Raw genomic sequence first — 40,717 nt, forward strand, 5'->3', positions numbered from 1 at the left:
GCCGCTGCCGCCACGGCGATCCCGGCCCCCGCCAAGGGCCCCGCGCCCGTGGCGCCCGACCCACAGGCGGCGACGCGGCGCGAGGGCGACCGGCTGCGCTTCGTGGGGGCCGCGACCCGGCGGATCGCCCGGGGCATCGATCTGGACGAGATCGTGCTCGGGCTGTGCCGGGCCAGCGTCCCGACCTTCTCCGACGCCATACTCGTCTACCTCCGCGATCCGCTGCCCGTCGGCGACGAGCGGCCGGTCAACCCGTTCGTGCTGCGGCTGCGCCGCTCGGACCGGCTGCGGCTGACCGACGAGGAGACCGAGAGCCTGTCGGAGACGGAGCGTCTGCGGCTGCCCGCCCTCGACCCGCAGGCCGACCTGATGCCCGCCGCCGAGCTGTGCGAGGTGCGGCCCGGGAGCGCGCTCGCCGAGGTGCTGCGCGGGGTGCGCCCGGTCTTCGGCGACTCCGCGGCGGCCCGCGTCGCGCTCCCCGAACTGCTGGGCGCCGACCGCACGGTGCCGTTGGGCCACCGCGTGGTCCTGGCCCCGCTGCGCGGCCGGCGGCGGGTGATCGGGGCGGCAGTCTTCCTGCGCGGCGCCGAGCGCCCGGCCTTCGAGGCCAACGACCTCCTGGTCGCCGCCCAGCTGGCCACGCACACCGCCCTCGGCATCGACAAGGCCGTGCTCTACGGGCGCGAGGCGTACATCGCGGACGAGCTCCAGCGCACGATGCTGCCCGACTCGCTTCCGCAGCCGACCGGCGTGAAACTCGCCTCGCGCTACCTCCCCGCCGCCGAGACGGCCCGGGTCGGCGGCGACTGGTACGACGCGATCCCGCTGCCCGGCAGCCGGGTCGCCCTGGTCGTCGGGGACGTCATGGGCCACTCCATGACGTCCGCCGCGATCATGGGCCAGCTCCGGACCACCGCGCAGACCCTGGCCGGGCTCGACCTGCCCCCGCAGGAGGTCCTGCACCACCTGGACGAGCAGGCGCAGCGCCTCGGCAGCGACCGCATGGCCACCTGCCTCTACGCGGTGTACGACCCCGTCGCGCACCGCATCACGGTCGCCAACGCGGGCCACCCGCCGCCCGTCCTGCTCCACCTGGGCGGCCGCGCCGAGGTCCTGCGGGTGCCCCCGGGCGCCCCGATCGGCGTCGGCGGAGTGGACTTCGAGGCCGTCGAGCTGGACGCGCCCGCCGGTGCGACGCTGCTGCTGTACACCGACGGGCTGGTCGAGTCGCGGCTGCGGGACGTGTGGACGGGGATCGAGCTGCTGCGGGAACGGCTCGCCGCGACCGCCCGGCTGACCGGCCCGGACCACTCGCCGCCGCTGGAGGCCCTGTGCGACGACGTGCTGGACATGCTGGGTCCCGGTGACCGCGACGACGACATCGCGCTGCTCGCCGCCCGCTTCGACGGGATCGCGCCGAGCGACGTCGCCTACTGGTTCCTGGACCCGGACGAGTCCGCCCCCGGCCGGGCCCGGCGGCTGGCGCGCAGGGCGCTCGGCCGGTGGGGCCTGGACGACCTGTCGGACTCGGTGGAGCTCCTGATCAGCGAGGTGGTGACCAACGCCGTGCGGTACGCGGAGCGCCCGGTCACCCTGCGGCTGCTGCGCACCGAGACGCTGCGCTGCGAGGTCGGCGACGACTCCCCGCAGCTGCCCCGGCAGCGCCGCGCCAAGGACATGGACGAGAACGGGCGCGGCCTGTTCCTGGTCAACCGCCTGGCCCGCCGCTGGGGCGCCACGCGCCTGTCGACGGGCAAGGTGGTGTGGTTCGAGATGCCGGTGCGCGGGTAGCGCCCGGCCCCGGGAGACGCGAACGGGCGGTGTACGAGGAAGAGCCTCGTACACCGCCCGTTGCCGCGGTCGGGGGCGGCCGGTCAGCCGGTCACCTGTCGTCGGTGTTGTCCGGCCGCTTGTCCCCCGAGAGGTCCGGGAGCTCCACGGAGGACGAGGGGTCCGGGCCCGGCCGGTTCGAGGGGCTGGGCGGCGGTTCGGTCGTCGCGCCGCCCGAGGGCGAGGCGGGCGGGGAGCTCTCGGGGGACTCACTGGCCGGCGGCGGCTCGGAGGACGGCGACGTGGACGGCGAGTGGGAGGGCTTGGGGTCGTCGGAGGGCGAGGTGCTGGGGCTCGGCGAGTGGGACGCGGGAGGCGGGCTGACCGCGGCGCCCATGTCCGTATCGAGGTCGAACTTGCGGGCCTTGCCGACGGAGTGCCCCATGTAGTCGGCCCAGATCTCGGCCGGGAAGCCACCACCGTTGACGCGTCCGCCGCCGCCGGCGCCCTGGAGGGTCACCTGCGCGGTCTTCTTGATCTTCTTGCCGTCGTCGTCGGTGCGGTCGAAGGCGGCCTCGCCGAACAGGCCGACCGAGGTGACGAGGTCGGGGGTGTAGCCGGTGAACCAGGCCGACTTGTTGTCGTCGGAGGTACCGGTCTTGCCGGCGATCTCCCGCTTGCCGAGCCCTTCGGCGTTGCGCACCCCGCGGGCCGTCCCGTCGTCCACCACGCCCGTGAGCACCGAGGTCACGGAGTCCGCCGCCTTGCGCGAGATCACCTGGTCGCCGATCGCGTCGGGCATCTTGAGCGGCTCGTCGCCCTGGTGCACCGCCGACTTCACGAGCTGCGGGGTGACCTCCTTGCCGTGGTTGTCGAAGGTGGCGTAGACGCCGGCCATCGCCATCGGGCTGGCGCCCATGGAGCCGAGAGTCTGGGCCGGTACGGCCCGGAGCCCCTCCACGTTCATGCCGAGCTTGCCGGCGGTCTTCATCACCTCGTCCATACCCACGTCCACGCCCATCTGCGCGAAGACGGAGTTGACGGACTTGTTCATCGCGTCCTGGACGGTGATCTGCCCGTAGTTCTGGTCGTCCTCGTTCTCCGGGTTGAAGGGGATGTCGCTGCCGACGACCGGGCGCTTGCTGGTGCCGTCGTAGCGGGTGTTCGCCGTGATCCGCTCGCCGTCCTGCGTCTTCGACTCCTCGTCGAGGGCGGCGGCGAGGATGACCGGCTTGAAGGTGGACGCGGGCTGGAAGTCGGGGCGGGTGGCGTTCGACGTCCAGTGCTCGTTCTGGCCGCGCCCGCCGTACAGCGCGACCACCGCGCCGGTCTTCGGGTCGACCGAGACCGCGCCCGCCTGGACGTCCCTGTCCAGCTTGCGCTTCTTGGTGTCCAGCTTGTCGAGCAGCTTGGTCTCGACCGACTTCTCCAGCTGCGCCTGCTTCTTCTTGTCGATGTTGACGGTGATCGTCCAGCCGCCGAGGTCGAACTGGTCCGCGGTGAGGCCCGACTGCTTGAGCACCGCGTTGCGGGCCGCCTCGACGATGTAGCCCTTCTGGCCGGCCGTCCCGTTGAGCGGCTTGGGGTCGTGCGGCTTCGGGAACGTGAGCCCCTTGCGCTTGCCGGCGTCGAGCCAGCCCTCCTCGACCATGTTGTCCAGCGTGTACGCCCAGCGCGCCTGGACGAGCCGCTTGCCGTTCGGACCGGCGATGGCCCAGTCGTACTGGCTCGGTGCCTGGAGCAGCGCGGCGAGGTAGGCGCCCTGCGAGACGTTCAGGTCCTTGGCGTCCACGCCGTAGTACGCCTGCGCGGCGGCCTGGATACCGAAGGCGCCGCGGCCGTAGTAGCTGGTGTTGATGTACCCGGCGAGGATTTCCTTCTTGGTCTTCTTCTGGTCCAGCTTCAGCGAGATGACCAGCTCTTTCAGCTTCCGGGTGACCGTCTGGTCCTGGTCCAGGTAGTAGTTCTTGACGTACTGCTGCGTGATGGTCGAGCCACCCTGCTTGCCCTTGCCGGACAGGGTGTTGAGCAGGCCGCGCGCAGTGCCCTTGAAGTCGACGCCGTGGTCGTCGTAGAAGGACTTGTTCTCGGCGGCGACGAAGGTGTCCTGGACCTCCTTGGGCACCTCCGCGAGGCTCACGATCTCGCGGTTGACCTCGCCGGTCCTGGCCAGCAGGCTCCCGTCGGCGTACTTGTAGACGTTCGCCTGCATCTGCGCCTTGGGATTGCCCTCGGGCACGTCCACGACCATGTAGAGCACGGCGAAGGCGCCCATGCCCAGCAGGATCACCCCGAGGGCAGTGCCCAGTAGTTTGCGCCAGGTGAAGAGCCTGCGTATGCCGCCGCTCTTCGCAGCCCGCCGCTGGGCTCGTCGCGCTTCCGCTCGACCCATCGCTTGGTCGCTCCCGTTTCTCTGCTCTGCTCTGCCGAATCAGCCCGGACCTGCCAGCTAACACCGTGGGCGAGGCCGAAAAGCCGACGATCCCAGGTTTTGCCGACGTGAGAATCAGCACCCGCCTCCGATGGAACCGACTCCTGAGGGGTGCGCAAGGTTGCGAGAACCGTTAATGTGTAATCACATTGCTAGCGACCGGCTAGCTGACCACCACGGGGGCCACCATGACCGACCCGCACCAGCCCGACACCACCGCCCAGCCGCCCGCCGGGCTTGCCCCGGACGCGCCCGAGATGCCGGAACCGCAGGTCCGAGAGGCGAAGGCGCACAGCATCGCCGGCGGCCTCGGGCTGCTGCTGACCGTGCTCGGCGTGATCGCCGGCATCGCCCTCGCCATCGTCGGGGGCGTCATCGGCTCGAACGGGAACAACGCCGTCGGCATCCCGCTCGTCGTCCTGGGCGTCCTGCTCGCCATCGCCTCGTTCTTCTGCATGGGCGGTGTGAAGATGGTCGCACCGGGCGAGGCGCGGGTGATCCAGCTGTTCGGCCGGTACGTGGGCACCATCCGCACCGACGGTCTGCGCTGGGTGAACCCGCTGACCTCCAGCCGCAAGATCTCCACCCGGGTCCGCAACCACGAGACCGCCGTCCTCAAGGTCAACGACGCCTACGGCAACCCGATCGAGCTCGCCGCGATCGTCGTGTGGAAGGTCGAGGACACCGCCCAGGCGTTGTTCGAGGTGGACGACTTCCTGGAGTTCGTGGCCACCCAGACCGAGTCCGCCGTCCGTCACATCGCTCTCGAGTACCCGTACGACGCCCATGAGGAGGGCGGCCTCTCGCTGCGGGGCAACGCCGAGGAGATCACCGAGAAGCTGGCCGTCGAGCTGACCGCCCGGGTGCAGGCGGCGGGCGTGCGGATCATCGAGTCGCGCTTCAGCCACCTCGCGTACGCCCCCGAGATCGCCTCCGCGATGCTCCAGCGCCAGCAGGCCGGCGCGGTCGTCGCGGCCCGGCAGCAGATCGTCGAGGGTGCGGTCGGCATGGTCGAGATGGCGCTGACCCGGATCGCCGAGCAGGACATCGTGGAGCTCGACTCGGAGCGGAAGGCGTCCATGGTGAGCAATCTGATGGTGGTCCTGTGCGGTGACCGCGCGGCCCAGCCGGTCCTCAACACGGGCACGCTCTACCAGTGACCGAGGAGAGCCCGGGGGAAGCGCCCCGCGCCCGGCCGCGGCAGCGCAAGCAGATGCTGCTGCGGCTGGACCCCGCCGTGCACGACGCGCTGGCCCGCTGGGCGTCGGACGAACTGCGCAGCGCGAACGCGCAGATCGAGTTCCTGCTGCGACGGGCGCTCGCGGACGCGGGCCGGCTGCCGGGCGGGGCCTCCCCCATCCCCCGCCGGGGGCGCCCGCCGAAAACCGCGCCGGAGCCGCCGGGCGAGGAGTGAGACGGATACGGTCCGTCCCCTCGGGGGCGGGCCGTTGACGTGCGCCGTTCGGCTGCACCCCCCGTGTATACACAGTAGGTATACACACCATGTAGAGTGCTCCGCATGTCAATCGGCCACACCTTGCTCGGGCTCCTGGAGTCCGGCCCACGCCACGGTTACGACCTCAAGCGGACGTTCGACGAGAAGTTCGGGCACGACCGCCCCCTGCACTACGGGCAGGTCTACTCGACCATGTCCCGGCTCCTGAAGAACGGCCTCGTCGAGGTCGACGGCGTGGAGAGCGGGGGCGGCCCCGAGCGCAAGCGGTACGCGATCACGGACGCCGGCATCACCGACGTCGCCACCTGGCTCGCGCAGCCCGAGAAGCCGGAGCCGTACCTCCAGTCGACCCTGTACACCAAGGTCGTCCTGGCCATGCTCACCGGCCGCAACGCGGGCGACGTGCTGGACGCCCAGCGCTCCGAGCACCTGCGCCTGATGCGCATCCTCACCGACCGCAAGCGCCGCGGCGACCTCGCCGACCAGCTGATCTGCGACCACGCCCTGTTCCACCTCGAAGCCGACCTGCGCTGGCTGGAACTGACCGCCGCCCGCCTCGGCCAGCTCCAGAAAGTGGTGGCCCCGTGACCCCCGCCGGCTCCCTCCTCTCCGCGCACGACCTGCGCAAGACCTACGGATCGACCCCCGCGCTCGACGGCGCCTCGTTCTCCGTCCACCCCGGCGAGGTCGTCGCGGTGATGGGCCCGTCCGGCTCCGGCAAGTCCACGCTGCTGCACTGCCTCGCCGGGATCATCACCCCGGACTCCGGCACCATCACCTACGACGGCCGCGAGCTGTCCGCGATGTCCGACGCGGAGCGCAGCGCCCTGCGCCGCAGCGACTTCGGGTTCGTCTTCCAGTTCGGCCAGCTCGTGCCCGAGCTCACCTGCGTCGAGAACGTCGCCCTGCCGCTCCGCCTCAACGGCACCCGCCGCAAGGACGCCGAGCGCACCGCCCTCTCCTGGATGGAGCGCCTGGAGGTCGAGGACATCGGGGGCAAGCGCCCCGGCGAGGTCTCCGGCGGCCAGGGCCAGCGCGTCGCCGTGGCCCGCGCGCTCGCCGCGTCCCCGAAGGTGATCTTCGCCGACGAGCCGACCGGCGCCCTGGACTCCCTCAACGGCGAGCGGGTCATGCAGCTGCTCACCGACGCCGCCCGCTCCGCCAACGTCGCGGTGGTCCTGGTGACCCACGAGGCCCGCGTCGCCGCCTACTCCGACCGCGACGTCACCGTGCGCGACGGCCGGGCCCGCGACCTGGAGCACGCCGTATGACGCTGCTGGACGAGAAGCGGACCCCGGCCCCCGCACCCGCGCCGCCGGCCCGCCCCTCCCGCACCGCGCCCTGGCTGCGCGACCTCGCCCTCGGCGTCCGGTTCGCCGCCGCCGGCGGGCGCGAGGGCTGGATCCGCACGCTGCTCACCGCGGTCGGCGTCGGCCTCGGCGTCACGCTGCTCTTCCTCGCCGCCTCGGTGCCGCACGCGCTCGACGTGCGCAACGACCGCGACACGGCCCGCAGCGAGACGAAGATCTCCGAGAACCCGGACGCGCAGGGCAGGAAGTCCGACACCTCGGTCCTGCGGATCGGGTCGGACAGCGAGTACCACGACCGCAGCATCAGCGGCTACCTGATGCGCGCCGAGGGCAGCCACCCGGTGCTCCCGCCGGGCATCGACGCCCTCCCCGCCGCCGGCGAGATGGTCGTCTCCCCCGCCCTGAAGGACCTGCTGGACGACCCGGACAACGCCCTGCTCAAGGAGCGTTACCCGTACAGGATCACCGGCACCATCGCGGACGACGGCCTGCGGTCGCCCAACGAACTGTGGTTCTACGCCGGCAGCGACACCCTGACCACGGCCGCGGGCGGCCACCGCGTCACCGGATACGGCGACCCCGAGCCGACCCCGCCGCTCGCCCCGCTGCTCGTCGTGCTGGTGATCATGGGCTGCGTGGTGCTGCTCGCACCGGTCGCCATCTTCATCGCCACCGCCGTGCGCTTCGGCGGCGACCGCCGCGACCGCCGGCTCGCCGCGCTGCGCCTGGTCGGTACGGACATCAGGTCGACCCGGCGGATCGCGGCGGGCGAGGCCCTGTTCGGCTCCGTGCTCGGTGTGCTCATCGGCCTCGTGCTCTTCCTGGTGGGGCGGCAGTTCGTGGGCCACATCGAGGTCTGGGACGTCAGCGCCTTCCCCGCGGACCTCGCCCCCGACCCGCGGCTGTGCCTGCTGATCGCGGTCGCCGTCCCGCTGACCGCCGTGCTGGTCACGCTGTCCGCGATGCGCTCCGTGGTCATCGAGCCGCTCGGGGTCGTACGCAACGGCCGGGCCCGCAAGCGCCGACTGTGGTGGCGGCTGCTGCTCCCCCTCGCGGGGCTCGGCGTGCTCGCGCTCAACGGCCAGTCGGGCGAGTACGAGGTCGTCAACCCCTACCCCATCACCATCGGCGCGATCCTGGTCCTCCTCGGGCTCGCCCTGCTGCTGCCGTGGCTGGTCGAGGCGTGCGTGAACCGGCTGCGCGGGGGCCCGGTGCCCTGGCAGCTCGCCACCCGCAGGCTCCAGCTGAACAGCGGGACCGCCTCCCGTGCGGTCAGCGGGGTCACCGTGGCGGTGGCCGGCGCGGTCGCCGTGCAGATGCTGTTCGCCTCGATGAACGCCGACTTCAACAAGGCGACCGGTCAGGACCCCACCCGCGCCCAGTTCTACGCCGTGTCGCAGAAGGTCGGCGGCAACGCCGCCGTGGACACCATCAAGGAGTTCCGCGCCACCAAGGGCGTCACCCAGGTCATCGGCATGATCGAGGCGTACGTCACCAAGCCGGGGAAGTACGCCGACGGAGAGATGCAGCCCACCACCTCGCTGAACGTCGGTGACTGCGCCACCCTGCGCGAGGTCGCCCGCATCGACTCCTGCGAGGACGGCGACTCCTTCGTCGTGCACCCCAGGAACGACAAGGACATGGCCGGCTGGATGGACAAGACCGCCCGCAAGGGCAAGGAGGTCGAGTTCGAGTCGGGGAGCGGCCGGAAGCTGCGCTGGACGCTGCCCGCCGACGCGAAGACCGTCCTCAGCCGCAAGGACCCGCTCGGCGAGGACCGCTGGGGGATCATGGTCACCCCGGGGGCGATCGACGCGACCACTCTGCCGGGCGCGATCACCGCCTCTCAGATCCGCATCGACGAGAGCGTCCCGGACGCCGCCGAGTACGTACGCAACACGGCGGCCCGCATCGACCCCGGCATGCGCCTGGTCACCCTGACGTCCGTCGCACGCGACCGCCAGTACGCCAGCGTCCAGACCGGCCTCCAGGTCGGCGCCACGGTCACGCTGCTGCTGATCGCGGCCTCCATGCTGGTCTCCCAGCTGGAACAGCTGCGCGAACGCAAGCGGCTGCTGTCGGTGCTGGTCGCCTTCGGCACCCGGCGGACCACCCTCGCCTGGTCGGTGCTCTGGCAGACCGCGCTCCCGGTGGTCATCGGACTCGCGGTGGCGGTGGCCGGCGGCCTCTCGCTGGGCGCGGCGCTCTGCTGGATGGTCGGCAAGGAGGTCGACGACTGGCTGGTGTTCCTGCCCCTCGCGGGAGCGGGCGGGGCGCTCATCCTGCTGGTCACGCTGCTGTCCCTGCCGCCGCTGTGGCGCATGATGCGCCCGGACGGGCTGCGCAGCGAGTGACACCGCGGAGGGCGGCCGGACGTCAGGTCCGGCCGCCCTCCGTCACGCGTACCGGCAACGCCCCCATGGCCTCGCGCAGCGCCGCCGCCAGTTCCTCGAACTCCTCGTGCCGGGCCGCCCCGGTCCGCATCGCCAGCGCCACCCGCCGGGTGGGGGCCGGGTCCGCGAAGTACCCCGTGGTCAGCGCCTCGTTGCGGGCGGTCTCGACGGTGACCGCGGTGCGCGGCAGCAGCGTCACTCCGAGGCCCCCGGCCACCAGCTGGACCAGGGTGGAGAGCCCGGCCGCGGTCGTGGTGACCGGCGCGCCTTCCGCCCGGCCGGCCTCGCGGCAGATGTCGAGCGCCTGGTCCCGCAGGCAGTGCCCCTCGTCCAGCAGCAGCAGCGGCAGCTCCCGCAGCGCGTCGCGGGGGATGTCGGCGTGCCCGCCGAGCGGGTGGCCGCGGTCCATGACGAGCACGAAGTCCTCGTCGAAGAGCGGGAGCTCGCTGACCCCGGGGACACCGAGGGGCACGGCGAGCAGCAGCAGGTCGAGCCGTCCGGCGCCCAGCCCCTCGATCAGGGAGGAGGTCTGCTCCTCGTGCACCTGGAGGTCGAGGGCCGGGTAGCGCTCATGGACCAGCCGCAGCACCGCCGGCAGCAGATACGGGGCGACGGTCGGGATCACGCCGAGCCTGAGCACTCCGGTGAAGGGGGCGCGGACCGCCTCGGCCTCCTCCATCAGCTCGCCGACGGCGTCGAGCACGACGCGCGCCCGCACCGCGAGCCGTTCCCCGGCGGGCGAGAGCAGCACCTTGCGCGTCGTACGCTCGATGAGCTGGACACCCAGTGCCTCCTCCAGCGCGGAGACGGCCCCGGAGAGCGCCGGCTGACTCATCCCGATTGCGGCCGCCGCGTCCCGGAAGTGCAGATACTCGGCGACGGCGGCGAAGGCGCGCAGCTGCGAGAGGCTGGGCTGTTTGAGCCGGTTGCCCGGATTGCTCTGCACCACTGATAGGTACCTCCGATCATCACGACCGAGTGTAGCTATTTCCGCGATCAATGCACTCTGTGCCATGGTGGAGATCGTCCAACCCCCAGGAACTCCCTCAAAAGGGGAGAACCTACGCTGCAAGGAGAGCGCGTGCTCACTGTCGGTGACAAGTTCCCCGAGTTCGACCTGACCGCCTGCGTGTCGCTGGAGAGCGGCAAGGAGTTCGAGCAGATCAACCACAAGACCTACGAGGGTCAGTGGAAGATCGTCTTCGCGTGGCCGAAGGACTTCACCTTCGTGTGCCCCACTGAGATCGCCGCCTTCGGGAAGCTGAACGACGAGTTCGCCGACCGCGACGCCCAGATCCTCGGCTTCTCCGGCGACTCCGAGTTCGTGCACCACGCCTGGCGCAAGGACCACCCGGACCTGACCGACCTGCCCTTCCCGATGATGGCCGACTCGAAGCACGAGCTCATGCGCGACCTCGGCATCGAGGGCGAGGACGGCTTCGCGCAGCGCGCCGTCTTCATCGTGGACCAGAACAACGAGATCCAGTTCACCATGGTGACCGCCGGTTCCGTGGGCCGTAACCCCAAGGAGGTCCTGCGGGTCCTCGACGCCCTGCAGACCGACGAGCTGTGCCCCTGCAACTGGACCAAGGGCGAGAACACCCTGGACCCGGTCGCGCTCCTCTCGGGCGAGTGAGCTGATACCGACATGGCTCTCGACGAACTGAAGTCCGCCATACCGGACTTCGCCAAGGACCTGAAGCTGAACCTCGGTTCGGTCATCGGCAACAGCGAGCTCCCGCAGCAGCAGCTCTGGGGCACCGTCCTGGCCTGCGCGATCGCCTCGCGCTCGCCGAAGGTGCTGCGCGAGCTGGAGCCCGAGGCGAAGGCCAACCTCTCCGCGGAGGCGTACACCGCCGCGAAGTCGGCCGCCGCCATCATGGCGATGAACAACGTCTTCTACCGCACCCGCCACCTGCTCTCGGACCCCGAGTACGGGAACCTGCGCGCGGGCCTGCGGATGAACGTCATCGGCAAGCCGGGCGTGGAGAAGGTCGACTTCGAGCTGTGGTCGCTCGCCGTGTCCGCGATCAACGGCTGCGGCCAGTGCCTCGACTCGCACGAGCAGGTGCTCCGCAAGGCCGGCGTGGACCGCGAGACCATCCAGGAAGCCGTCAAGATCGCCTCGGTGATCCAGGCGGTGGGTGTGACCCTCGAAGCCGAGGCCGTACTCGCCGAGTAGGCGCCGTACCCTGGATACGAGAAGGGCCCCGAGGACGACCGACCGTCCGAGGGGCCCTTCTTCCCGTGCGTACGCGTTACGAGGCGTCCGGCGACGGTTCGTCCCCGTCCTTCTCGGGAGCCGGGGCGGCCGTCGGCGCCGCGTCGAGCGCGGTCGCCCCGTGCGGGGGCGGCGAGTGGCGCCGCGAATTCTCCTGCCCGTACGACCGCAGATAGCCGACCACCGTATTGGTCACCGCGACCAGCGGCACCGCCACCACCGCGCCGCCGATCCCGGCGACCATGCCGCCCGCCGCCACCGAGAGCACCACGGCCAGCGGGTGCACCCGCACCGCCCGGCCCAGGATGAACGGCTGGAGGACGTGGCCCTCGATCTGCTGCACGGCGAGGACCACGGCCAGCACCATCAGCGCGGTGAACACGCCCTCCGTGACCAGGGCGACGACCACCGCCAGCGCTCCGGAGACCACCGCCCCGACGAGCGGGATGAAGGCGAACAAGAAGATGAAGACGGCCAGCGGCACCGCCATCGGCACGTTGAGGAAGTAGATCCCGAGCCCGATGAAGATCGCGTCGATCAGGGCCACGATGACCGTGCCGCGCACATAGGCGGTCAGCGTCCGCCAGGCGCGCGGACCGGCCCCGGCGACCCCGGGCCTCGCCTGCGCGGGCACCAGCTTGAGCACCCACTGCCAGATGCGCGCGCCGTCGTAGAGCAGGAAGAGCGTCGAGAACATCGCGAGCAGCGCGCCGGTCATGAACTCCACGACCACGGTGACGCCCTGCAGGCCGGCGGAGGTGATGGCCTCGGTGTTGGTGCCGACGGTGTCGCTGAGGTTCTTGGCGATGTCGTTGATCTGTTTGTCGGTCACATGGAACGGACTGGCCAGGAGCCAGTTCTTGAGGTCGTCGATCCCCTTCGTCACCTTGTCGGACAAGGTGTCGATGTTGTCCATGACCTGCCACACCACGAACCAGCCGACCAGTCCCATGATGACGAAGCCGGAGATCGCGGTGACGGCTGTCGCCAGGCCCCTCGGCAGCCCGTGGCGCCGCAGCCGGGCGACGGTCGGCTGGAGCAGCGCGGTGACGAGCAGCGCGGCGACGAAGGCCAGCACGACCAGCTGCACGGCGCTGATGACCCGCATCAGCACCCAGAGGGTCCCCGCCAGCACCAGCAGCCGCCAGCCCGCCTCGGCCGCGACCCGCATCCCCCACGGGATCGCCGCGACCGGATCGGGGCGCGCGGCCACGGTGGGCGCGTAGGTGGGCGGGGCCGGCACCTGGTCGGCGTGCGCCGCCTCGTCCTTCCCGGCCCTCGCCGGGTCCGTGTGCGTGAGCAGGGGGTCGTCGGCTTCCGACTCGGCCCGCCGCTCATCAAGACGCTCGCTCAGCCTGCTCAGCTCAGCACCCAGTTGTCCGAGCCACCCCGGCAGTTTCGACATAGCTGTTCCTCTACCCCCGTCCGCTCTCCCCACCGCTCCCCCGGCAGCGTTCGGCACGACCGTACACGCGTGAAGCCCCCCACCGAGGGACGGCGGGGGGCTTCACGGGGGTTGAGCTTGTGAACCCTGGTTCTAGTACCAGTGGTTGGCCTGCCAGAAGGCCCAGGCGCCGCAGGGGCTCTTGTAGCGCGGGCTGCTCATGTAGCTCAGGCCCCACTTGATCTGGGTGGCCGGGTTGGTCATCCAGTCGGCACCGGCCGAGGCCATCTTCGAGCCGGGCAGCGCCTGGACGAGACCGTACGCACCGGAAGACGGGTTGCTCGCGCGGTAGTTCCAGCTCGACTCGTGGTTCACGATGTTGCTGAAGCACTGGAACTGGTCCGCCGGCACGATCTGGCGCGCGATGGCCTGCACCTCGGCCACGGTGTACGAGCTCTGCTGGGCGAACGACGCGGTGGAGCGGATCTCGGAGCGGCTTGCGCGCTCCTGACGGTCCTTCTTCTCCTGGCGCTCGCGCTCCAGCCTGTCCTCGGCGGCCTGCTTCTTGGACTTCGCGTCCTTGGCGGCCTGGACGCGGGCGGTCTCCTCCGCGGACTTCTTCGCGGCGGCGTCGGCGGCGGACGCCTGGGCGTCGGCCTGCTGCGTCAGCGAAGCGGTCTGCACCTGGGCCTGCTGGCCCGCGGGAATGTCTGCGAGCAGCGTGGTGTCGGCTGCGGTCGCCTCGAAGTTGTTGTCGTCGGCAGCAGGGGTGCTGCCCGATGCAACGCCTACGACGGCGCCTACGGTGGTGACCGCGGTGGCGGATGCCACGGCGAACCCCCGGACCGAAATCCGGCTCACACGGTGTCCTTCCAGCATCGCCCGCTTAGGTGACCTCGCGGGCGCAATCGTGCCCCTGGCACTGGCCTCCCTACTGCTTGGGTCACGGGAAGGCACGGGCCCGGTGGGCGGCTCCTCGGGAGGAGCGCCGCGTGGTGCTCGCGGGCGGCATACGGACGGCGGTTGTTGAGTTGTGTGGTGCGTGGCGCCTCTGGAGGTGCCGGTGTGCCGTATGCGGGGCCTGACGGAAGCAAGACTCTGCCGGAACCGGACCGCGGGAAGCAATTCTCCGTTGCGTGGGAAAGGTCACACCCCGTTTGGCGGACCTGATTGACGGAAAAGGCGCCGCAACACGCCGCCGCCCGGCTAGGCTGCTTGGCCCGCCGGGCGGCGTCAACGTCCCAACCCGTATCAGATCTGACCTTCCTCCAGCATTTCGGTCACCAGCGCGGCGATGCGGGAACGCTCCGAGCGCGTGAGCGTGACATGGGCGAAGAGCGGATGCCCCTTCAGCTTCTCGACCACGGCGACCACACCGTCGTAACGGCCGACCCTGAGGTTGTCCCGCTGGGCCACGTCATGGGTGAGAACGACCCGGGAATTCGTGCCGATCCTGGACAACACGGTCAGCAGGACGTTCCGTTCGAGCGACTGGGCCTCGTCGACGATCACGAAGGCGTCGTGCAGCGAACGGCCCCGGATGTGGGTGAGCGGCAGGATCTCCAGCATGCCGCGCCCCAGCACCTCCTCGATCACCTCGCGCCCGGAGACGGCCGAGAGGGTGTCGAAGACCGCCTGCGCCCAGGGGCTCATCTTCTCGGCCTCGCTGCCGGGGAGATAGCCGAGCTCCTGCCCGCCCACCGCGTACAGCGGGCGGAAGACCATCACCTTCTTGTGCTGCCCGCGCTCCAGCACCGCTTCGAGCCCCGCGCAGAGCGCCAGCGCCGACTTGCCGGTGCCGGCCCGGCCGCCCAGCGAGACGATGCCCACCTCCTGGTCGAGCAGCAGGTCCAGGGCGATGCGCTGCTCGGCGCTGCGGCCGTGGATGCCGAACGCCTCCCGGTCGCCGCGGACGAGCCGCACGTTGCCCTCGGGGGTGACCCGGCCGAGCGCCTTGCCGCGTTCGGACTGGAGGACCAGGCCGGTGTGCACGGGCAGTTCGGCGGCCTCGGGGACGTACAGCGTCTCCTCGGCGAAGAGCAGGTCCACCTGGTCGGCGGCGAGGGACAGTTCGGACATGCCCGTCCAGCCGGAGTCGGTGATCGCCAGCTCCGCGCGGTACTCCTCGGCGAGGAGTCCTACCGATGACGCCTTGATGCGCAGCGGGAGGTCCTTGGAGACGACCGTGACGTCGTACCCCTCGGCCTGGAGGTTGCGCGCGACCGCGAGGATCCGCGAGTCGTTGTCCCCCAACCGGTAGCCGGCGGGCAGGACGCCGGGATCGGAGTGGTTGAGCTCGACGCGGAGCGTCCCGCCGAGGTCCCCGAGGGGGATCGGCGCGTCCAGCCGTCCGTAGCGGACCCGGAAGTCGTCCAGCAGGCGCAGGGCCTGGCGGGCGAAGTAGCCGAGCTCCGGATGGTGCCGTTTGGCCTCCAGTTCCGTGACCACGACGACCGGGAGCACGACCTCGTGCTCGTCGAAGCGGGCCATGGCGTTCGGATCGGCCAGCAGGACGCTGGTGTCGAGAACGTAGGTGCGCCTGTCGGGCAGGCGGCGCTTTGTGCTGGTCACCACGGAAGGACGTACCCCCTCGGAAGAGGTCGGGGTGCGACGGCGGGCGTCGCGTGGCATCCCACTTGTCATCGGCGCCCACCCGGCTGGTGACCGGGCGCCGGCCTGTCAGGGATATGCCCTCTTACCCGGCCGGCCATGCCGACCGGATCTCTTCCGGGGGACCGCGGGGCGGACCCCGCCCGACTCAGCCTCCGTAGCGGCGGTGGCGGGCGGCGTAGTCGCGCAGCGCCCGCAGGAAGTCGACCCGGCGGAAGGCCGGCCAGAAGACCTCGCAGAAGTAGTACTCGGAGTGCGCGCTCTGCCAGAGCATGAACCCGGAGAGACGCTGCTCGCCGCTGGTGCGGATGACGAGGTCGGGGTCGGGCTGGCCGCGGGTGTAGAGGTGCTCGGAGATGAGGTCGGTGGAGACGATCTCGGCCAGGTCCTCGAAGGAGGTGCCCTTGGCGGAGTGTTCCAGGAGCAGGGAGCGGACGGCGTCGGCGATCTCCTGCCGGCCTCCGTAGCCCACGGCGACGTTGACGAGTATCCCGTCTACTCCGACCGTGGCCTGCTCGGCCTCCTTGAGGACGGTCTGGGTGTGGGCGGGCAGCAGGTCGAGCGTGCCGACGTGGTGGACCCGCCAGCGGCCGTCCGCGGCCAGGCCGCGCACCGTGTTCTCGATGATGCCGAGGAGGGGTGTCAGCTCGGCCTCGGGCCGGTCGAAGTTGTCGGTGGACAGCATCCAGAGCGTGACGACCTCGACGTCGGTCTCGCTGCACCAGCCCAGGAGTTCCTTGATCTTCTCGGCCCCGGCCTGGTGGCCCTCGGCCGCCGTGCCGCCGGACGCCTTGGCCCAGCGGCGGTTGCCGTCGAGGATGACGCCGATGTGCTTGGGCACCTGGGAGTGGTCGAGGCGGGCCTCCACCCGGCGCGCGTAGAGCCCGTACACCAGGTCGCGCAAGTTCACTGAGTCCACCTCTCGGTTCCGTGCGGGCCCGCCGGCCCCGCGTCAGGGGTCCGGGGTCGTCCCCTGGGGATCGGATCGCCGCACTGGAAGGGGGCGGATCGCCCCGCCGTGTCATGGCAGTCCCGTCAGGCCACATTACTGCGCTGGCCCCGCACCCACCCAACCCGGCCTGTCACAAGTCCGTGATAAGGAGGGAAACGTGACTGATTCCTCCTCCCCCTACCAGGCCGCCCCGACCCGCTACGACTCCATGGAGTACCGGCGCAGCGGACGCAGCGGTCTGAAGCTGCCGGCCGTCTCGCTCGGCCTCTGGCACAACTTCGGCGACGACCGGGCGCTCGGCTCCCAGCGGGCCATCCTGCGCCGCGCCTTCGACCTGGGTGTGACCCATTTCGACCTGGCCAACAACTACGGCCCGCCGGCCGGCTCGGCCGAGCTGAACTTCGGCAAGCTCTTCCGCCAGGACTTCGCCCCGTACCGGGACGAACTGCTGGTCTCGACCAAGGCGGGGTACGAGATGCACCCCGGGCCGTACGGGGAGTGGGGCTCGCGCAAGTACCTGCTGTCGTCGCTGGACGCCTCGCTGAAGCGGATGGGCCTGGACTACGTCGACATCTTCTACTCACACCGCTTCGACCCGGAGACTCCGCTGGAGGAGACGATGGGGGCGCTGGCCTCCGCCGTGCAGCAGGGCAAGGCGCTGTACGTGGGGGTGTCCTCGTACAACTCGGCGCAGACCGCCGAGGCGGCGCGGCTGCTGCGCGAGATGGGCGTGCCGGCCCTGATCCACCAGCCGTCCTACTCGATGATCAACCGCTGGACCGAGGAGGACGGGCTCCTCGACACGCTGGAGGCGGCCGGGATGGGCTGCATCTCCTTCGTACCGCTGGCCCAGGGGCTGCTGACCGGCAAGTACCTGAACGGCATCCCGGAGGGTTCCCGCGCCACGCAGGGCAAGTCGCTCGACCCGGACCTGCTGTCGCAGGAGGTGGTGCGCCGGCTGAACGGGCTGAACGACATCGCGCGCCGTCGGGGCCAGTCGCTCGCCCAGCTGGCCCTGACGTGGGTGCTGCGCGACAGCCGGATGACGTCCGCCCTGATCGGCGCGTCGAGCGTGGGGCAGCTGGAGGAGAACGTCGCGGCGCTGGCGGGCCCGGAGCTGTCGGCCGAGGAGCTGAAGGAGATCGACGCCTTCGCCGTCGACACCGAGGGCACCAACATCTGGGCCGCGCGGGGCTGAGCGGGCGCCCGGCCCCGTTGCCGGGCAGAAAAAAACGGGCCGGTCCGTGGGGGGGGTTACGGACCGGCCCGAGGGGGGGTTTCCACCATAACCCTTCGTAAGTGATGCTGGGTGCCGCGACGCGAAATAATTACTCTCCGAGAGTGAGAGGCTTCGCTCCGGTCATCGACCGGACCCCTGGCACAAGCCCCTGACCTGCGGGAACACCACCCAACCCGGGACGGGCACCGGGGACACGCTCGAGACGTCCACAGGATGTCCACATTCCGCTCGTCAGGGGCCGCCCCGGGGCTTCACACAGCCCGTTCCCTCCATGTAGCGACCGTGCGCCTCCGCGTTGACGAGTACGTTGACCATGCCGTCCAGCGAGCCGTCCACGCGGAGGGTCCCGAGGGACACGGCGGACGAGTGGAAGGCGTAGTGCGGGTTGGCGTCACCGCGCTGCGCGGCGCCCCGCGCGCGTGCGGCGGGGAGAGTTGCCCCCCCCGGCACCATGACGTCGCGTCACGTCGTGGATGCCGCGCCCCGGTGGCCCCGGGTGAAGCGGACACCCACGGTGTCCCCGCCGACGACCACGAAGCGGCCGCCCTCGCAGCGGATCACGGCCTCGTGGACCTCGCCCCGCTCGTCCCGGCGTTCCTCCGTACTCAGCACCGTCCAGCCGCCCTCCGGAGCCTCCGGCAGGCCGGCCAGCCCGGCGAACTCCCACTGGGCGGCGGGCACACACCAGTCGGGCAGCTGCGGCCAGGTGCCGGCGCCCACGTGCAGGGTGCCGTCGGAGGCGCAGGTCAGGCGGACCGACTGGCCGTCGTCCAGCACGAACGAGACGGCCTCGGGCTCGCCCATCCGGCCCTCGGGGCGGTAGAAGATCCCGAGCACGCGGACGATCCTGGCCCCCTTGAGCCACTCGGCGCCGCCCCGGCGCGGGCCGTGCGCGGCGTTTCCGTCGGTGCCGAGGTCCATGGCCTGCTCCTTCCGCGAGCGCTCGCGACCAGAGTGCCATCCTTCGGGCCGTACGGGGGCGCCGGTCTCACGCGGGCTTGCGGGCCTCGATCAGGAAGCGGGTGGTGTGGGCGACGAACGGGCCCCCGGTCTCCAGCCGGTGGTGCAGCGCGGCGAGTGGGGCCCGGTACCGCTCGACGGTGAAGCCGGGCACCATCCAGATCACCTTGCGCAGGAAGTAGACGACGGCCCCGATGTCGTGGAACTCGGTGCGCAGCCGCTCCGACCGGAGGTCCACGACGTCGAGCCCGGCCGCCTCGGCGTCGGCCCGCGCCCGTTCCGGGTCGCGCGCGCCGCGCACCTCCGGGGGCTGCGGCCCGAGGAAGTACTCGACCAGTTCGAAGACGCTCGCCGGGCCCACCTGTTGCGAGAAGTACGTGCCACCGGGCGCCAGCACCCGGGCGATCTCCTCCCACCACGTGGTCACCGGATGCCGGCTGACCACCAGGTCGAAGGCCCCGTCCCCGAACGGCAGCGGCGGCTCGTCCTCGTCCGCGACGACGGCCACCCCGCGCGGGTGCAGCAGCGCGGTCGCCCGCGCGATGTTCGGCGGCCAGGACTCGGTGGCGACGGCGAGCGGCGGCAGCTCCGGCACGGAGGCCAGCACCTCGCCCCCGCCCGTCTGGATGTCGAGCGCGGCCCGCGCCCGCCCCATCCGCTCCCCCATGGCCCGCGCGTACCCCCAGGAGGGCCGCTGCTCGGTGGCCCGCCCGTCGAGCCAGGAGAAGTCCCATCCGTCGACGGAGACGCTGTCCGCCTCCGCGACCAGGGCGTCGAACCGGTCGGCTTCGCCGGGGGTGGGCGGGGTGGCGTCGGGCGCTGCGGTCATGGAGCCATCGTCCCAGCCGCCCCCGGCCGGCCGCGACCGCATTACGGGTGGGCCGGGGCACCGGCGGTGGCGGCTGGCCACCTGGCTGCGGGCGGGACTCCTGGCTCCGCTTCGCTCAGGCCGCCAGCCCCCCGAACAGCAGCCCCAGGAACGCTCCCGCGATCATGAACGGGCCGAACGGAATGCCCGTCTTGCGGCCCGCGCGACGCAGCGCGACGAGCGCCGCCCCGTACACCGCGCCCAGCAGGAAACCCGCGAAGCCGCCCGCGAAGACCACGGTCCAGCCGTACCAGCCGAGGACCGTGCCCACGGAGAGGGCCAGTTTGACGTCGCCGAAGCCCATGCCGACCGGGTTGATGAGGAAGAGCAGGAGGTAGAACGCGCCCAGGGCGAGTCCGCCGAGGAGGGCGGAGAGCCAGGAGCCCGCGTGTTCCGGCAGCAGTGCGGCCAGGCCCAGGAGTACGGCGGCGGCTCCGGCGGCCGGCAGGGTCAGCCCGTCGGGCAGCCGGTGCACGCGGTGGTCGATGCTCGCGAGGAGCACGGCGACCGGGGCGAGCAGCAGCCAGGCCGCCAGCTCGGGCCGCGTCCCGGTGGCCCAGGAGAGGGCGGCACAGGCGAGCGCGGTGACGAGGGGGGCGAAACGGTGGGGGGCGTAGCGGGGGGCGGGTGCGGTGGGTGCCTCCTCGTCCGGTACCGCGCCGGCGGCTCCCGTACGCACCTCCGCGACCGCCCCCTCCGCGCACCCGCCGCAGCGTGTCGCGCCCAGCCAGGCGCGGGCGGGGCCGGTGAGGGGGTGGCCCGCCGGGCAGGCGTCCCGCCACGGTTCGCCGGGCGGAACGGCGAACCGGTAGGCGGCGCGCGGGACCAGGAGCCCGGTCGCGGCGCCCCAGAGTGCGGCGGCCCCTGTCAGCATGGCGTACACCCCAGCGATCCTAATCGGCGCGCCCCGGACGGGGGTTGTGGCTGTGGATTCGGGCCCGGCGGCGGACCGGCGCCGCTAACGTCGGGCCATGGCTGGATGGCGCGATGGCACGGGGACGCTGACGATCACGGACCGGGACGGGGTGACCGAGACCCGGGTGCCGCTGCGGATCGCGGCGTCCTACCGGCACCGGGCGCGCGGGCTGCTCGGGCGGGACGGGGTCGACGGGGCGCTGATGATCACGCCGTGCGGGAGCGTGCACTCCTTCCGGATGCGGTTCACCATCGATGTGGCCTACCTGGACCGGAAGTTCAACGTGCTGGCGGTCCACACCATGAAGCCGGGCCGGCTCGGGCTGCCCCGGCCGCGCGGCCGGCATGTGATCGAGGCGGAGGCGGGCGCGATGGCGGCGTGGGGGCTGCGACCGGGTGTGCAGGTCCGGGTCGAGCAGTCCCCGTGAGGGGTCACCTGCGGGGGACGTCGCTGCCGTAGACGACCCACGGTGACTGCTGGAAGGAGTTCACGCCGGACAGCTGCGGCTGGGCGGCGGCCACTTCGGGCAGCACCGCGAGCGTGTCCGGCCAGCAGTCGAAGTACACCGACCCCTTGACGATGAAGCCCGCCCAGTCGGTGGCCGCCGACGCGCCCTCGCGGTCGAGCACGAAGCCGACGCAGAGCAGTGAGGCCCGCCCGATCGCCTCGCGCACCGCGCGGACCACCCGTTCCCGGGCGTCGCGGTCCAGCGTGCCGAGGCCGAAGCGCAGCTCCACCGTGCCGTCGTCGCCCCGGCCGGCCGTGGCCCGTATCTCCTCGCCGCCGGGCAGCCAGAGCAGGAAGTCGACCCGGTCCAGGCGTTGCAGCCCGGTCAGCAGCACGAGTTGGTCCCGGCTCACCCAGGACTGCGTACCGGACGGGTCGGTGCCGGGGCTGACCAGGGTGATGCGCCGGGTGACCGGGTGGTCCGCCCGCACCCCCGCCGCCTCCAGGTCGCCGAGCAGCGATTCGGCGTCGGGGCGGCTCCAGCACAGGTGGTACGAGCAGAAGAAACCGTCACTCATCGGCGCGTCACCTCGGTACTCGTGGTGGCTGCCCGCCCCGCCCGGGACACCGCACAGGGCGGCGCCGTGGGGCCGGCGGGTGGTCGGTATCCGAGCGTACGGGCAACCCGTGGTCCGGGGCTCGGATCCAGGGGGCCCGTGCGGGGGCGCCCCCGGTCGCGCGGCCGGCTCGTAGACTCGCCGGACGGGCCGGTCGGTCCGCGGGGCGGGGGCGGGCGGGGAGTCGCGACATGGGCATGTGGGTGCAACCGAGCGGCGGTGACGCGCTGTTGGCGCGGCAGGACGGGATACGGCAGACCTACGCGGAGGCGTTCGCGGGCCCGCCGTGGCACGAGGACCCGGATCAGGCCGAGGGCTATGTCCTGCGCCTGGCGGAGGACGCCGCCCGTCCCGGATTCAGGGCCGCACTCGCGCTGAGCGGCTCCCCGGACGCCCCGGACGCCGGCTCGGTGGTGGGGTTCGCGACGGCCTGGACCACCGGCTCCCCCTTCCCCTCCACCCGGGCCTACGCGGCCGTCGCCTCGCTCCTGGGCCCCGAGCGGACGGCGGCCTGGCTCGTCGGCGCGCTGGAGGTGGACGAACTCGCGCTCAGCCCGCGCGCCCGGGGGACCGGCCTGGCGGCCGCGCTCCTGGAGTCCGTCACCGCGTCCGCGCCCGGGGGCCGCTGCTGGCTGCTGACCTCTGCGGACGCCGAGCCCGCGGTGCGCCTCTACCGGAGGCTCGGCTGGCGCCGGGTGCCCGGCCCGGCGGAAGGCCCGGACATCGCCGTGTTCCTCGGCCCCGGGCATCCGGCGCTGCGGGATCCGGCCCCGCGCGCCGAGGCATAAGCGGTGGACAACCCCGCCCCGCCCCGGGAGGCTGTGCGGCGATGACACGCACCGACACGCCTCCCGCATGGGACGAGCGCACCCAGCTGACCACGTTCCTCGACTACACCCGCGCCACCGCGGTGGCCAAGTGCGAAGGGCTTTCGCAGGAGGACGCCGTGCGGGCGCCCCTGCCCGGCTCGCCGCTGATGACGCTCGCGGGGGTGGTCAACCATCTGCGCTGGGTCGAGTACTACTGGTTCGAGGTCGTCTTCCTCGGCGGCGAGGACGAGGGTCCGTGGACGGACGAGGACCCGGACCGCGAGATGCGGATCGCCGTCGACCTGCCGCTCGCCGATGTGCTGCGGGAGTACGAGGAGCAGTGCGCCCGCTACCGGGAACTGGTCGCGGCCCACGACCTGGACACGCGTGCCGAGCGGAAGCGCTCGAACGGCTCGGCGCCCGATCTGCGCTGGATCCTGCTGCACCTCGTCGAGGAGACGGCCCGTCACAACGGCCACATCGACATCATCCGCGAGATCGTGGACGGGACGACGGGAGACTGAGGGCCGGCCCGCCGTTCCCGGTGCCGTAGCGGACGCCGCGCGCCGGCCGGGAACGCGGGACAGCCCTCAGCCGCGCCGGGCCCGGTCCAGCTCGACGTTGAACTGGGCCCCGGACAGCAGCGCCAGGTTGGTGAACCACACCCAGATCAGGAACACCACGAGCCCCGCGAGGGAGCCGTACAGCCGGCTGTAGGAGCCGATGTACGTGGCGTAGAGCGCGAACCCCGCCGACGCGGCCAGCCACAGCAGCGCGGCGAGTACCCCGCCGGGCAGCGCCTGACGGGCCCGGCGGGCCGGCTCCGGGCCGGTGCGGAAGAGGACCGTGATCAGCCCGGCGACCAGGCACAGCAGCAGCGGCCACTTCAGCACCGCCCACACCGCGTCCCCCACGTGGGTCACGCCCAGCCGGTGCCCCGCCCAGCGCGCCAGCGGTCCGGTGAGCACGAGGGCGAACGCGCTGGCCATCATCAGCAGGAGCAGCCCGACCGCCCACGCCACGATGATGTGCGCCTGGCGCAGCGCCGGCCGGGTGTCCTGTACCCCGTGCATGGCGTGCAGCGCCCGCCGGAACACCGCGAGGTAGCTGCACGCGGACCACAGCGCGCTGACGGACCCGGTCGCGACGAGCAGCCAGACGGCGGTGCGCTGCTGGGTGGCGGCCTCCAGCGGCTCGCGCAGCGCGGTGGCGGCCTCGGCGGGCGCGAAGGCGGTGATGTCGGCGATCAGCGCGCCGGTGGCGCCGGGGCTGGCGAGTCCGATGACGGACACGGTCACCAGGAGCGCGGGCAACAGGGCGAGGATCGCGTAGTACGTGAGGGCCGCGGCCCAGTCCGATATGTCGTCGTTCCACAGCGAGACGGGCGTGCGGCGCAGCGCGAGCGGCCAGCGCCGGACCCTTCCGGGGCCGGTCTGCGCGGATCTGTGCGGGTGGGGCGGGGCCCCGGCGGCGGTGCCGCTGGACTGGCTGGACACGATTGCGGCTCCGGGGAGTGAGCGGTGCGGGAGGGGACGGCGCCGGGGTACGGGCCGGGCCCGCCCCCCGCCTCTCCTCTTCTGCTCGGGTTCCCCTGCGGTACACCCGTTTCCGCACCGGGAGGAACCTTCGGCCCCTCGTTGTCGTACCCCGCCCGTACGCTCCCCCCTATGAGCGTCTCCCTCTACTACACCGCGCGCCGTGCCACCCCGCTGAGCGGGTCCGAGTCGGCCACCGTCACCCGTGTCGTCGCCGAGCGCCGGGCGTCGTTCCCGTACGAGGACGAGGAGAGCCTGTACCTGTACGACCCCGGCGCGGCGGAGCCGGGGACCGTCCTCGACGGCTCCACCAAGATGCCGTTCGACCCCGGCCGGCTGCTGCCGGTGGTCGCCCATGTGCTGGACTCGGTCACGGAGTTGCGCCGGGCGCTGCCGGACGCCGACTGGCATGTGCACATGGACGACCTGGACGTCGAGTGGGACGAGGCCAAGGGGTACGAGCTGCCGGGGATGCGCGACGCGGACCTCCAGGCGGAGCTCTCGGCGGAAAGCGAGCGCTGAGCGACCGAAAAGCGCTTGCCGCTGCCCCGGCCCCCGCCTACCTTGGTGCGCATGGGTTCTCTGTGATACTCCCCCTGCGCCTGCGTTGAGCTCGGCTCCGCAGTAGCGCATTCTCCCGCGCGTCCGCACTTCCACGCCCTTGCGGCTCCGTGACGCCTGCCTGCCGTTCCGGCACGCGGCCCGGTGTGCCGTCGGCGTGCGCGGACGCGCCCCGACCACCGCGGCGTCGATCGGCACGGGCCGAGAATCAGGGGCTTCTCTTGCACACCGGACAACTCACACTTCAGAACGTCACCCGCCGCTACGACGACCGCGTCGTGCTGGACGACGTCACCTTCACCGTCAGGCCCGGCGAGCGGGCCGGCGTCATCGGCGACAACGGGGCCGGCAAGTCCACGCTGCTCCGGCTCGTCGCCGGCCTCGACCGGCCCGACAACGGTGCGCTGACCGTCGTCGCGCCCGGCGGCACGGGCTACCTCGCCCAGTCGCTCGCCCTGCCCGCCGGGGCCACCGTCCAGGACGCGGTGGACGCGGCGCTCGCCGGGCTGCGGGAGCTGGAGGCCCGGATGCGCCGGGCCGAGGCCGGGCTCGCGGGCCTGGCCGGGGCGGAGCTGACCGCCGCGCTGGAGGCGTACGCACGGCTCGTCGCGCGGTACGAGGCGCGGGCCGGTTACGAGGCCGACGCGCGGGTGGACATCGCCCTGCACGGGCTCGGGCTGCCCGGCCTGGACCGGGACCGGCCGCTGTCCACCCTGTCGGGCGGCGAGCGGTCGCGGCTTGCGCTGGCGGGGACGCTGGCCTCCCGGCCGGAGCTGCTGCTGCTCGACGAGCCGACCAACGACCTGGACGACCGGGCGGTGGCCTGGCTGGAGAACCACCTGCGGGCGCACCGGGGCACCGTGCTCGCGGTGACGCACGACCGGGTGTTCCTGGAACGGGTCACCACGACGATCCTGGAGGTCGGCGAGGGCCGGGTGACCCGGTACGGGGACGGCTACGAGGGTTACCTCGCCGCGAAGGCCGCCGATCGCCGGCGCCGGCTGCGGGAGTACGAGGACTGGCGCGACGAGTTGTCCCGCAACCGGGAGCTGGCCGCCTGCAACGTGGCCCGGCTGGACGCGATCCCGCGCAAGGTGCCGCTCAGCGTGTTCGGGCACGGCGGGTTCCGGGCGCGGGGGCGGGGGCACGGGGCGATGGTCCGCATCCGCAACGCGAAGGAGCGCGTCGAACGGCTCACGGAACGGCCGGTCGCGCCGCCGCCGGATCCGCTGGTGTTCGCCGCCCGGGTGGCCACGGCCGAGGCGTCCGCACCCCGGGTCGCGGCGGAGCTGGCCGGGGTCCGCGTCGGCCACCGCCTCTCCGTGCCCGCACTGCGGATCGGCGGCACCGAACGGCTGCTGGTCACGGGGGCGAACGGGGCCGGCAAGTCGACGCTGATGCGGGTGCTCGCGGGTGAGCTGCGCCCGGACGCGGGGAGCGTGCGGACGCGGGGCCGGGTCGGGCACCTGCGCCAGGAGGAGACGCCGTGGCCGGCCGGTCTGACGCTCCCGGAGGCGTACGCCCACGGGCGCGGCGGCGACCTCGACGCACACACGGAACACCTGCTGTCGCTGGGCCTGTTCGGCCCGGCGGACCTGCGCCTGAGGGTGGGCGAGCTGTCCTACGGGCAGCGGCGCCGGATCGAACTGGCCCGCCTGGTCGGCGAACCCGTCGACCTGCTGCTGCTGGACGAGCCGACGAACCACCTCTCCCCGGCACTGGTGGAGGAGCTGGAGGGTGCGCTGGCCGGGTTCGGCGGTGCGGTGGTCGTCGTCACGCACGACCGGCGGCTGCGGGACCGTTTCCCCGGCAGGCGGCTGGAACTGGACGGCGGACGGGTGGTGGAACGTACCGAAGCGGCATGACTGGCCTGTAAGTCACGGATTCGATGGCTGAAACCAGACCCCTCCAAAGAGGTCCAGCACCAGTCATATGAACGCCAGCTGATGTACGACGGAACCACTTCTGTCCCGCTGGTCACCTACTCATGGACTACCCCTGGGGGGGCTTTGCACCTGTCTTCACTCACATCCGGCCGCACCGGCGCCGCGCGCTCGAAGCGCGCGCGGCGCATCGCGGCCTGCACCGCTCTCGTCGTCTCCGCCGGCATGCTGCTGGCGGCCCCGGCCTCGGCCGACGACGCGAAGGGCGCCGACGCTCCGAAGGCCGTCGGCTCGACGCCGCGCATGGACATCACCGGCGACGGCAAGAGCGACATCCTCTACCAGACCCGCGACGGGCACCTGTTCCAGTCGGTGGGCGGGGTGGTGGCGGACTACCCCGTCGGGTTCGCGGAGCCCCGGGACGAAGCGACCCAGTTCAAGGACATCATCGCCCCGGGTGACCTGCAGGGTGACGGCATGCCCGAGCTCCTCACCCTGACGGCGTCCGGCACGCTCACGCTGCACCCGATCGTCGGCATGGACCCGACAGGAGGCACTCCCACCTGGTCCGGGACGGGCTGGCAGAAGTACAACAAGATCGTCGCGCCGGGCGACCTGACCGGCGACGGCCACAACGACCTGCTCGCACGCACGCCCGCCGGTGACGTCTACCTCTACGTCTCCACCGGACGCATCGAGGGCCAGCCCTTCGAACCCGCCGTCAAGGTGGCCTCCGGCTGGAACGCGTACGACCAGATCGTCGGCCTGAACGACTCCACCGGCGACGGGATCGGCGACGTCGTCACCCGGACTCCTTCCGGTGACCTGTACTTCCACATGGGCACCGGCAACGCGTCGAAGCCCTTCAAGGACGCGTCCAAGATCGGCTACGGGTTCGACACGTACAACCAGCTCGTGGGTGTCGACGACATCAACGGGGACGGCTACGGCGACCTCATGGGCCGCACGCCGAACGGCGACACGTACCTCTACCGCTTCTCCGGCTACGGCCACTACCGGGCACGGATCCACGGCACGTTCGGGTGGCAGAAGGCGGCCATGTTCGTCGGGGCGGGCGGCAACCCGGACACCGGCAAGCGCGGCCTCATGGGGGTCACACCCGAGGGCGCCGGGTACGAGTACGACTCCAGGAACACCGGCGAGTTCTTCCCCCGCGCCAGGCGTTTCGAATTCTCCGACGAGGAGTGGGTGCGGGTCGCCTCCTCCCTCGGTGACGACGGGCGTCCCGACAACCTCGAGGTGCGCGACGGTTCGCTGTACAGGGAGTACAAGCGGATCAGCGACGGCTGGGGCGCCTACAACGACCTCATCGGCCCCGGCGACCTGAGCGGGGACGGCGCGGGTGACGTCCTCGCACGCGACACCAAGGGCGACCTGTTCCTGTACCAGGGGAAGGACGAGGGCACCGCGCTCGCGGCGAAGGTCAAGGTGGGTTACGGCTACGGCTCGTACCGCCACATCGTCGGCGCCGGAGACCTCACGGGTGACGGCCGGGCGGACGTGGTGGCGATCGCCAAGGACGGCACGCTGTACCTGTACGAGGGCACCGGGAAGGCGTCCGCGCCCCTGAAGGCGCGCGTCAAGATCGGCTCCGGCTTCGACATCTACAACAAGTTCGCCGCCGTCGGCGACCTCAACGGTGACGGCAAGGCCGACCTGGTCGGGGTCAACGGCTACGGCGACCTGTACCGGTACACGTCCACCGGGACGGGCACGCTGAAGAAGCGGGTACGGATCGGCTACGGCTTCAACATCTACAAGGCCCTGTACTGATGCCCTGCGCGGCGGCGGCCCCGGCGGGGGCCGCCGCCGCGCGGTGCGGGTCAGCTCTGCGAGCCGGTCTCGGTCTCGCCGCGCTGGAAGGAGACCTCCACACGGCGGTTCTTCCGGCGGCCCTCCTCGTCCTCGTTGCTCGCGATCGGGTAGTCCTCGCCGTAACCCCGGATCTCGAACGTGATCCCGGTACCGCCGAGCGCCTCGTCCAGCACGTTGTGGACGGCCTCGGCGCGCTTCTTGGACAGCACGTCACCGTGCTCGGACGAGCCGAGGTCGTCGGTGAACCCGAACACCCTGACCTTCTTGGCGTCCTGCCGCTTGATCTCCTCGGCGATGGCGTTGATCCGCCCCTTGGCCTCACCGCTGAGCTTGGCGCTGTCCTTGCCGAAGAGCACCTCCGCCTGGAGGGCGAACTTGATGTCGGCGTTGGTGTCCTCACGGCGCTCCTCGCCGCCGAGGTCCTCGATGACGGACTTGATGTCGAGGACTTTGGGCGGGGCGAGGGTGGCGCCCTCGGGAAGCTTCAGGTCGGTGTCGTGGGGGTCGATCTCGACGGGGGGTTCGGCGGACGCGGAGGGGTAAGGACTGTCACCGGCAACCGCGTGCGGGGCCACCACCCCGACGACCCCCAGGGCGACCACCCCGGCGAGGAGGGTTGTCGTGACGCGGCGGGGGGTCATCCGGAGATCTCGATCGTTGCGTTGGGGAAGCCGGGGAACTGGATGCCCACTTCGTGGGTGGACGCCTCGGGCGCGGGGAACTGGGCGAAGAACGTGAGAGTGGCACCGGCCTCGATGCTCGGCTCGTAGCCGCTCGTTGTCAGCGGGCGGTTGTCCGTGTCACGAAGGACGTAGTAGCGCTTCTTCGCCTGCGCATCCACCAGCATCATCGCAGCGAGCGACCGGCCGTTGGCCGCGACTGCAGTTTCCCGGCCGCTCCATTGAATCGGTGTGGTGTAGGCACCACTTCCCGTGTTCTTGAACTGCCCGTTTACCGTCAGGAATCCACCCGAATCGCGCATCGCGGAAGTGATGACCATCTCCACACCGGAGTCCCCCTTGACGGTCGCCAGGACCGTGTCGGTTTCCGGAGTCGCCTCAGCGGACTTGCTCTTCGCCTTCCCGGAACCCTGTGACGTCTCAGCCGATGCTCCCTTGTCCTGGCCGCTGCCGTCTGCGTCGCCACCACACGCAGCCGCAGAGAAGGCCAATGTCGCCACCAAGAGCGCGGCGGCACCGGACCGGCGCGCTTTCCTCACGTACCGAGCAGTCATCGATCCCTATCCTTTGCGGTCAGTCTCAGTCAGTCTTCGGCCAGGCGTACGGTGAAGAGGTCGGCCACGTCCGGGACGAGCGTCGGATCCTCCGGGTCGACCGACCAATCAAGGCCGCCGGCACAATGAATCCTGCCGATCGACGCCGATGGCGGATCCTCGTCCGCATCCGGGTCGGCATCGGGGGCTGGAGTCTCTACCGGGACGAAAGCACAACGGGGCTCGACCACGGCCACGGCCGTGGCTTCCGCCTTTCTGCCTTCCGTGCCCGGCACGATGTCCGTGCTCATTCCCTTGGCCGATTTCAGACGGACTACGTAGCCCCATCTGCCATCGGCCAGTGGACGGCATCGGACGGCGCCCGCCTCGTTCCGGGCAGCGAAGTCCGACGCCTTCCAGCAAGCATCGCCCGTTCCGCCGGGGAAGGACGTGCTAAACACGGATTCGAAGTATTCGGGGTCCGTGAGATGTGTCTTCAGATCCGGTTCCAGAAGGCTGCGCGATTCCTTGGCAGCAGCCAGCGCGGCGGCATCGGCCGCGCTCTGTGCGCCATTGCGCCGAATATCGGCTTCGCCGAACGCGAATAGAACCAGCGCGACAAGGAGCACACCCGCAACCGCCGTGATGTAAAGCGGCGCGGCCTGCCCTGCTTCGGCCTTCCGTCGGCCAGTCACCTGTTGAGAACCGAGTTGATCTTCGCCGTGAATTTGTTCCCGATGGTGGCGCCCAAGTCCGTGTTCAGCAGGGCGACCACGATCGCCACCACCAGAATCGTGATGCCGACGTACTCGATCGCCCCCTGCCCCGCGTCCTTCCGGCGCTTCATGCGGTCCACGGTGGTGTTCGCCCAGTGGTTCACATAAGTCTGCGTCCGCACCGCCGCCCTGAGCGCGATGTCCTTCATGGCGATGTCCCCCTCCGGGTTCGACCGACCGGGAATCGGTCGACGTTGATCCATAGGCCCGCGTGGTGCGGGCAACGTACGTCGGTGCAGTGACCCTCTTCGTGGGCTTCCGGGCCCATTCCCACTCCTGGGGCTCGTCAGACGTATCGCTTTCAGCCATGCCGCCCCTCCCCCCCTCAGCTCCGAATGTCCCACAAATGGCCCTCCTGGGAAGGCGCTTCGCGTGGTCAGCTGCCGAAGATCTCGTTGATGTTCACGTTCGCCGCGTAGTAGAACCCGACCGCGATCAGGATGATCGTGCCCGGGAGCATGAAGCTCGTGACGATCAGCGTGGCCTTGGGGACGGCCTTGGACGCCTTGCGGCGGGCGTTCTGGGCGTCCGTGCGGCGCATGTCGTTGGCGATCTGGATCAGGGTGTCGACGATGGGCGCGCCCAGCTCCTCGCCCTGCTGGAGCGCGGAGACGAACATCGAGACCTGTTCGGAGTCGTTGCGGCGGCGGAGCTGGTCGAAGGCGTCGCGCCTGCTGACGCCCATGTCCATCTGGCGCAGGGTGATGCGGAGTTCGTCGGACCACGGGCCGGTGTACTTCTCCGCGACCCGCTCCAGCGCCTGCCGGAAGCCGAGCCCGGCCGAGACGACGACCGCGAGGACGTCCAGGAAGTCGGGCAGGGTGCGCTCGATGTCGTCCTTGCGTCGGGCGATGGCCGCCCGGATGATCACGTCCGTCCAGAACAGGCCGTAGACGAGCAGGATGGCGGCCAGGACCACCTGCCCGTTCATCAGCATGGCCAGGGCGGCCAGGACGCCGAGGCCGCCGAAGACCGCGCGCCGGGCGGCGTAGCGGTCGACGGTCAGGCCGCGCGGGTTGCCGGCCATGTCGAGCTTCCGGCGGATCCGGTCGACGCGCCGGGGGCCCATCAGCGACAGGACCCGGGGGGCGTACCGCATGCCGATGCGGTCGATGGCCGAGCCGGCGGCGCTGGTGCGGCTGGCGCCGACCTCCAGGGCGACGGCCAGGTCGCCGGGGAGCTTGGCGTCCGCGCGGTACATGCGGACGCCCTGGAAGACGCCGAGGACGGCGAGTCCCATGACGGCGGCGAGCAGGATCTCCATGGGGGTGTCCTTCCGGCCCTCAGATGCGGACGCGCGTCAGGCGGTTGATCAGGAAGAAGCCGAGGCCGTAGAGGCCGGCGGCGACGACGATGGCGATGCGGCCGGTCGTCGCGGCGGCCATGTCGTCCAGTGCGCCGCCCCTCATCGTGTTGATGAGGAGCAGGAAGAGCAGCCCGAGGACGGGTACGGCGACGGCGGTGACCTTCACCTGCGAGAGGAGGGTGGTGACCTCGCGCCGGGTCTCCTTGCGTTCCTCCAGCGTGTCGGTGAGGTTGCGCAGCGAGGAGACGATGGTGCCGCCCGCCCGGTTGGACAGGATGAGGGTGGAGACCAGGACGGTCAGCTCCCGGGAGGGCAGCCGTTCCACGAGTTCGTTGAGGGCGTCGTCCAGGGAGTGGCCGATGGCCAGGCGGTCGGCGACGCGGCGCAGCTCCTCGTGGGCGGGGTCGTCCAGCTCCTCGACGGCCATGGAGATCGCGGTGCGCAGGGCGAGTCCGGCCTGGGTGGCGTTGGCGAGGACCCGGGTGAGCTCGGGGAGCTGGCCGATGAACGCCTCGGTGCGTTTGGCGCGCTGCCAGTCGAGGAAGGCGTTGCCGCCCCAGGCGCCGATGAGGACGGCGAGGAGCCCGAAGAACGGGGCGAAGACGGCCGCGGTGACGAAGTAGAGCCCCAGCAGGGCGGCGGCGACGTACACCGCGTACTCGCCGGGGGTGAGGTCGAGCCCGGTGACGACGAGTTTCCGTTCGATGCGCTTGCCGAGGCCGGTCCGGCGGAGCTTGCGGTCGATGGAGCGGAAGCGCCGGGCTCGTCCCTCGATCGCCGGCGGGCCGGTCCGGGAGAGGCGGTCGATGAGGGCCCGCTGCTGTTCCCTGCCGGAGGCGAGGACATGCAGGCCGACGACGGCGAGCACACAGGCGAGCAGGGTCACGCCGACCGTCAGGAGCGGGAGGTTGTCCATCTCGGGAAGCGCCTTCCAAGCGAGGGGGGGAGGGGGTCAGGCCGTCGGGGTACGGGTCAGCAGTTGCTCGTCCGTGTGGGCGACCCCGAACGCCGGGGGGACCGTCTCGTTCGCCATGTAGAAGCGGTCCGCGACCCGGCGGGGCACGGGGAAGTACGCGAACTGCCCGTACACGCGCCCGTCGGCCGCCATGGGCAGGGCGTCGAAGCGGCAGACGGAGACGATCCGGTAGTCCTCGCGGCCGTACGAGTCCACGACGGCGATCTCCGTGACGCGGCGGGAGCCGTCGCCGTGCCGGGTCAGCTGGATGATCACGTCGACGGCGCTGTTGATCTGGTCGTGGATCGCGGCGAACGGGATCTCGACCTCGGACATGGAGCTGAGGGTCTGCAGCCGCATCAGCGCGTCCTCCGCGCTGTTGGCGTGCACGGTGGCGAGGGAGCCGTCGTGGCCGGTGGACATGGCCTGGAGCATGTCCAGGGTCTCGCCGCCCCGGACCTCGCCGACGATGATGCGGTCGGGCCGCATGCGCAGGGAGTTGCGGACGAGGTCGCGGATGGTGACCCGGCCCTTGCCCTCGACGTTGGGCGGCCGGCTCTCCAGCGTGATGACGTGGGACTGCTGGAGCCGGAGCTCGGCGGAGTCCTCGATGGTGACGATGCGCTCGCCGTCGGGGATCAGCCCGGAGAGCGCGTTGAGCAGGGTCGTCTTGCCGGTGCCGGTGGCGCCGGAGACGATCACGTTGAACTTGGCGCGGACGAAGCCGGCGAGCAGCAGCAGCATGTGCTCGTCCAGCGAGCCGAGCGCGATCATCTCCTGGAGCGTGAAGGCCCGGGGGAAGCGCCGGATGGTGAGGATCGGGCCGGACAGGGACAGCGGGGGGATGACCACGTTGACGCGTTCGCCGGAGGGGAGCCGGGCGTCGACCATCGGGTTCGACTCGTCCACGCGGCGGTTGACCGTGGAGACGATGCGCTCGATGGTCTGCATCAGCTGCTCGTTCGAGGAGAAGCGCATCGGGAGGAGTTCGAGGCGGCCGCCGCGCTCCACGTAGACCTGCTCGGGGCCGTTGACCATGATCTCGCTGATGGAGGCGTCCTCCAGGAGCGGTTCGAGGATGCCGAGGCCCAGCGCCTCGTCCACCACCCGGCGGATGAGCTGCGAGCGCTCCGCGGAGGACAGGACGGGGCCCTCGCGGCTGATGATGTGGCCGAGGACGCGTTCGAGCCGGGCCCTGCGGTCGGCCGCCGCCAGGGCGGACATCTCGGCGAGGTCGATCTCCTCCAGCAGCTTGGCGCGGTAGGCGCCGACGAGCCGGCTCTCCTCGCTCATCCCGTTGACGGGTTCGGGGCTGGTGATGCGCGCCCGCAGGCTCATGTGCTCAACTCCTTCGTTCCGGTCGACGCCGCTTCGGTCGGGATCAGTCGCGGGGCATGGTGGCGCTCTTCTCGACGGAGCCGAAGGAGAGCACCGGCAGCAGGCTGGGGATGGAAACGCGCACCTGTACGGTGACGGCCTCGCCGCCGGTCTCCTCGGTGACCGAGGCCCCGTCGGCCAGCCAGCCGCTCATGGACTCCCGGGCCACCGCGCCCGCCCGGCCGGTCTGCCCCTCGGTCGACGCCACGCGGGCCGCGGTCCGCGCGGCCGTACCCGCCTGCTGGGCGGCGTAGACGGCGATGCCGAGCTGCGCGACGGCGAGCGCGACGAGGAGGAGCAGGGTGAGCACGCCCACGTACTCGACGGCGGCCTGCCCGCGCTGCCGGGGGCCGGAGCGGCGCCGGGTCACCATGCGTCCCGCCTCTCGTTCCTGGCCTTGGCCTCGCCCGTGGCGTGCATGGGCACGCTGAACGCCCCGGGGAACAGCAGCGGTACGTCGACGCGCACCTGCACGGTGACCAGCTCGCCGGTGCCGTCGCAGGCTTCCACGACCGCGGACCAGCCGCCGGGGACGTCCTCGTGGACCGCCCGCTCGCAGGCCGCCTTGGGGTCGCCCGCCGCGACGGCGGCGGCCCGGACGGCCTTGTCGGCGGCGTTCCCGGCGAGGATGTACGCGTAGCAGACGAGCCCCGCCTGCCAGAGCAGGGCGAGGGTGAGGAGGATCAGGGGCAGGGTGCCGACGAACTCGATGGCGGTCTGGCCCCGGTCGGAGCGGACGTCGCGGCCCGCCGCCGCCCGGCGCCGGTGCGCGGGTAAGAGGTTCATGGCGCTCCACTCCCCCTCGGTGTTCATTTCGCCCGCGCCCGCCGGCCGCCCGGCCCGCCGCGCTCGCCCTTCGGCCTGCCCGCCCGGGCGGCCGCCTCCGCGTTCTTGACCAGACCGAGGTCGCCGGCCAGCCCCCAGAGGGCCTGCTTCACGGTGGACTTGGCGTCCAGGTCCTGGAGGCGTCCGGCGTCCACCACCGCCTGGAGCTCCTTGAAGTTGGCCGGCACGGCGATCCGGGCGACCCTGGTCGCGGTGATCTTCTCGATCAGGGCGGGCTGGATCTCCGTGTGGCGGGTGTGCCGGTTGACGAGGGTGATGGTCTCCTCGGCCTTGCGGACCTGGAGCCGGTCCCAGAGGCGGACCATGCGCTTGGCGGCCCGGACGGCGATCACGTCCGGGGTGGTCACGAGCACGGTGCGGTCGGCCATCTCGACCGCCGCGGCGTTGGCCGAGTTCATGTACGTACCGCAGTCGATGACGACGACCTCGTAGCGGTGGCGCAGGGCGCTGACGGTCTGGCGTACGACGCGGTCGGTGACGTCCTCGCCGCGCTCGCCGTCGGCCGGGGCGAGGAGCAGGGCGACGCCGGTGTCGTGGTTGTACAGGGCGTCCTGGAGGACCCGGGGCGAGATGTCCTGGATGGTGGCGAGGTCGACCACGGACCGGCGGAACTGCACGTCGAGGTAGGAGGCGACGTCCCCCGACTGGAGGTCCAGGTCGGCCAGCGCGACGGTGTGCCCGGAGGCGGCGGCGGCCAGGGCCAGCTGGACGGCGGTGACCGTGGTGCCGACGCCGCCCTTGGCGCCGCTGACGGTGACGACGGTGCCGCCGGGCCCGGTGTGCAGCTCGGCGCCGGCCCCGAGGTGGCGGCGGACGCCGACGGACCAGCCGGACGCGGCCTGGACGCGCTGCGCCAGCTCCTCGTACGAGAGGGGCAGCCCGACCAGGCCGCGGGCGCCGGAGTCCATGGCGGCCGAGTAGAGCCCGGGGCTGGTGTCGGCGGTGACGAGGACGACGCCGACGGCGGGGAAGCGCAGGGCCACCTCCCGGATCAGCTCCAGGGCCGGGACCGGGCCGATCCGTTCGTGCACGAGGACGACCTCGGGCAGCTCGTCCAGGGATTCGGCGGCGAGCCGGGCGAGGGTGTCGAGCAGTGAGGTGGAGTCGCCGAGCGGGGCGGCCGGCTCCGCGTCGGGGAGCTGGCCGAGGAGCCCGGAGACGGCGCGGGCGGCGTCGGCGTCACCGACGGCCGGGAGGATGCGTGTGCTCATCCGGTCCTCACTTGGTCTTGTCTTCGTCGAGGTCGTAGCTGCCCTCGCCCGGGCGCAGGGTGGTGGGGCTGTCGGCGGGAAGCAGGGCCAGGCGCACGTGTTCGGCGAAGGACTCCGCGTAGGCGACGCGCTGGGCGTCGTCGGTGTCCAGGGCGAAGGTGATCGGCACGGCCTCGGTGGGGCCTTCGCCGCGGTCCTCCGGCTTGGGTTCGAGGGAGGTGAGCCGGCCGACGTCGATGACCCGGGCGTTGGCCACGATGACGCGCGAGGTGGGCTTCTCCTTCTCGGTGCGGCCGGCGAAGGTGGCGTAGATGTTGACGAGGTTGCCCGGCCGGATCTTGCCGGCGACGCCGGTCGCGGCGTCGATCATGATGGCGATCTCCTGCTGCCCGCTCTTCAGCTTCGGGCGGTCGACCAGCATGTCGTCCTGGAGCAGCGAACCCGGGTGCAGCTCCGTGACGGCGATCTTGCCGCGGAGCGCGGAGAGGTCGGTGACGGCGCTCTTGGAGAGCCAGCGCTCGGGCATCGAGATCTTCTCGAACTGGTCCTCCTCCAGGGGCTTGTAGGGCGCGATGGTGGTCCTGACCCGGTACGCGGTCACCTCGGGGCCCACCTTCGCGTTCACGTCACCGATCACCCAGATCACACCGGCGAAGGCGGCGAGGGCGCACAGGACCGACAGGAGGAGCAGGATGACGCCGCGGCGTTGCCGTGAATTCATGGGCTGAGCAACCTCGTTGGGGATATGTGGGCCGGTGGGCGGTACGGGGCGGGGCTCGCGGGGGACCTCATGGGTTCAGGGCGGCGGGGCCGCGCGTGCGGTCCTCGGGCGGGGTCAGGGGGGCGTTGCACAGGCCGCAGCGGTCGCCGATGAGTTCGTTTCCGCACCAGGTGCAGACCTCTCTGCGCACCGAGGAGACCAGTTGGTGGATGAGTGAGATGTCGGGCAGGTAGGCCGCGAACTCGATCATCTTCGGGGTGCCCCACCAGCCGGCGGACTCGTCGGGCAGCACGGCCTCGTGGACCGCCCGCACCTGCCACGCCCGGGCCAGTGTGCCGGTCACCCACTCCGACGGGGACTGCCCCCGGGCGACGAGGAGATGGGTGGCGAAGCGGGGGCCGCCCAGCTCCCCCGTACCGACCCTGACCAGCTGGGGTTCCGGGTTGGCGAGCACGGCGAACTGGGAGCCGGGGACCCAGGACTTGGCGTGCGTCTTGAGGCTGACGGGCACCCGGTCGAGCCGGGTCACGGAGTGGAGCAGCGCGCCGGCGTGCACGTAGTGGGACAGCAGCCGCGCGGCGGAGGCGACGACCCCGGCGCTGAAGTCGCAGACGGACAACTGCCGTAACTGGCGCACCAGGACGGCCACGCCGAGCGGCGGCAGGTCCGACCTGAGCAGGGCGATCCGGTCGCTCTCCAGGACCGAGCGGACGGTGTGCAACCGGCGCTCGTGCGCGGCGGGGAGGCCGGCCGGGTAGACGGCGATGACGTGGCCGTGCTGCTCCAGGAGGCGCTGCATGTCGTCCAGCGCCTGGTCCAGGGTCTGTTCGCCGGGGGCGCGCAGGACGACCGCCGGGGGCGTCTGGCGGTCCTGCGGGGGCAGCACGAGGCCGGGACCGGTCACTGCTATGGCTGTCGGCACGCCGCTCCCCGTTCCTCGGGCCGCCGCGTACCGCCGGCCGCACTCGCTCCCGCCGGGTGCTTCCGCTCGGATGCTCCCGCCTGAGCACTTTATCCACGTACGGCAGGACAGAGAACACTTTCAAGAAGCCCGTGGAGCACGGGTGATGAGGTGTTCGGCGGTTCCGGGGGGAGCGGGGACCGCCAGAGGTCTTGACAACTTGATTGGTCTGGACCAGTTTATCGGCCAGCGGTGGCCACCGTTCCTCGATTCCACACCCCCGGCACCCCCGTGTCGTCCCCCCGCCATCCCCGACTCCTCCCGGAGGCAGCAAGTGGATCGTTCCCCCGCCCCGAGCCGCAGAAGACGCCGCACCCGCCCGGTCCTCGGCTCCGCCGTGGCCGTCGTCGCGGCCGGCGCCCTGACCCTCACCGGGCTCGTGACCAGCGCCGAGGCCGCCGACGTCAACGTCGCCAAGAACGCCGGCTTCGAATCGGGCCTCGCCAACTGGACGTGTACCGGGAATTCCGGCACCACCGTCTCCTCCCCCGTGCACGGCGGCACCTCCGCCCTCAAGGCCACCCCGGCCGGCCAGGACAACGCCAAGTGCTCGCAGACCGTGGCCGTCAAGCCCAACTCGACGTACCAGCTCAGCTCCTGGGTGCAGGGCGGGTACGCGTACCTGGGCGCCAGCGGCACCGGAACCACCGACGTCTCGACGTGGACGCCCGGCTCCACCGGCTGGACGCAGCTGGAGACCAGCTTCACGACCGGCGCGAACACCACGTCCGTCACCGTGTACACGCACGGCTGGTACGGCCAGGCCGCCTACTTCGTGGACGACTTCTCGGTGACCGGCCCCGACGGGGGCGGCGGCACCGACCCCGGCCCGTCGATCCCCGGCGCCCCGGCCGGACTCGCGGTCGGCTCGACCACCACGTCCTCCGTCGCCCTGTCCTGGAACGCGGTGTCCGGCGCGACCGGCTACACCGTCTACAAGGACGGCGTGAAGGCGACCACCTCCACCGGCACCTCGGCCACGGTCACCGGTCTCGCGGCCGACACCGCGTACCAGTTCGCGGTGACCGCCACCAACGCGGCCGGTGAGTCCGTGAAGTCGGCGACCGTCAGCGGCCGGACCGCCAAGTCCGGTGGCACCAACCCGAACCCGGGCACCTCCGTGCCGAAGCACGCGGTCACCGGCTACTGGCAGAACTTCAACAACGGCGCGACCGTCCAGAAGCTCAGCGACGTGCCCGCGAACTACGACATCATCGCGGTCTCCTTCGCCGACGCCACGACCACGCCCGGCGCCGTCACCTTCAACCTGGACTCGGCCGGCCTGAACGGCTACACCGTCGACCAGTTCAAGGCCGACATCAAGGCGAAGCAGGCGGCCGGCAAGAACGTCATCATCTCGGTCGGCGGCGAGAAGGGCTCGGTCTCGGTCAACAGCGACGCGTCCGCGGCCAACTTCGCCAACTCCGTCTACTCCCTGATCCAGGAGTACGGCTTCAACGGCGTCGACATCGACCTGGAGAACGGCCTCAACTCCACGTACATGACGAAGGCGCTGCGTTCGCTGTCGCAGAAGGCGGGCTCCGGCCTCGTCATCACGATGGCCCCGCAGACCATCGACATGCAGTCCACCGCGGGCGAGTACTTCAAGACGGCGCTCAACATCAAGGACATCCTGACCGTCGTCAACATGCAGTACTACAACAGCGGTTCCATGCTCGGCTGCGACGGCAAGGTCTACTCGCAGGGCTCGGTGGACTTCCTCACCGCGCTCGCCTGCATCCAGCTGGAGGGCGGCCTCGACCCGTCGCAGGTCGGCCTCGGCGTCCCCGCCTCCACCCGGGGCGCGGGCAGCGGCTACGTCGCCCCGTCGGTCGTGAACGCGGCCCTGGACTGCCTGACCAAGGGCACCGGCTGCGGCAGCTTCAAGCCGTCGAAGACGTACCCCGGGGTCCGCGGCGCGATGACCTGGTCGACCAACTGGGACGCCACGTCCGGCAACGCCTGGTCGAACGCGGTCGCCCCGCACGTCCACGGCCTGCCGTAAACCACCCACCCCCCTGAGCCAGCAGCGCCGCCGCTCCCCCGGCGGCGCTGCCGCGTGTACGGGACCGGGCTCCGGTACCGGTAACGCAACAGTCCGGTACGGGAGTTGCCTCGCCGCATGGCTGTCCGCGCGCGGACGTGGCACCGTTGTGGGGCGCGGTGCTGGGGCGAAGGGGGAGCGACATGGCCGGGGCGCGGATCGAAGCGCTGGGCGGGGACGACCCGGTGACGCTCGGGCCGTACCGGCTGCTCGGGCGGCTGGCGTCCGGCGGGATGGGCCGGATCTACCTGGCCAGGGCCGGCGGCCGGGACCTCGTCGCCGTGAAGACGCTCCTCGCGGAGGGCCGGGTCAGCGACACCGACCGCCGGCGCTTCGCCCGTGAGGTGGCGGTCGCGCAGCGGGTGGACAGCGCCTTCACCGCGCGGGTGCGGGACGCCGATCCGGACGCCGCGCGGCCTTGGATGGCCATCGACTACATCGCCGCGCCCCCGCTCTCCGAACTGGTCCGCTCCTGCGGGGTGCTGCCCGCCTCGGCCGTCCGGTGGATCGCGGCCGGCACCGCCCAGGCCCTGGTCACGCTGCACGGGGTGGGGATCGTCCACCGCGACGTGAAGCCGCAGAACGTGCTGCTGCCGCTGGACGGGCCCCGGGTCATCGACTTCGGCATCTCGCACGCCAGCGACCTCACCCTGACGGGCCTCACGCTGGGCACGATCGCCTTCACGTCACCGGAGCAGGCGCGCGGCGAGGAGTCCACGGCCGCGTCCGACGTGTACTCGCTGGGTGCCACGCTCTTCCTGCTGGCCACCGGCCGGGCGCCCTACCGCCCGGACGGCGACACGCTCCGGCTGCTGGCCCGGGTGCAGCGCGGCGAACTCGATCTGACCGGGCTGCCCAAGGAACTGGTCGCGACGGTCCGGCCGTGCCTGGCCGTGCAGCCCCGGCACCGCCCGACCCCCGCCGAGCTGCTGGCCCGCTTCCGGGAACAGCAGGCCGGGCTGCCGATGACGACGAGCGGCACGCGCTGGCTGCCGCCGCGCTGGACGGCGCTGATCGACGCGTACGCGAAGCAGGGCCTGGAGTGGGCGGGCGGCCGGCCCCCGGGCGGCCCGTCGCCCGCCCCGACCGTGACGCAGCGGACGCGCGC

Annotated in this window: 41 protein-coding genes; 17 read left to right on the forward strand and 24 right to left on the reverse strand. The window is 71.7% G+C overall.

Annotated elements, in window-relative coordinates; genetic code table 11:
• The coding region (locus G3I41_RS23685; RefSeq protein WP_164402412.1) for an ATP-binding SpoIIE family protein phosphatase at positions 1–1,791 on the forward strand (1,791 nt) is incomplete at its 5' end.
• Positions 1,792–1,882: 91 nt separating this feature from the next.
• Here G3I41_RS23685 and G3I41_RS23690 read toward each other — a convergent pair.
• Positions 1,883–4,162, reverse strand: coding sequence for a transglycosylase domain-containing protein (locus G3I41_RS23690; RefSeq protein ID WP_164402413.1), 2,280 nt, complete (start codon positions 4,160–4,162; stop codon positions 1,883–1,885).
• A gap of 227 nt (positions 4,163–4,389) precedes the next feature.
• On the opposite strand from G3I41_RS23690, the gene G3I41_RS23695 reads away from it, so the two are divergent.
• From G3I41_RS23695 to G3I41_RS23715, 5 genes are all read left to right on the forward strand, one after another.
• Positions 4,390–5,361, forward strand: a complete 972-nt coding sequence (locus tag G3I41_RS23695; RefSeq protein ID WP_164402414.1) for an SPFH domain-containing protein — start codon at positions 4,390–4,392, stop codon at positions 5,359–5,361.
• Positions 5,358–5,615: a hypothetical protein gene (locus tag G3I41_RS23700; RefSeq protein ID WP_164402415.1), complete on the forward strand. Its 258-nt coding sequence runs from the start codon at positions 5,358–5,360 to the stop codon at positions 5,613–5,615. The genes G3I41_RS23695 and G3I41_RS23700 overlap by 4 nt, the downstream gene beginning before the upstream one ends.
• 105 nt (positions 5,616–5,720) lie before the next feature.
• Positions 5,721–6,245 (forward strand): PadR family transcriptional regulator, encoded by a 525-nt coding sequence (locus G3I41_RS23705; RefSeq protein WP_018100929.1) that lies wholly within the window; start codon positions 5,721–5,723, stop codon positions 6,243–6,245.
• Positions 6,242–6,928 (forward strand): ABC transporter ATP-binding protein, encoded by a 687-nt coding sequence (locus tag G3I41_RS23710; protein WP_164402416.1) that lies wholly within the window; start codon positions 6,242–6,244, stop codon positions 6,926–6,928. Before G3I41_RS23705 ends, G3I41_RS23710 begins: the two co-directional genes overlap by 4 nt.
• The gene (locus tag G3I41_RS23715) at positions 6,925–9,321 is read left to right on the forward strand and encodes an FtsX-like permease family protein (protein ID WP_164402417.1); all 2,397 of its coding nucleotides are present in this window, start codon (positions 6,925–6,927) and stop codon (positions 9,319–9,321) included. Before G3I41_RS23710 ends, G3I41_RS23715 begins: the two co-directional genes overlap by 4 nt.
• Before the next feature lie 22 nt (positions 9,322–9,343).
• On the opposite strand, the gene G3I41_RS23720 is transcribed toward G3I41_RS23715, so the two are convergent.
• Entirely contained in the window at positions 9,344–10,309 is a 966-nt protein-coding gene (locus G3I41_RS23720) for a hydrogen peroxide-inducible genes activator (protein ID WP_164402418.1), read from the reverse strand.
• 132 nt (positions 10,310–10,441) lie between these two features.
• Between G3I41_RS23720 and G3I41_RS23725 the strand changes: the two genes are divergently transcribed.
• Entirely contained in the window at positions 10,442–10,996 is a 555-nt protein-coding gene (locus tag G3I41_RS23725) for a peroxiredoxin (protein ID WP_037688641.1), read from the forward strand.
• A gap of 12 nt (positions 10,997–11,008) precedes the next feature.
• Positions 11,009–11,542, forward strand: a complete 534-nt coding sequence (locus G3I41_RS23730) for an alkyl hydroperoxide reductase (RefSeq protein ID WP_073744727.1) — start codon at positions 11,009–11,011, stop codon at positions 11,540–11,542.
• Positions 11,543–11,618: 76 nt separating this feature from the next.
• Here the strand turns inward: G3I41_RS23730 and G3I41_RS23735 are convergent, their stop codons facing one another.
• From G3I41_RS23735 to G3I41_RS23750, 4 genes are all read right to left on the reverse strand, one after another.
• Positions 11,619–12,986, reverse strand: a complete 1,368-nt coding sequence (locus tag G3I41_RS23735) for an AI-2E family transporter (protein ID WP_164402419.1) — start codon at positions 12,984–12,986, stop codon at positions 11,619–11,621.
• Positions 12,987–13,118: 132 nt separating this feature from the next.
• Entirely contained in the window at positions 13,119–13,826 is a 708-nt protein-coding gene (locus G3I41_RS23740; RefSeq protein ID WP_164402420.1) for a transglycosylase SLT domain-containing protein, read from the reverse strand.
• 390 nt (positions 13,827–14,216) lie between these two features.
• Positions 14,217–15,539, reverse strand: coding sequence for a PhoH family protein (locus G3I41_RS23745; RefSeq protein WP_164402421.1), 1,323 nt, complete (start codon positions 15,537–15,539; stop codon positions 14,217–14,219).
• Between the two features lie 184 nt (positions 15,540–15,723).
• Complete coding sequence (locus tag G3I41_RS23750) at positions 15,724–16,485, reverse strand: isoprenyl transferase (protein ID WP_164402422.1); 762 nt, start codon at positions 16,483–16,485, stop codon at positions 15,724–15,726.
• A gap of 199 nt (positions 16,486–16,684) precedes the next feature.
• Here G3I41_RS23750 and mgrA point away from each other — a divergent pair, with 199 nt between their 5' ends.
• Positions 16,685–17,725, forward strand: a complete 1,041-nt coding sequence (mgrA, locus tag G3I41_RS23755; RefSeq protein ID WP_164402423.1) for an L-glyceraldehyde 3-phosphate reductase — start codon at positions 16,685–16,687, stop codon at positions 17,723–17,725.
• Positions 17,726–17,998: 273 nt separating this feature from the next.
• Here the strand turns inward: mgrA and G3I41_RS37515 are convergent, their stop codons facing one another.
• From G3I41_RS37515 to G3I41_RS23770, 4 genes are all read right to left on the reverse strand, one after another.
• Positions 17,999–18,124 carry a hypothetical protein gene (locus tag G3I41_RS37515; protein ID WP_275408442.1) on the reverse strand — a complete coding sequence of 42 codons (126 nt, stop codon included), beginning with the start codon at positions 18,122–18,124 and terminating at the stop codon, positions 17,999–18,001.
• A 105-nt stretch (positions 18,125–18,229) separates the two neighbouring features.
• Positions 18,230–18,688 carry a hypothetical protein gene (locus G3I41_RS23760; protein ID WP_164402424.1) on the reverse strand — a complete coding sequence of 153 codons (459 nt, stop codon included), beginning with the start codon at positions 18,686–18,688 and terminating at the stop codon, positions 18,230–18,232.
• A gap of 67 nt (positions 18,689–18,755) precedes the next feature.
• Positions 18,756–19,556, reverse strand: a complete 801-nt coding sequence (locus tag G3I41_RS23765; RefSeq protein ID WP_164402425.1) for a class I SAM-dependent methyltransferase — start codon at positions 19,554–19,556, stop codon at positions 18,756–18,758.
• Between the two features lie 115 nt (positions 19,557–19,671).
• The gene (locus tag G3I41_RS23770; RefSeq protein WP_164402426.1) at positions 19,672–20,469 is read right to left on the reverse strand and encodes an A24 family peptidase; all 798 of its coding nucleotides are present in this window, start codon (positions 20,467–20,469) and stop codon (positions 19,672–19,674) included.
• Positions 20,470–20,566: 97 nt separating this feature from the next.
• On the opposite strand from G3I41_RS23770, the gene G3I41_RS23775 reads away from it, so the two are divergent.
• Positions 20,567–20,938, forward strand: a complete 372-nt coding sequence (locus G3I41_RS23775; RefSeq protein WP_203601555.1) for a DUF192 domain-containing protein — start codon at positions 20,567–20,569, stop codon at positions 20,936–20,938.
• A gap of 4 nt (positions 20,939–20,942) precedes the next feature.
• Here G3I41_RS23775 and G3I41_RS23780 read toward each other — a convergent pair whose 3' ends face one another.
• A complete protein-coding gene (locus G3I41_RS23780; RefSeq protein ID WP_164402427.1) occupies positions 20,943–21,536 on the reverse strand; it encodes a hypothetical protein in 594 nt (197 codons plus the stop codon).
• Positions 21,537–21,766: 230 nt separating this feature from the next.
• Here G3I41_RS23780 and G3I41_RS23785 point away from each other — a divergent pair, with 230 nt between their 5' ends.
• Both G3I41_RS23785 and G3I41_RS23790 read left to right on the forward strand, forming a co-directional pair.
• The gene (locus G3I41_RS23785; RefSeq protein WP_164402428.1) at positions 21,767–22,363 is read left to right on the forward strand and encodes a GNAT family N-acetyltransferase; all 597 of its coding nucleotides are present in this window, start codon (positions 21,767–21,769) and stop codon (positions 22,361–22,363) included.
• Between the two features lie 41 nt (positions 22,364–22,404).
• On the forward strand, positions 22,405–22,908 hold the full coding sequence (locus G3I41_RS23790; RefSeq protein WP_164402429.1) for a DinB family protein: 504 nt from the start codon (positions 22,405–22,407) through the stop codon (positions 22,906–22,908).
• Positions 22,909–22,974: 66 nt separating this feature from the next.
• On the opposite strand, the gene G3I41_RS23795 is transcribed toward G3I41_RS23790, so the two are convergent.
• On the reverse strand, positions 22,975–23,880 hold the full coding sequence (locus G3I41_RS23795) for a YihY/virulence factor BrkB family protein (protein ID WP_164402430.1): 906 nt from the start codon (positions 23,878–23,880) through the stop codon (positions 22,975–22,977).
• A gap of 171 nt (positions 23,881–24,051) precedes the next feature.
• On the opposite strand from G3I41_RS23795, the gene G3I41_RS23800 reads away from it, so the two are divergent.
• The 3 genes from G3I41_RS23800 to G3I41_RS23810 all read left to right on the forward strand — a co-directional run bounded on the left by G3I41_RS23800 (position 24,052) and on the right by G3I41_RS23810 (position 28,157).
• A complete protein-coding gene (locus tag G3I41_RS23800) occupies positions 24,052–24,441 on the forward strand; it encodes a hypothetical protein (RefSeq protein ID WP_164402431.1) in 390 nt (129 codons plus the stop codon).
• A 260-nt stretch (positions 24,442–24,701) separates the two neighbouring features.
• Positions 24,702–26,345 carry a TlrC/CarA/OleB/SrmB family ABC-F type ribosomal protection protein gene (locus G3I41_RS23805; protein WP_164402432.1) on the forward strand — a complete coding sequence of 548 codons (1,644 nt, stop codon included), beginning with the start codon at positions 24,702–24,704 and terminating at the stop codon, positions 26,343–26,345.
• 144 nt (positions 26,346–26,489) lie between these two features.
• Positions 26,490–28,157, forward strand: coding sequence for a VCBS repeat-containing protein (locus tag G3I41_RS23810; RefSeq protein ID WP_164402433.1), 1,668 nt, complete (start codon positions 26,490–26,492; stop codon positions 28,155–28,157).
• A gap of 50 nt (positions 28,158–28,207) precedes the next feature.
• Here the strand turns inward: G3I41_RS23810 and G3I41_RS23815 are convergent, their stop codons facing one another.
• The 12 genes from G3I41_RS23815 to G3I41_RS23870 all read right to left on the reverse strand — a co-directional run bounded on the left by G3I41_RS23815 (position 28,208) and on the right by G3I41_RS23870 (position 37,508).
• Complete coding sequence (locus G3I41_RS23815) at positions 28,208–28,840, reverse strand: OmpA family protein (protein ID WP_164402434.1); 633 nt, start codon at positions 28,838–28,840, stop codon at positions 28,208–28,210.
• Positions 28,837–29,433, reverse strand: coding sequence for a hypothetical protein (locus G3I41_RS23820; RefSeq protein ID WP_203601556.1), 597 nt, complete (start codon positions 29,431–29,433; stop codon positions 28,837–28,839). The genes G3I41_RS23815 and G3I41_RS23820 overlap by 4 nt, the downstream gene beginning before the upstream one ends.
• A gap of 29 nt (positions 29,434–29,462) precedes the next feature.
• Entirely contained in the window at positions 29,463–30,107 is a 645-nt protein-coding gene (locus G3I41_RS23825) for a pilus assembly protein TadG-related protein (protein ID WP_164402435.1), read from the reverse strand.
• Positions 30,104–30,337 (reverse strand): hypothetical protein, encoded by a 234-nt coding sequence (locus tag G3I41_RS23830; RefSeq protein ID WP_164402436.1) that lies wholly within the window; start codon positions 30,335–30,337, stop codon positions 30,104–30,106. The genes G3I41_RS23825 and G3I41_RS23830 overlap by 4 nt, the downstream gene beginning before the upstream one ends.
• A gap of 227 nt (positions 30,338–30,564) precedes the next feature.
• Complete coding sequence (locus G3I41_RS23835; protein ID WP_164402437.1) at positions 30,565–31,452, reverse strand: DUF5936 domain-containing protein; 888 nt, start codon at positions 31,450–31,452, stop codon at positions 30,565–30,567.
• Positions 31,453–31,471: 19 nt separating this feature from the next.
• Positions 31,472–32,410, reverse strand: coding sequence for a type II secretion system F family protein (locus G3I41_RS23840; RefSeq protein ID WP_164402438.1), 939 nt, complete (start codon positions 32,408–32,410; stop codon positions 31,472–31,474).
• A 36-nt stretch (positions 32,411–32,446) separates the two neighbouring features.
• Positions 32,447–33,787: a CpaF family protein gene (locus G3I41_RS23845; RefSeq protein WP_164402439.1), complete on the reverse strand. Its 1,341-nt coding sequence runs from the start codon at positions 33,785–33,787 to the stop codon at positions 32,447–32,449.
• Between the two features lie 43 nt (positions 33,788–33,830).
• Entirely contained in the window at positions 33,831–34,199 is a 369-nt protein-coding gene (locus G3I41_RS23850) for a TadE/TadG family type IV pilus assembly protein (protein WP_164402440.1), read from the reverse strand.
• Entirely contained in the window at positions 34,193–34,612 is a 420-nt protein-coding gene (locus G3I41_RS23855) for a TadE/TadG family type IV pilus assembly protein (RefSeq protein WP_164402441.1), read from the reverse strand. Before G3I41_RS23855 ends, G3I41_RS23850 begins: the two co-directional genes overlap by 7 nt.
• A 23-nt stretch (positions 34,613–34,635) precedes the next feature.
• Complete coding sequence (locus G3I41_RS23860; protein WP_164402442.1) at positions 34,636–35,883, reverse strand: AAA family ATPase; 1,248 nt, start codon at positions 35,881–35,883, stop codon at positions 34,636–34,638.
• A 7-nt stretch (positions 35,884–35,890) separates the two neighbouring features.
• Positions 35,891–36,604: a Flp pilus assembly protein CpaB gene (gene cpaB, locus G3I41_RS23865; RefSeq protein WP_164402443.1), complete on the reverse strand. Its 714-nt coding sequence runs from the start codon at positions 36,602–36,604 to the stop codon at positions 35,891–35,893.
• 67 nt (positions 36,605–36,671) lie between these two features.
• A complete protein-coding gene (locus G3I41_RS23870; RefSeq protein ID WP_164402447.1) occupies positions 36,672–37,508 on the reverse strand; it encodes a hypothetical protein in 837 nt (278 codons plus the stop codon).
• 331 nt (positions 37,509–37,839) lie between these two features.
• Between G3I41_RS23870 and G3I41_RS23875 the strand changes: the two genes are divergently transcribed.
• Positions 37,840–39,570: a glycoside hydrolase family 18 protein gene (locus G3I41_RS23875; protein WP_343242215.1), complete on the forward strand. Its 1,731-nt coding sequence runs from the start codon at positions 37,840–37,842 to the stop codon at positions 39,568–39,570.
• 182 nt (positions 39,571–39,752) lie between these two features.
• A partial coding sequence (locus tag G3I41_RS23880; RefSeq protein WP_164402444.1) for a serine/threonine-protein kinase occupies positions 39,753–40,717 on the forward strand: 965 nt, incomplete at its 3' end.

Origin of the sequence: Streptomyces sp. SID9727 (assembly GCF_010550605.1) — a bacterium.
Taxonomy (GTDB): domain Bacteria; phylum Actinomycetota; class Actinomycetes; order Streptomycetales; family Streptomycetaceae; genus Streptomyces.

Excerpts from the sequence above, each read along its gene's own strand:
- G3I41_RS23690 (WP_164402413.1), bottom strand. The coding sequence starts at position 4,162 with ATGGGTCGAGCGGAAGCGCGACGAGCCCAGCGGCGGGCTGCGAAGAGC.
- G3I41_RS23695 (WP_164402414.1), top strand. The coding sequence starts at position 4,390 with ATGACCGACCCGCACCAGCCCGACACCACCGCCCAGCCGCCCGCCGGG.
- G3I41_RS23705 (WP_018100929.1), top strand. The coding sequence starts at position 5,721 with ATGTCAATCGGCCACACCTTGCTCGGGCTCCTGGAGTCCGGCCCACGC.
- G3I41_RS23715 (WP_164402417.1), top strand. The coding sequence starts at position 6,925 with ATGACGCTGCTGGACGAGAAGCGGACCCCGGCCCCCGCACCCGCGCCG.
- G3I41_RS23730 (WP_073744727.1), top strand. The coding sequence starts at position 11,009 with ATGGCTCTCGACGAACTGAAGTCCGCCATACCGGACTTCGCCAAGGAC.
- G3I41_RS23735 (WP_164402419.1), bottom strand. The coding sequence starts at position 12,986 with ATGTCGAAACTGCCGGGGTGGCTCGGACAACTGGGTGCTGAGCTGAGC.
- G3I41_RS23760 (WP_164402424.1), bottom strand. The coding sequence starts at position 18,688 with ATGGACCTCGGCACCGACGGAAACGCCGCGCACGGCCCGCGCCGGGGC.
- G3I41_RS23765 (WP_164402425.1), bottom strand. The coding sequence starts at position 19,556 with ATGACCGCAGCGCCCGACGCCACCCCGCCCACCCCCGGCGAAGCCGAC.
- G3I41_RS23770 (WP_164402426.1), bottom strand. The coding sequence starts at position 20,469 with ATGCTGACAGGGGCCGCCGCACTCTGGGGCGCCGCGACCGGGCTCCTG.
- G3I41_RS23775 (WP_203601555.1), top strand. The coding sequence starts at position 20,567 with ATGGCTGGATGGCGCGATGGCACGGGGACGCTGACGATCACGGACCGG.
- G3I41_RS23780 (WP_164402427.1), bottom strand. The coding sequence starts at position 21,536 with ATGAGTGACGGTTTCTTCTGCTCGTACCACCTGTGCTGGAGCCGCCCC.
- G3I41_RS23785 (WP_164402428.1), top strand. The coding sequence starts at position 21,767 with ATGGGCATGTGGGTGCAACCGAGCGGCGGTGACGCGCTGTTGGCGCGG.
- G3I41_RS23790 (WP_164402429.1), top strand. The coding sequence starts at position 22,405 with ATGACACGCACCGACACGCCTCCCGCATGGGACGAGCGCACCCAGCTG.
- G3I41_RS23800 (WP_164402431.1), top strand. The coding sequence starts at position 24,052 with ATGAGCGTCTCCCTCTACTACACCGCGCGCCGTGCCACCCCGCTGAGC.
- G3I41_RS23815 (WP_164402434.1), bottom strand. The coding sequence starts at position 28,840 with ATGACCCCCCGCCGCGTCACGACAACCCTCCTCGCCGGGGTGGTCGCC.
- G3I41_RS23820 (WP_203601556.1), bottom strand. The coding sequence starts at position 29,433 with ATGACTGCTCGGTACGTGAGGAAAGCGCGCCGGTCCGGTGCCGCCGCG.
- G3I41_RS23830 (WP_164402436.1), bottom strand. The coding sequence starts at position 30,337 with ATGAAGGACATCGCGCTCAGGGCGGCGGTGCGGACGCAGACTTATGTG.
- G3I41_RS23835 (WP_164402437.1), bottom strand. The coding sequence starts at position 31,452 with ATGGAGATCCTGCTCGCCGCCGTCATGGGACTCGCCGTCCTCGGCGTC.
- G3I41_RS23840 (WP_164402438.1), bottom strand. The coding sequence starts at position 32,410 with ATGGACAACCTCCCGCTCCTGACGGTCGGCGTGACCCTGCTCGCCTGT.
- G3I41_RS23845 (WP_164402439.1), bottom strand. The coding sequence starts at position 33,787 with ATGAGCCTGCGGGCGCGCATCACCAGCCCCGAACCCGTCAACGGGATG.
- G3I41_RS23850 (WP_164402440.1), bottom strand. The coding sequence starts at position 34,199 with ATGGTGACCCGGCGCCGCTCCGGCCCCCGGCAGCGCGGGCAGGCCGCC.
- G3I41_RS23855 (WP_164402441.1), bottom strand. The coding sequence starts at position 34,612 with ATGAACCTCTTACCCGCGCACCGGCGCCGGGCGGCGGCGGGCCGCGAC.
- G3I41_RS23860 (WP_164402442.1), bottom strand. The coding sequence starts at position 35,883 with ATGAGCACACGCATCCTCCCGGCCGTCGGTGACGCCGACGCCGCCCGC.
- cpaB (WP_164402443.1), bottom strand. The coding sequence starts at position 36,604 with ATGAATTCACGGCAACGCCGCGGCGTCATCCTGCTCCTCCTGTCGGTC.